This is a genomic window from Neorhizobium sp. IRS_2294 (genome assembly GCF_050500145.1).
Lineage (GTDB): Bacteria > Pseudomonadota > Alphaproteobacteria > Rhizobiales > Rhizobiaceae > Neorhizobium > Neorhizobium soli.
Genome location: NZ_CP191439.1, coordinates 3276532 through 3334202, shown reverse-complemented (window position 1 = coordinate 3334202; position 57671 = coordinate 3276532). Strand labels below are relative to the sequence as shown.

Sequence of the window (57671 nt, the reverse complement as noted above, 5' to 3'; positions counted from 1 at the left end):
CGGCACGCCATGGGGCATTTCGGAAGCCGCGTTCAACGCGCTCGATCATCAGATGCACTATCAGTACACCAACTTCGGTGTGCCGACGCTGGGTCTGAAGCGCGGTCTCGGCCAGAATGCCGTTATCGCACCCTATGCCTCGATCCTCGCCAGCCAGTACGATCCGATCGCGGCCGTCGAAAACCTGAACGAGTTGCGTAAGCTTGGCGCGCTCGGCATCTACGGCTTCCATGATGCGGTCGACTTCACGCCGACCCGCGTGCCGGAAGGCAAGCGCTGTGCGGTCGTCTACAACTACTATGCCCACCACCATGGCATGTCGATCGCAGCCGTCGCCAACGTCGTCATGAACGGCCTGCTGCGCGAACTCTTCCATGCCGATCCTGTAATCGAGGCGGCGGAACTGCTGCTTCAGGAAAAGGCACCGCGCGATATTCCTGTGATGAGCGCCAAGCACGAGGAAAAGCCAGGTACCGGCGGCGGCGAACTGCTGCGTCCGGAAATCCGCACGGTCACCAACCCGGCCACCAAGGACCGCGAACTAGTTCTGCTCTCCAACGGCCATTACTCGCTGATGCTGACGGCGACCGGTTCCGGTTATTCGCGCTGGAACAACCTTTCGGTTTCCCGCTGGAAGGCGGATCCGACCGAAGACCGCTGGGGCCAGTTCATCTTCCTGCGCGACACGACATCCGGCGAGTGGTGGTCCACCACGGCCGAGCCGCGCCGCGCCGAAGGCGAACAGACCAAGACTGTGTTCGGTGACGAAAAGGCCGAATTCCACAAGACGGTCGGCGAACTGACCAGCACGGTCGAAGTCATCGTCGGCACCGAACACGATGCCGAAGGCCGTCGCGTGACGTTGCTCAACATGGGCGACGAGGACCGCTTCATCGAAGTGACCTCCTACATGGAGCCAGTGATTGCCGGCGACGATGGCGACAGCGGCCACCCTGTGTTCTCGCGCATGTTTATCCGCACCGAGATCGGCAAGCGTGGTGACGTCATCCGCGCCTGGCGCAACAAGCGTGATCCGAGCGATCCCGACATGATCGTGGCACATCTTGCCGCCGATAATGCCGGCTCTTCGCGACCGACCGAATACGAGACCGACCGTCGCAAGTTCCTCGGCCGTGGCCGCACGCTGTCGGAAGCTGCCGCTTTCGATCCGGGTGCGTCGCTGTCGAATACCGACGGCTTCACGCTCGATCCGATCCTGTCGCTGCGCCGCACGGTTCGTGTGCCCGCCGGCAAGAAGGTCAGCGTGATCTTCTGGACGATCGCTGCGCCCCGGCGCGAGGATCTCGACAAGGCGATCGAACATTATCGTCATGCCGAAACCTTCCAGAACGAACTCACTCAGGCCTGGACCCGCACGCAGGTGCAGATGCGCCATCTCGGCGTTACCTCGCAGGATGCCGCGGCCTTCCAGCATCTCGCCCGCTATCTGGTCTATCCGGACATGCAGCTCAGGGTCGATCAGCCGACATTGAAGGCCGGCATGCAGGCACAGTCCGGCCTCTGGCCGTCGGCTGTGTCCGGCGACCTGCCGATCTTCACGCTGCGCATCAATGACGAAAATGATATTTCGGTCGCCAAGGAAGCGATCCTTGGGCAGCAGTATCTGCGTTCGCGCGGCGTCGTGTCCGATCTCGTCATCTTCAACGAGCGGGCAACCGAGGGTGCCCAGGAAGTACAGACGTCGATCGAACACATGTCTGCCCGCATGGGTCAGGAAGGTGGACGCCAGCACGTCTTCACGCTGCGCCGCGACCTGATCGAAGGCGCCGGTGCCGATGGCCTTATCGCCGCGTCGCGCGTCGTGCTTCATGCCCGCAACGGCCGCATCAGCGATCAGTTGAACCGGACCAGCACGATCTTCGCCCCGCCGAAGGATCAGGAGATCGAAGTCGATCGCCGTCCGCTGCTAAACGGCGAGATCTATTCCGCTCCCGTCGAGACCAGCGAAGGTCCGGCCGGCGTCGAATTCTGGAACGGTTTTGGCGGCTTCTCCGCAGATGGCAGCGAATATGTCGTGCGCCTCAACGGCGGCCAGTCGACGCCGCATCCGTGGATCAACGTCATCTCCAACGACAATTTCGGCTTCCACGTTTCCGCGGAAGGCGCAGGCTTTACCTGGGCGCAGAACTCGCGCGACTACCAGATGACGCCGTGGACCAACGATCTCGTCATCAACCGTCCCGGTGAAGGCTTCTACGTGGCCGATATCGACAAGGGCACCGTGGTCACGCCGTTCGCGGCTCTGTCGCGTCGTCCAGAAACCGTGTTCGAAACCCGTCACGGCCTCGGCTATTCGGTGTTCTCGACCGAGGAAGATGGCGTCAAGCTGTCGCTGACCCAGACGGTGGACCGCAACCGGTCCGCAAAGCTTTCGCATATGAAGCTTCGCAACACCGGTTCGGAAACGAAGAAGCTGCGCATCTACGGCTATGTCGAATGGCTGCTGGGCACCAATCCTGCCAAGACCTCGCCATTCATCCTGTCCAGCCGTGACGAGGCGACGGGCACGCTGTTTGCGACCAACCCGTTCAGCATCAACTTCTCGCGCTTTGCGTTCCTCGGTATGCACGAGACACCGTCGGGCTTTACGGCAAGCCGTCGGGAGTTTGTCGGCAAGTTCGGTTCGGTTCAGTTGCCGGCAGCGGTCGTTTCCGGTTCAAGCCTCAGCGGCTCGCTCGATCTCGACGGCGACCCGTGCGGAGCACTTGCCTACGACGTCGAACTGGCGCCGGGCGAAGAGACCGAGGTCACCTTCTTCCTCGGCGATGCTGCAACGAAGCAGGAGGCGGAAAGCCTTGCACTGGCGCTTCGCGGCGACCGGTTCGAGGATATCCTTTCGGAGAACCGCAGCTTCTGGAGCGGTTTCACCGGCCGCCTGAAGATCTCGACGCCGGACAAGTCGCTCGACAACATGGTCAATCACTGGCTGCCCTATCAGGCACTCGGTTGCCGCATCATGGCCCGTACCGCCTTCTACCAGGCATCGGGTGCCTTCGGCTTCCGCGACCAGTTGCAGGATACGCTCGCGTTCCTGCTGCATGAGCCGTCGCTTGCCCGCAAGCAGATCCTCAATGCGGCGTCGCGGCAGTTCCGCGAAGGCGATGTCATGCACTGGTGGCTTCCCAACACCGGCGCCGGTGTTCGCACGACGATCTCCGACGACGTGGTGTGGCTTGCCTACGCGATCCACCAGTATGTGTCGGTGACCGGCGATCTGTCGATGCTCGATGAGAAGCTGCCGTTCCTCACCGGACCGATGCTGGAAAAAAACAAGCACGACGCCTTTATCCAACCGGAGATCTCCAACGAGGTAGCCGATCTGTATGAACACGCAGCACGCGCGCTCGATCTCGCTGTTGAGCGGACCGGAGACCTGGATCTTCCGCTCATTCTCGGTGGCGACTGGAACGACGGGATGAACCGTGTCGGCATGGCCGGTCGTGGTCAGAGCGTCTGGCTCGGTTGGTTCCTGGCGGCTGCGCTTCGAAACTTCCTGCCCTATGCGGAAGCCCGCAAGGATCGTTCGCGTGCCGATCGCTGGAGCAAGCATATCGATACGCTGAAGGCTGCGCTGGAATCGGATGGCTGGGACGGTGCGTATTACCGCCGCGGTTATTTCGACGACGGTTCTCCGCTCGGCTCGGCAAAGAGCGACGAATGCCGCATCGATTCGCTCGGCCAGTCCTGGAGTGTGCTGTCTGGCGAAGGCAGGCCGGATCGTTCCGAGCAGGCTATGAACGCGGTCATGGACAAGCTCGTGGACGAGGATGCGGGTATCATCCGCCTCTTCACCCCGCCTTTCCAGGACACGCGCAGGGATCCGGGCTACATCAAGGCCTACCCACCCGGCGTGCGTGAAAACGGTGGCCAGTATACCCATGGTGCAATCTGGGTCGTGCTCGCGCTCGCCCGGCTGAAGCGCGGCGACGATGCCTGGAAGTGCTTCCAGATGCTCAACCCGATCAACCATGCGCTTGACCGGAATGCCGCCGAAACCTACCGCGTCGAACCGTACGTGGTTGCAGCCGACGTCTACGGTGCCGGCGACTATCAGAGCCGCGGCGGCTGGACCTGGTATACGGGTTCCGCCGGCTGGCTCTACCGCGCCGCGGTCGAAGGCATTCTCGGCATTCGTCGTGCCGGCGACACGCTGTATGTCGATCCGGTCCTGCCAAGCGGCTGGGATGGCTTTACCGCCGAACTTACCCTCGATGGCGTCACCCACGAGATTGTGGTCAAGGACGGCAAGGCGTCGATCGGTGGCGTCGCTGTCGATCCGGTCAACGGCTTGAACCTTGCGGCGCCAGCGACCAGCGCATTGCCGGCTCCGCCCGCAGAAAGCTGATCCCACCGGACGTCGAACGTCCTGATGGTATCCCAAACAGAAACCCCGCTTCCAGCAATGGCAGCGGGGTTTTTTGTTGGTTTGTGCCCGGTGAGGAGACGTGTCGGCCGATCCGGGGGAGGGGCGATGTCCTGCTCTGATATCCACGTATCGTGCCAGCCGATCGGGATGCCGCTCACAATGCGCGGCATGGATCCCGGCAGGAACAGGTCGGGACCCAACCCGCGCGCCGCTCACGCGCTTTGTATGGCAAGCACTTGCAAAGCCGCGTAGGCAGAAGCTCACGCGAAAAAGCGGTGCTCCCGCATTACCTCACAAAAAACCCCCGCCTCCATTTCTGGAGGCGAGGAGTCTGATGTTCGATCGGTATAAGTAGTCGAGAGCTTAGGCGTGCTCGGCGGGTACCGGGAGCTTGTGGCCTTCCTCGTCCTCGTCGATGACGATGCCGCTGGCGGTGAGGAGCGACGTAAAGCGGCCGCCGCTGCGGCTCAGCTGGTCGTAGGTGCCCATTTCGGCAATCCGCCCACCCTCGAGGAAGATGACCTTGTTGGCGTCGCGGATGGTGGAGAGCCGGTGCGCGATGATGAACGTGGTGCGGTTCTGACGCAGCTTGTCGATCGCCGCCTTCACGCGCTGTTCCGTCTCCACATCAAGCGCCGAGGTTGCTTCGTCGAGAACGAGGATCGGTGCGTTTTTGAGGATCGCACGGGCGATGGCAATACGCTGGCGCTCTCCGCCCGACAGGCGGTTGCCACGCTCGCCGACCGTCGTGTCGTAGCCATTGAGACGCGTTTCGATGAATTCGGCCGCAGCGGCCGCTTCTGCCGCCCGGACGATGTCTTCCCGCGTTGCACCTTCTCGTCCCAGCTGGATGTTGTCGCTGATCGAGCGGTTGAGCAGGCCCGCGTCTTGGAACACGGTCGCGATGGAATGGCGCAGTGACTTGCGAGTGATGGTGCCGATATCGACGCCGTCGATCAGAATCTTGCCCTGCTGCGGATCATAGACCCGCTGGAGGAGATTGATCAGCGTCGTCTTGCCGGCACCGGTCGGGCCGACGATCGCAATCGTTTCCCCCGCTTGCGCGATGAACGATACGTCGTGAACGCCCTGGCTCGTGTTGGAGAAGCCGAAGGATACGTCGCGGAACTCCACTTCGCCCCGGACCGTATTTCCCAGATCGCGTGCATCCGTCGGTTCGGCGCGCTCCTCGACGGAATCTTCCAGAACGAAGAAATCCTCGAGCTTGGCGCGGGCTTCGAAAATCTGGGTTGCGAACTGGCGCAGGAGATCGAGGCGGCCGATCAAAAGGTTGGCGAAGCCGATAAAGGCGACGACGTCACCAACGCGGATCTTGCCCTGTTGCACCAGCATAGTGCCGATCACAAGGATCACGCCCATCGAGACCGTCGACGCCGTGCGGTTGAGGCCGCCGGCCAGCGCCCACCAGTCCAGCACCGGATACTGCGCCTTCAGCAGATCCTTGGTGTAGTTCTTGAGGGCTGAAGTTTCGGCTTCGATGCGGTTGTAGCTGTGAATCACAGAGACGTTGCTTATCGAATCGCTGACATGACTGAAAACCTGGTGGTAATGGGTTTCGACCGCGGCCTGGCCTTCCTTCGTGCGCTTCATCACGGCAACGCCAATGATCCAGTAGAAGATGCTGAGGATCAGAAGCACGATGCTGAGGCGCCAGTCCATCGAGATGGCGGTCGGGATCAGCAGCAGGATTGCAACGGCGGTCGCGAGATGGGTTCGCATAAATTCCAGCCATAGACCGAACAGGCTTTCGGAGGCACGCAGCAGCGTGTGCAGGGCGTTCGACGTGCCGCGCTGGTGGTGCCAGGACAGCGGCATGGAAATGATGCGTCCGAAGGCTTCCGTCAGCAGCGAAGCGCGGCGCCCGTGGGCCAGACGGTCGGCTTCGCGTGCAACGAGCACGAATGCGACGGTATTGAAGACCCCGAAGCCCGCCCAAAGAAGCAGAACGTTGGTGACGTCACTCTTGGAGGAGATCGCGTCGATGATTCGACCGAACAGAATCGGTTCGGCAATCGTGATGATGGCCAGAATAATGTTGGCGACGACGACCGCGGCGACCCGCCATCGGTTCTTCGTCAGATATTGCAAAGCTCGGGCGTAAACTTGGAAGAGCGTCAACGGGCGCAACTCCTATTGAAGTGCAGGCATGAAACGATTGGCAGCATAGTTATGGCAAGGACAGGGCGAATCCGAGACGAACCTAGCCGGTGAACTTCTTTTCCGAAAATAATCCAGTGAGAGCAAGGGTTCGCCCGTAGTTAGGTTACCGATGCGGTATGCTGATGCCGATCCTGATCGCTGCGTCAATCACAAGATTTCGGCATGTACGTGGTATAAATGATAACTATGTTAAGCGGGCGGTCGGGTTCTATGCCGGCGTCGGTGTTTTATAAGAATAAAGCCGATCGTCGGGGAGACGGTCTGGGGGCGAATTTGAGCATCCAATTTGTTGTGCAGTTGCTTGTATTGGTTGAAGAGGCACGAACGACGAAGGAAGTGGCGAACAATCTTGCGTCACTCCTCAAAACCTACGGTTTCGAATTCTATGCAATCGTCCTGAGAAAAGGGCAAACGGATCCCGAGGGAATGACCTTGATCTCCCGCTGGCCGGACAGCTGGGTCGAGGTCTATCGCGCGCGCAAATATACCGTCATCGACCCTGTCATGCGGATGCTGAATGCGGCCCCTCGCCCGTTCCGCTGGCGCGATTCGATCCTTGCCCTGAAGTCCGATCCGCATCGTTCGCGGATGGACCGGATGATGCAGGAAGCGGGCCGCCATGGTCTCGACGACGGCTACGTGTTTCCGATCCATGGACGCAACGGATTTCTCGGCAACATGATCATCGGCGGCAAACCGATCGATCTATCGCCGACCGAGATCTCACTGTTCGACACGGCCGCCAAGCGCATTTTCTGGAGACTGCTGGAGATCGCCGGCGACGCGACGGCGCTCGAGGCCTCGGCCAGACTGGATACCCAGCTCACCCGTCGCGAGATGGAAGTCATGGCGCTTCTTGCCGACGGCATGACATCGCATGAGATCGCACGGTCGCTCGACATCTCCAACCACACGGTCGATTGGTATATCAACGGCCTCCAGGAAAAGCTGAAAGCGAAGAACCGACAGCATGTGGTGGCCATGGCATTTCGCCATGGGCTGGTGACCTGAAGCGTCCTTGACGCCGGCTATCGAACAAATAGCCCTTGCCTAATGCGGGAGATGTTGATCTCTTGCGGTGCACCATTCGAGGCACCTGGGGAGGCTTGTCTTGCCGATATCGAAAATTCTCGTCGCCAATCGCTCCGAAATCGCCATCCGCGTCTTTCGTGCCGCCAATGAGCTCGGCATCAAGACGGTGGCGATCTGGGCGGAAGAAGACAAGCTCTCGCTGCACCGGTTCAAGGCGGACGAAAGCTATCAGGTCGGTCGCGGTCCGCATCTCGAAAAAGACCTCGGCCCGATCGAGAGCTACCTGTCGATCCCGGAAGTGATCCGGGTTGCCAAGCTCTCGGGCGCCGATGCGATCCATCCAGGCTACGGCCTTCTGTCGGAAAGCCCTGAATTCGTCGATGCCTGCGACGAGGCCGGCATCATCTTCATCGGCCCGCGGCCCGATACGATGCGCCAGCTCGGCAACAAGGTGGCGGCCCGCAATCTTGCGATTTCGGTCGGCGTGCCGGTCGTGCCGGCAACCGAACCGCTGCCTGATGATATGGCGGTCGTGGCGAAGATGGCCGAGGAGATCGGCTATCCGGTCATGCTCAAGGCATCCTGGGGTGGCGGCGGTCGCGGCATGCGTGCCATCCGCGATCCGAAGGACCTCGCCAGGGAAGTGGTCGAGGCCAAGCGCGAAGCGAAAGCGGCCTTCGGCAAGGACGAGGTCTATCTCGAAAAGCTGGTCGAACGCGCCCGCCATGTGGAAAGCCAGATCCTTGGCGATACTTACGGCAATGTGGTGCATCTGTTCGAGCGCGACTGCTCGATCCAACGGCGCAACCAGAAGGTCGTGGAACGCGCTCCTGCGCCTTATCTTTCCGAGGAGCAGCGGGCCGAACTTGCCGCCTATTCGCTAAAGATCGCGGGCGCCACCAACTATGTCGGCGCCGGCACGGTCGAATATCTGATGGATAGCGACACCGGGAAGTTCTACTTCATCGAGGTCAATCCGCGCATCCAGGTGGAGCACACGGTGACCGAAGTCGTCACCGGTATCGATATCGTCAAGGCGCAGATCCACATCCTCGACGGCTTTGCCATCGGCACGCCGGAATCAGGTGTTCCGGCGCAGGAGAACATCCGGCTGAACGGCCATGCGCTGCAGTGCCGCATCACCACTGAGGATCCGGAGCACAATTTCATACCCGATTACGGCCGCATCACCGCCTATCGCTCGGCGTCGGGTTTCGGCATCCGTCTCGATGGCGGAACGTCCTATTCGGGCGCGATCATCACCCGCTTCTACGATCCGCTGCTGGTCAAGGTCACGGCCTGGGCGCCGCAGCCGCTGGAAGCGATCGCCCGCATGGACCGGGCGCTTCGCGAGTTCCGCATCCGCGGCGTCGCGACGAACCTCACTTTCCTCGAAGCGATCATCACCCACCCGAAATTCCGCGACAATTCTTATACGACGCGGTTTATCGACACGACGCCGGAACTGTTCGAACAGGTCAAGCGCGCCGACCGCGCCACCAAGCTTCTGACCTATCTCGCCGACGTCACCGTCAACGGTCATCCGGAAACCAAGGGTCGTCCGGCCCCGTCGCAAAAGGCTGCAAAGCCTGTTCTGCCGTATATCAATGGCGATATTCCCGCTGGAACCAAGCAGAAGCTGGATGAACTCGGCCCGAAGAAATTCGCCGAGTGGATGCGGGGCGAAAGCCGGGCGCTGATCACCGACACGACGATGCGCGACGGCCACCAGTCGCTGCTCGCTACCCGCATGCGGACCTATGACATCGCCCGCGTGGCCGGGGTCTATGCACGCGCGCTGCCGAACCTGTTCTCGCTGGAATGCTGGGGTGGTGCCACCTTCGACGTGTCGATGCGGTTCCTGACCGAGGACCCGTGGGAACGGCTGGCGTTGATCCGCGAGGCGGCGCCCAACATCCTCCTGCAGATGCTGCTGCGCGGCGCAAACGGCGTCGGCTACAAGAACTATCCCGACAATGTCGTGAAATACTTCGTCCAACAGGCCGCCAAGGGCGGCATCGATGTCTTCCGCGTGTTCGATTGCCTGAACTGGGTCGACAACATGCGCGTCTCGATGGATGCGGTGAACGAGGAGAACCGGCTCTGCGAAGCCGCGATCTGCTATACCGGCGATCTCTTGAATTCGGCGCGCCCGAAATACGATCTCAAATATTACGTCGCGCTGGCGGAAGAACTCGAAAAGGCCGGCGCTCATATCATCGCGCTGAAGGATATGGCGGGCCTGCTGAAACCCGCGGCTGCCCGCGTCCTTTTCAAGGCACTACGCGAAGCGACCTCGCTGCCGATCCACTTCCACACGCATGACACGTCGGGCATCTCGGCTGCGACCGTGCTTGCGGCTGTCGATGCCGGCGTCGACGTCGTCGATGCGGCGATGGATGCGCTGTCGGGCAACACGTCGCAGCCCTGCCTCGGTTCGATCGTCGAAGCGCTGTCGCGAACAGACCGCGATACCGGGCTTGATCCGGAATGGATCCGCAAGATCTCGTTCTACTGGGAAGCGGTGCGCGGCCAGTATGCGGCGTTCGAGAGCGATCTCAAGGGTCCGGCCTCGGAAGTCTACCTGCATGAAATGCCGGGTGGCCAGTTTACCAACCTCAAGGAACAGGCCCGTTCGCTCGGTCTCGAGAGCAAGTGGCACAAGGTCGCGCAGACCTATGCCGATGTGAACCGGATGTTCGGCGATATCGTCAAGGTCACGCCGTCGTCCAAGGTGGTGGGCGACATGGCGCTGATGATGGTCAGCCAGGATCTGAACGTGGCCGACGTTGAAAACCCGGCCAAGGACATCGCCTTCCCGGATTCGGTCGTGTCGATGCTGAAGGGCGATCTCGGCCAGCCTCCGGGCGGATGGCCGCAGGCGCTCCAGAAAAAAGCGCTGAAGGGCGATCAGCCCTATACGGACGTTCCCGGTTCGCTGCTGGCGCCGGCTGATCTCGATGCCGAGCGCAAGACGATCGAGGACAAGCTGGAGCGCAAGGTCGACGACTTCGAGTTCGCCTCGTATCTGATGTACCCGAAAGTGTTCACCGACTTTGCCCTGGCGTCGGAGACCTACGGTCCGGTCTCCGTGTTGCCGACGCATGCCTATTTCTACGGGATCGCGGATGGCGAAGAGCTGTTTGCCGATATCGAACGCGGCAAGACGCTTGTTATCGTCAACCAGGCGACGAGTGCGCCGGATGCGCAGGGCATGGTCACCGCCTTTTTCGAACTGAACGGCCAGCCGCGCCGCATCAAGGTGCCGGACCGGGCCCATGGCGGAAGCGGTTCGGCTGTGCGGGCCAAAGCGGATATCGCCAATCCCCTGCATTTGGGCGCGCCGATGCCGGGCGTGATTTCCCGCGTCTTCGTGGCGGCGGGTCAGGCGGTCAAGGCCGGCGACGTGCTGGTGTCCATCGAAGCGATGAAGATGGAAACCGCGCTGCACGCCGAAAAAGACGGCACGCTTGCCGAAGTGCTGGTCAAGGCCGGCGACCAGATCGACGCCAAGGATCTGCTCGTCGTCTACGGGGCCTGACGGGTCAAACTGTTGACGGCTCAGGCGCCCGCCGGTCCGTCCGATCCGTCCGCAGGTTGAGCGAGGCGATAGCGCCTCGCCGCCAGCCGCTCGCTGGCGACGATCAGCAGTCCGGCGCAGAAGATCAGTGCGGCACCGGCGGCGACATTGCTTGCGGGAATGTCCTGCCAGATGGCGTAGCCCAGCACGAACGCCCATATCAGCGAGGAATATTCGAACGGGGCAAGCACCGAGACCGGCGCCCGTCGCATCGCCTCGAACAGCGTCGCCTGGGCGGTGCCGCCGAGAATGCCGACGAGCGCCAGAAGCGCACCGCTTTTCAGATCGACCGGCTGCCATGTCAGCACGGCCATGACGAAGGTCATCACCACGAAGAAGAAGTTGGTGAGCGTCATCTGGACAAGGGTCTTCTCGTTCATCGCCGTCTTGCGCAAGAGAACGCTGCCGATGGCCCAGAGGATTGCCGCGAGGAGCGCGAGACCGACCGGGAGCGAAAGTGTCAACCCGGCCGGATTTGCGGCAATCACCACGCCGACGAAGCCGAGGATGATCGCCACCCAGCGGACCGCGGGCACCTTTTCGCGCAGAACCGGAATAGCAAGCAGGGTGGCGACGATCGGATTGGCGTAATAGATCGTCGTCAGTTCGGCCAATTGCAGGGACTTGGCTGCGGTGTAGAAAGAAACCCATGCGGCGAGAAGGATCACGCTGCGCACCATCATCGGCCGCACGATCGGCGAGCGGACAACGCGCGGGATGAAACCGCGTCCCCCGATTACGAGGCAGGCGATCAGAACCGTCAGGCTTCGGAAGAAAATGATCTGCCAGACGCCGACATCGACCACCAGCAGCTTGATCACCGCATCATGAAGCGTGAACACGAAGTAGGAGGTACTGACGAGAAGAATGCCGCTGCCGATGCTGGATTTCAAGAAAGTCACACGCCGGATACCGACGCCTCATATCATTGCATATCCGAATGCTTAAGGCGTTCTGCAGCGATTGCAATCAGCTTCGTCGCGCTCCATCCGTCGTTGCTAAGGGGTGACAAGCGTGAACCGGAGACATAAATCGTGAAACTCATGCTGAGCGCGGAAGATTGCAATCTAAATCGATTTAAATCAATCTCAGCGCCTGGAGGAAGCAACCTGATGAACGATCTGTCTTCGCCGGCGGAAGCCAAGACCCGACGTGCTTTCATCACACCGGAGCGGATCGGCGTATCGCTGCTGTTTCTGATGAACGGCTTCATGATCGGTGCCTGGGCGCCAAAGATCCCGGAATTTGCGGCACGTCTGGAGCTGAGCGAAAAGTCGCTCGGCGTGATGATCCTGATTTTCGGGTTAGGCTCCATCGTGATGATGCCGATCGCCGGCAGTTAGATCGCAAGGTTCGGATCGAGCATTGTCTCCAAGGTCACCGCAGTCCTTTTGACGCCGACGCTTCTTCTCCTGTCGCTGATTGGCAGCATCTGGAGCGGAGCGGTTGCGTTGTTTCTGTTCGGCGGCCTGATCGGTGCAATGGATGTGGCAATGAATGCCAATGCCGTTGCGACTGAAAAAGGCATGCGCCGCGCGATCATGTCATCCTGCCACGCGTTCTGGAGCCTCGGCGGTCTGCTCGGCGCCTCGACCGGTGGCTTTCTTCTTGAACGGATCGGCGTTCTTCCGCATGCGCTTTTCGTAACCGTCGTCGCCGCCGTCATGATCGCCGTCGCCTGGAAAATGGTGCTTCAGGATGCGCCGCATCCGGAGGAGAGGGCGGCCGGTGCCGGACGCCGCCTGCCGTCGTCACCGCTTCCCTGGCTGCTCGGAATCATGGCGCTGTTCTGCATGATCCCCGAGGGATCCATTCTTGATTGGGGCGCTCTCTACATGCGCAACGAGCTTTCGGCGTCGCTGACACTGTCCGGCTTTGCGTTTGCGGCTTTCTCGTTCACGATGGCGGCAATGCGTTTTGCAGGCGATCTCATCCGCGACCGGTTCGGTGCCGTCAATACGCTTCGGGTCTGCGGCGTCATCGCCATGCTCGGCATGCTGACGATCGGTTTTGCGACCAGTTCGACGATGGCCATTGCAGGCTTTGCTCTCGCCGGCATCGGCATTTCCAACATCGTGCCGATCCTGTTTTCCGCGGCCGGCAATCTGGCGGGCATGGCGGCGGGCGTCAGTTTGTCCGTGGTCACCACCATGGGCTATTCCGGAATTCTCGTTGCACCTTCGGCAATCGGCTTTATCGCTGAGCATACGGGACTTGGCAGCATTTTCGCGGGATTGTCGGTGCTGATCCTGGTGACGCTGCTTCTCTCAAGCCTTGCCCGGCACGCGGACGGAGCGCATCACTGACCCAACTATTCATGGCCGCTGGTTGACAAGCCGGCGGTCATACGCCACCTGAAAGACGGTTTATGCCCCCAGTTAGCCCCAGGGCAAAGGCAACGAGACGATCCCATGAACGCACCGATTGACTATAATCCGAAGCCCCGCCGCGCCACGGTTGCCGTCGATGTCGGCGGTGTGATCGTCGGTGGTGGTGCGCCTGTCGTCGTCCAGTCGATGACCAATACCGATACGGCTGACGTGGATGCGACCGTCGCCCAGGTCGCCGCGCTCTACAAGGCAGGCTCCGAGATCGTCCGCATCACCGTCGATCGCGACGAGAGCGCTGCCGCCGTGCCGAAGGTGCGCGAGCGTCTGCTGCGCCTTGGCCTCGACGTGCCGCTGATCGGCGATTTCCATTATATCGGCCACAAGCTTCTGGCCGATCATCCGGCCTGCGCCGAAGCGCTCGCAAAATACCGCATCAACCCGGGCAATGTCGGCTTCAAGGACAAGAAGGACAAGCAGTTCGGCGACATCATCGAGATGGCGATCCGTTACGACAAGCCTGTCCGCATCGGCGTCAACTGGGGTTCGCTTGACCAGGACCTGCTGACGACGCTGATGGACCGCAATTCCGAAGCCGGTTCGCCGCTGTCTGCACGCCAGGTGATGCACGAGGCGATCGTCCAGTCGGCCCTGATTTCGGCCGAGCTTGCTGAAAACATCGGCCTGCCGCGCAACCGGATCATTCTGTCCGCAAAAGTCAGCCAGGTGCAGGATCTCATCGCCTGCTATTCGATGCTGGCCGAGCGCTCCAACCATGCGCTGCATCTGGGCCTGACAGAGGCCGGCATGGGCACCAAGGGCATCGTCGCCTCGTCGGCTGCCATGGGATATGTCCTGCAGCACGGTATCGGCGATACGATCCGTGTGTCGCTGACGCCGGAACCGAACGGTGACCGCACCCGCGAAGTGCAGGTTGCGCAGGAAATCCTTCAGGTCATGGGGTTCCGCCAGTTCATTCCGGTGGTCGCCGCCTGTCCCGGCTGCGGGCGCACCACATCGACGGTGTTCCAGGAGCTTGCCCAGAACATCCAGAACGATATCCGCAAGAACATGCCGATCTGGCGCGAAAAGTATCCGGGCGTCGAAGCTCTGAACGTCGCCGTGATGGGGTGCATCGTCAACGGCCCCGGCGAAAGCAAGCATGCCGATATCGGTATCTCGCTGCCCGGCACTGGCGAGACACCTGCCGCCCCGATCTTTATCGACGGTCAGAAGGCGATGACGCTGCGCGGCCCCAATATCGCTCAGGATTTCGAAAAGCTGGTGATCGATTACATCGAGAACCGCTTCGGCCAGAAAACCGCCGCCGAGTAAGCGTCATTCCCGGATAGGGATAATTCCTTATCCCGGCTGCCGCTGCCTCTCCTCGCTATTGCCGTATTTCATGGTAAATGAGAGGTACTACGGACGACGGGGAAACTGATTCATATGTTGAAAAAAATTGCTATCGTCGCAGCTTGCGCGACGTATCTCTCTGCCTGCACGACGACCGATCCCTATACGGGTCAGCAGAAAATGTCGAACACGGCTGGTGGCGCTGCCATCGGTGCCGGTCTCGGCGCGGTCGGCGGTCTGTTGATCGGCGGCGGCAACAAGGGCCGCAATGCGCTGATCGGCGCTGCGATCGGTGGCCTCGCCGGTGGCGCCATCGGCAATTACATGGACCGCCAGGAAGCCGAACTGCGCCAGCAGCTGCAGGGAACCGGCGTATCGGTGACCCGCAACGGCGACCGCATCATTCTAAACATGCCGTCGAACATCACCTTTGCCACCGATCAGGATCAGGTGATCCCGCCGTTCTATGCCACGCTCGATTCGGTTGCGATCGTGCTCAACAAGTTCGGCAAGACCTATATCGACGTCAACGGTCACACGGATTCGACCGGCAGCCTGCAGCACAACCAGGCGCTTTCGGAACGCCGTGCCGTCTCGGTCGCCAACTATCTCGGTGGTCGCGGCGTCGATCAGCGCCGTGTCTCGACCATGGGCTACGGCCCGTCGCAGCCGGTCGCTTCCAACGCCTCGCCGGATGGTCGCGCCCAGAACCGCCGCGTCGAAGTCTCGATCGCACCGATCGAACAGGGCTGAGTTCGGACAGATATCGACGAGCCGGTCAGATCCGGCTCGTCAGCAGTTTCACGCCGGCAATGCTGTAGAACACCGCCATCGTGCCTTCGATCCAGCGCCGCGCGGCCTTGTAGCCGCGAAGCGCGTGGCGCGTCGAAAACAGAACCGCATATCCGGTAAAGATGACCAGGCTTGAGGTCGAGCAGATGCCGACGATCAGCAGGATTGCCGAAGGCGGTGCATCCGCCGGCAGGCCGAGCGAGATGATCGCCAGCCAGCCGAAGATCGCCTTCGGATTGGTGACGTGGATGGCATAGCCGCGCAGCCAGAGTTGCCTTGCTGAGTAGGACGTTCTGCTCTCGCTCGATGCGGTCTCGATATCCGGCGTCCGCGCCGAGCGGTACGCCTTCCAGGCAAGATAGATCAGATAGAGCCCGCCCAGAATTTTCATGATCTCAAGCGCGATCGCGTAGGTGCGCAGGATGGCGGCGAGCCCGAGTGCGGCAGCGCAGGCCCAGGTCAGCGAGCCGCAGAAGACGCCCAACGCAAGAATCACTCCGTTTCGACGGCCATGCGAAATCGCCATTCCGATAATGGCGAAATTGGCAGGTCCGGGGCTGAGGACGGCGATGAGATAGGCGAGATAGGCCGGCCAGATATAGGGCAGGTAGGCGAATACATCCGGCATGCTTTACTCCTCGGGTCTGATCCGGGAGGCTTGCCGTTGTCCCGTCTCGTCAGTTCTGACGGCTGGCGATAAAGCGCGCCGTCTGCTGCAGAATAAATGCCTTTTCGCCGTAGGGCGCAAGCAGGTCGACGGCCTCTGCCGTCAGCGTATCGAGCTTCTCTTCCGCCCAGCCTGTGCCATGCATGGCAACCAGCGTGCCCTTGCCGCGGGCGGCATCCTTGCCGGTCGCCTTGCCCATGGTCTCGGCATCGGAGGTGATGTCGAGAAGATCGTCGGCGAGCTGAAAGGCAAGCCCGATGACCTGGCCGAATTTTCTGAGGCGCTGACGGTGTTCCTGATCTGCACCGGCGATGATGGCACCTGCCTCGCAGGCGAAGCGGATCAACGCACCGGTCTTCATCGCCTGCAGTGTGGTGATGCCTGTCTCATCAGGTGCCGATTTCTCCGCAGCCAGATCCAATGCCTGGCCACCCACCATGCCGCCGGAACCGGCTGCGCGGGCAAGGGCCAGAACCAGTTCCGTCTTCGCCCGGTCTGGCAAAGCTGTCTCAGGCGCTGCGATAATGTCGAAGGCGTAGGTCAGCAGGCTATCGCCGGCAAGGATCGCGGTCGCCTCGTCGAATGCCCTGTGGACCGTCGGCTGACCACGGCGAAGGTCGTCGTCGTCCATGGCGGGCAGGTCGTCGTGGATCAGCGAATAACAGTGCAGACATTCGAGTGCGGCACCGATGCGCATGGCGGCCTGTTCGTTCCCACCAAGCAGAAGCGCGCTTTCGCGCAGCAGGAACGGTCGCAGGCGCTTTCCGCCATTCAGCGAACCATGGCGCATCGCGGCCATCAGATGGGCCGGGCGCGTGACTTCGTCGGGCAACGTTTGATCCGAAAGAAGCGACACAAGCAGCGCCTCGGTGGCGACTGCGCTGTCTTTCAACCGGCTTTCGAATGCAGGATCGGTCGTGTTCATGCCGGGCTGTTTGGCATGGGGCGACGATACAGGCAATGTCGATTTACCAGCATTGCCGAAGTTTCAGCCGGTGGACTGGCCTTCGAAAGCGCCACCGGCTATGAAACTTTAAACGGGCGGGTAGAAGCACCTTGGATATCGCACCTGAACAGCATGCCGAAGAAGACGAACCCGTGAGGCCCGCACGACGGTTTCGCCTGCCTAACACCACGTGGCTCCGGCGCGTCATCCTGTTCGTCATTGCGCTGGTGGTGCTGCCCTATCTTCTCATCCCGGTCTATGCGCTGCCATTCACGCGGCCGGTGTCCACCCTCATGCTGTCGGAACTGTTTCTTCTGCGCGGGTATGACCGCCAGTGGGTTGATATCGAGGACATCTCGCCCAATCTCGTGCGGGCCGTGATGATGTCGGAGGACGGCCAGTTCTGTTTCCACGGCGGCGTCGACTGGCGCCAGATGCGCGGCGTCGTGCAGGATGCACTGGACGGCGAGTCGACGCGTGGCGCGAGCACCATTCCGATGCAGACGGCCAAAAACTTGTTTTTATGGAACGGCCGCTCCTTCATCCGTAAAGGGCTGGAACTGCCGCTGGCGCTGGCTGAGGATTTCATTTGGCCGAAATGGCGGTTGATGGAAATCTATCTCAACGTCGCAGAATGGGGACCTGGTATCTACGGGGCTGAAGCGGCGGCGCAGTATCATTTCAAGGTGCCAGCCGCCAAGCTGAGTGCCCGTCAGGCCGCGTTGCTCGCCGTCGCACTTCCCAATCCGCACACGCGGGTCGCGAGCAAGCCCAGCCGCGGAATGCAGCGGCTGGCAGGTGTCGTGGAACGGCGCGCCCGCGCATCGAGCGATTACATCAAATGCATTTATGGGTGACGTCAAAACTAAGCGTTAAACGTCCCCCATGTCATCTGTCAGTATCGACGCTGGCTTAAGAGCGCATCGAGCACGCTTTGTGAGTGCGTTTACGAAGAAAGTGGACCGCCGATGGATGCCAGACTGATTTCGCCCGATCTCCTCAAATACTCGGCGACGCACAATCCAAAACCGCCGCCGCGGCTCGGAACGCGTTACGTACGGCGAGGCGGCTTTCTGCCCGAGCCCGGCAACACGATCGTCTGCCATCTGGAAAAAGGATCGGCAACGCAGGCGCTGCTTGTGTCGGCACGCGCGCGCTATCTCGAGATGCCGGAAGCTGAGCGTTTTCTTTTCACGCCGATCACCAGCCTGCACATGACGCTGTTCCAGGGTGTCATCGAGCATCGCCGCAAGCCTCGCTTCTGGCCGGACGATATGCCGCTCGAAACGCCGATCGAGGACATGACGGAAATCAAGGCGGCTCGGCTCGAAGGTTTCTCGACGCTGGATCCGTTCCAGGTCACCGTGAAAAGCGCCAAGCCGTCGGGTCTCGTGGTCGAGGGGAGGTCCGAGAATGATTGCAGGGCGATGAAGGCCTGGCGCGATGCGCTGGCGCGGCTCCTCGGTTATCGCCATCCGGATCACGACGACTATGCGTTTCACATTACCTTTGCCTATGTGATCGAGCGCCTGTCGGATGCAGCGCTGCCGGCCTGGCAGGCGATGCTCGACGAGGTGACTGCTGAGATCAAGCGCGCGGTTCCTGTTCTGGAATTGCGGCCGCCGGCATTCTGCTCGTTCGAGGACATGAACCATTTCCACGAACTGATGATTTTCGATTCCGAGACCTGATGGAAATTGCGCCGATGGAAAAATTCGTCCTCTATATCGCAAATAAGAACTATTCGTCCTGGTCCTTCCGGCCCTGGATTGCGCTGACCGCTGCCGGCGTTCCTTTCGAGGAAGTGCTAATCCCGTTCGATTATCCGGCAGGCAATCCACGCTACAAGACGATCTCGCCCAATGCCCAGGTGCCGGTTCTGCATCATGGCGACGTGCGCGTCTGGCAGTCGCTGTCGATCATCGAATACGCAGCCGAGCTGTTTCCGGAAAGCGGGATCTGGCCGACGTCAGCTGCGGATCGTGCCGTCGCTCGCTCCATCTCGATGGAGATGCTGTCTGGCTTTCGGGCGCTGCGCAATGCCTGCCCGATGAATTTTCGCCGGCCGAAGCGCCGCATCGATCTCCCCGACGGGGTGATGGACGACGTCGCGCGGATCGAAACCATCTGGCGGGAACTGCGGGCAAAATCCGGCGGTCCGTTCCTGTTTGGCGACTTTACCGCAGCGGACGCGATGTTCGCGCCGGTCGTCAATCGCGTTGCGGTCTATGATCTGGTAGACGACGCCGACACGCTTGCGTATATGGAAGCCATGACGTCGCATCCGGCCTGGGTTTCATGGCAGGAAGCGGCCCTTCAGGAGACAGCAATCGTCGAAGAAGACGAGGCCTGAGGTGTTTCGGCGTGGTTTGCGAAAAAATCCCGCCAATATTCCTGCAGGGACTGGTCAAGTACCCGGTTGGCATGTATAAGCGCGCCAAATTTCCGAGATCGAGACATGGAATGTTCGGCCTCAGTTCCGGCCGGAAATCCCTGTTTTGCACGAAGTGGAGTAACGAAAATGGCTGTACCTAAAAGAAAAACGAGCCCGTCGAAGCGCGGTATGCGCCGCTCTGCTGACGCTCTCAAGACCCCGACATTTGTTCGAGGACAAGAACTCCGGCGAACTGCGCCGTCCGCACCATATCGATCTCAAGACCGGTATGTACCGCGGCCGTCAGGTTCTGACGCCGAAGGAAAGCGCATAAGCTTTTCTGATGATTGCTTGAAAGGCCGGCTTTGCCGGCCTTTTTTGTTGCGCGCTCGGTAAGGCGCGTTTCTTCCCGCAGCAGGTGCCGTTCAGGTGCTCATGCTGTCGAGACGACCCTGAAGCGCGCGGAGCTGCTCCTTCAGTTCGTCGATGTCCTTGGCTTCCGCCTTCTTGCCCGATGGTGGGGCGGACTGGTGCTGAGGCGGCGTCGCGGCACCGGCAAAGGGCGCGAACATCTGCATGGCCTGACGGAACATGTCCGTATTGCGCCGCACCTGTTCTTCCATCATCTGCATCGGAAGATGCAGGTTCTTGGCGATCGGCGTGTCACCGAACGCACTCGTCATCTGCTCGCGCATCTGCACCTGCTGGTCCGTAAACGTCTTCATCGAGTGTTCGAGGAAGGTCGGCACCACCATCTGCATCTGATCACCGTAATAGGAAATCAGCTGTCGCAAGAAGGACACCGGCAGAAGCGTGTTTCCCGTCTTGGACTCCTGCTCGAAAATGATCTGGGTCAGAACCGAGTGCGTGATGTCCTCGCCCGTCTTGGCATCCTGAACCGTAAATACCTCGCCCTTCTTGACCATTTTAGCCAAGTCTTCGAGCGTCACGTATGTGCTTGTTCCGGTGTTGTAGAGACGCCGGTTAGCGTATTTCTTGATCGTCACGTCACCTTCGGTCTTTGCCATGATTTCCCTCCACTTCGCCATTCGCGCGATTATTAGTGCTTGGCATCTTCTCCCGCCTCGAATGTAAGCTTAAATTGGCGCAACTGACAATCGATTTGTGCGCCGCGATGGATCACCATGCTGCGCAGCAAATCGATGAAAAACCGGGTGTTTCGGGCGAAAACCGGGCGTTTGACAGGGCGCTCAGGCTTTGCCAGTCTCGGTGCCAAGAAACGGAAAGAGGAGACATCATGTCCAATCCATCCATCGTTATCGCAGCCGCAGCAAGAACGGCCGTCGGCTCGTTCAATGGCGCATTTGCAAACGTCCCCGCACACGAACTCGGTGGCGCGGTGATCAAGGAGGTGCTGGCGCGCGGTGGCGTGGAGGCGGGTGAAGTGGACGAGGTCATCATGGGCCAGGTCCTTCCTGCCGGCGAGGGACAGAACCCCGCCCGCCAGGCGGCGATGAAGGCCGGGGTGCCGCAGGAGGCGACGGCCTGGGGCGTCAACCAGCTCTGCGGTTCCGGTCTTCGTGCGGTCGCACTGGGCATGCAGCAGATCGCGCTCGGCGACGCCAAAATCATCGTCGCGGGAGGCCAGGAATCCATGTCGATGGCCCCGCATTGCGCACACTTACGCGGCGGCGTGAAGATGGGTGATTTCAAGATGATCGATACGATGATCAAGGATGGCCTGACCGACGCGTTCTACGGCTATCACATGGGTATCACCGCTGAAAACATCGCCCGCCAGTGGCAGTTGTCGCGTGAGGAGCAGGATCAGTTCGCGGTGTCCTCGCAAAACAAAGCGGAGGCAGCGCAGGTTGCTGGCCGCTTCAGGGACGAGATCGTTCCGTTCCTGATCCAGACCCGCAAGGGCGAGTTGCGCGTCGAGAACGACGAATACATCCGTGCCGGTGCGACTTTGGAGGGGATGGCGAAGCTTCGGCCGGCCTTCGACAAGGAAGGCACAGTGACTGCCGCCAACGCATCCGGCCTCAACGATGGCGCAGCTGCGGCGTTGCTGATGACGGAGGACGAAGCCGGTCGTCGTGGCATTGCGCCGCTCGCGCGCATCGTCTCCTGGGCCACCGCCGGCGTCGATCCGCAGATCATGGGAACCGGCCCCATCCCGGCTTCGCGTCGCGCGCTGGAAAAAGCCGGTTGGAAAATCGGCGATGTCGACCTGATCGAAGCGAATGAGGCGTTTGCCGCACAGTCCTGCGCGGTCACGCGGGATCTGGGCCTCGATCCGTCGCTGGTCAATGTCAACGGCGGAGCGATCGCCATCGGTCACCCGATCGGTGCGTCGGGTGCGCGAATTCTCAATACGCTGCTGTTCGAAATGAAGCGCCGTGGCGCGAAAAAGGGGCTTGCGACGCTCTGCATCGGGGGCGGTATGGGCGTCGCCATGTGTCTGGAAGCGCTCTAGCACTCGGTGGCAGCTGCCCACGTTATCGGCGTGAGCAGTTCCGTTACGCTGACGGCGGCGACGGTATGAAAGGAAGTTTACATGGCGCGTATCGCGTTGATTTCAGGAGGCACGCGGGGCATTGGCGCTGCGATCTCCACCGCCCTGAAGGCCGCCGGCTATTCGGTGGCCGCCAATTTTGCGGGCAATCACGAAAAGGCGGCGCAGTTTCACGCGGCGACGGGCATTCCGGTGTTCCAGTGGGACGTGTCGGATTACGATGCCTGCGTGAAGGGCATCTTTGAAGTCGAAGCGCAGCTCGGGCCTGTCGACGTCCTCGTCAACAATGCCGGAATCACCCGCGACGGCATGTTTCACAAGATCACGCCACAGCAGTGGAAGGAGGTCATTGATACCAACCTTTCCGGCCTGTTCAACATGACCCATCCGGTCTGGCCCGGCATGCGCGAGCGCGGCTTCGGCCGCATCATCAACATCTCCTCGATCAATGGCCAGAGGGGCCAGATGGGGCAGGTGAACTATTCCGCCGCCAAGGCGGGCGATCTCGGCTTTACCAAGGCACTGGCTCAAGAAGGGGCCTCGAAGAACATCACCGTCAATGCGATCTGCCCCGGCTATATCGGAACCGACATGGTGCGTGCCATCCCGCAAAAGGTGATGGACGAAAAGATCATCCCGCAGATCCCTGTCGGACGGTTGGGAGAGCCGGAAGAAATCGCCCGCTGCGTGCTGTTTCTAGCCTCTGAAGAAGCCGGATTCATTACCGGGTCTACGCTCAGCGCAAATGGCGGTCAGTATTTCGCCGGGTAAGCGGATACAAAAAAACCGGCGCCATGGGACGCCGGTTTCTATTCTGCGACTAAACGCAGGACTTAGCGGCAACGCGCTTCGTATGTACGGCCATAACGGTCGCGATAGACGCAGTAACCGTTGCGCTTCTGCGATTCGCCGATAGCAGCGCCAACCAGACCGCCGCCGACAGCGCCGACTGCAGCGCCACCCCAGCTGTTGGTCACAGCGCCACCGATAACGGCGCCCGAAGCAGCACCGATCGCAGTGCCCTTTTCAGTGGATGTGCAGGATGCCAGCATTCCGACGAGAGCGCCGACGAGCAAAACTTTTTTCATGTCACTTTCCTTCCCTTGGTAACGTGCGGCTTCGCCGCTTTTAGATCCTGCCCATCAGCAGGAGGATGATGATAATCAGCACAACGAGGCCGAGACCGCCGGACGGACCATAACCCCAGTTCCGGCTGTGCCCCCAATTCGGCAGCGCGCCGATCAAAAGCAAAATCAGTACGATAAGTAGGATGGTTCCGAGCATAGGCTTGTACTCCGCTGACCTACCGGCTCGACATGTCCGGTTGGGATTGCCGAGAAAACGTAGCATGGGAACTTTTGTTCCACTCACCACTAGCTCGCCCGTGAAGTGTGGTTAACGGGTTACACTTTGGCCATGCGTCGGAAAGCCGGGTAATGTTCGAAACAGATCGAGAACGCTCCGGAATCCGCAATCGTCGCCGATTCGTTCACGTTTGTTCGAATGAAACTGGCGTGCGTATCGTACACATGTTGATCCTGGAAATCGTGGTCTCGCCTTGTCGAGGACAACATATCGGCTTGCGTTTATCGTCGAGCATGGCCATCTGATACTGCGATTGCGTTTCCGTGGAGGATCGCATCGGCGGATAAGCAGGAACTGGCTTTGCATTCTCAGCCCATGATTCTCAGCGGCCGCGGCGTCACGGCCGTGCTAGGCCCCACCAATACCGGCAAGACCCATTATGCCATCGAGCGCATGGTTGCGCACGGTTCCGGCGTCATCGGTCTGCCCCTTCGCCTGCTTGCACGCGAGGTCTATACGCGTGTCGTGGAGAAGGTCGGTTATCACAATGTCGCGCTGATCACGGGCGAGGAAAAGATCACGCCGCATATGGCGCGCTTTTCCGTCTGCACCGTCGAGGCGATGCCGCGCGAGACAAAGGCCGCCTTCGTCGCTATCGACGAGGTACAGCTGGCCGGCGATCTCGAGCGCGGGCACATCTTCACCGACCGCATCCTGCATCTTCGCGGACGCGAGGAGACGTTGCTGCTCGGTGCCGGCACCATGCGGCCGATCCTCGAACGGCTGCTTCCCGGGATCACCGTGGTCGAACGGCCGCGCCTCTCGCAGTTGTTTTATGCCGGTCAGAAAAAGATCACCCGCCTGCCGCAGCGTTCCGCGATCGTCGCCTTCTCTGCGGAAGAGGTCTATGCGATCGCCGAACTGATCCGCCGCCAGCGCGGTGGTGCGGCTGTCGTGCTTGGCGCCTTGAGCCCGCGCACCCGCAATGCACAGGTCGCTCTCTATCAGGAAGGCGATGTGGAATATCTCGTCGCAACCGATGCGATCGGCATGGGCCTCAATCTCGATGTGGATCACGTTGCCTTCGCTCAGGATCGCAAGTTCAACGGCTATCAGTTCCGCAATCTCAATCCGTCCGAAATGGCGCAGATTGCCGGGCGTGCGGGCCGCCACCTGCGTGACGGAACCTTTGGTGTCACCGGGCAGGTCCAGCCGTTCGACGACGAACTGGTCGAGCGGATCGAGGGCCATCATTTCGAGCCGGTGAAAGTGCTGCAGTGGCGCACGAAAAGCGTCGACTATTCCTCGCTTGCCGCTCTGCGTGCCAGTCTCGACCGGCCGCCGACCGTGGCGGGGCTTGCCCGCGCGCTGCCGGCAATCGATATCCAGGCGCTCGACTATCTGTCGCGCTACGCAGAAATCCGCGATACGGCGACAACGCCGGAGCGGGTGGAAAAATTGTGGGAGGCCTGCGCTCTGCCGGACTATCGGCGGATTGCCCCTGCGCAACACGCAGACCTCATTTCGACTCTTTTCTCGGATCTTGTGCGCTTCGGCACGGTGAACGAGCAATTCATGGCAGAACAGGTTCGCCGCGCCGACCGGACCGACGGAGAAATCGACACCCTGTCGGCCCGAATCGCGCAGATCCGTACCTGGACCTATGTTTCGAACCGCCCTGGCTGGCTTGCCGATCCGACACACTGGCAAGAAAAGACACGGGAAATCGAGGATAGGTTGTCGGACGCGTTACATGAACGGTTGACGAAACGCTTTGTTGATCGCAGGACATCTGTGCTCATGAAGCGCCTAAGAGAGAATGCGATGCTGGAAGCTGAAATCAGTGTGAATGGGGATGTCTTCGTCGAAGGCCATCATGTGGGGCAATTGGCTGGATTCCGATTCACGCCTATAGCCGGCACGGAGGGTCCCGATGCGAAGGCCGTCCAGGGTGCTGCGCAAAAGGCGCTTGCGCTGGAGTTCGAGGCACGCGCCGCGCGGCTTTATGCATCCGGCAACAACGACCTTGCTGTCGGCTCGGACGGTTCCGTGCGCTGGCTCGGCGAACCTGTCGGCCGGCTTGCGTCAAGCGACCATATCATGCGCCCGCGCCTGATCCTGCTTGCCGACGAGCAGTTGACCGGCAATGCCCGCGAACACGTCGTTGCGCGCATCGAGCGTTTCGTGAACCATCACATTGCGACCGTGCTGAAGCCGCTGGACGATCTGTCGCGCGCTGAAGACCTGCAGGGTCTCGCCAAGGGCCTGGCCTTCCAGCTGGTCGAAAACCTCGGCGTCATGTTCCGGCGCGATGTTGCCGAAGACGTGAAGACGCTCGATCAGGATGCGCGCGCTTCGATGCGCCGCTACGGCATCCGCTTCGGCGCCTACCATGTGTTCATGCCGGCACTGCTGAAGCCTGCTCCGGCCGAGCTTATCACGCTTCTCTGGGCGCTGAAGAACGACGGCATCGACAAGCCGGGTTACGGCGATCTTATTCCGGCGCTTGCTGCCGGCCGCACATCGGTCGTCGCGGATCCTGCTTTCGAGCGTACCTTCTACAAGCTCGCCGGTTTCCGCTTCCTCGGCAAGCGTGCCGTTCGTATCGACATTCTCGAGCGTCTGGCCGATCTCATCCGTCCGCTGCTGCAGTGGAAGCCGGGCTCCAGCCCGCGTCCGGAAGGCGCCTATGACGGTCGCCGCTTCGTGACGACGACAGCCATGCTGTCGATCCTCGGCGCAACGCCTGACGATATGGAAGAAATTCTGAAAGGCCTCGGCTATCGCGCCGATGCCGTGAAGCCTGAAGAGGCGCAGGCATTCCTGGCTGGCCAGGAGCCAGCTGCGGCTGCCCCTGCCACGCCAACGGCTGCAGCAGACGAGGCCGCACCGACTGCCGAAGGCGATCAGGTCGAAGCAACCGAAGCTTCCGCTGAGGTTGCGGCGCCTGCCGAGGCTGCTGCTTCTGCAGAAGACGCTGCTCCTGCAGAAGACGCTGCAAGTGAAGAAGCTGCGGCGCCTGACGTCGCCGCGTCCATGGAAGCTGAAACCGTTGAGGCAACTGCATTGGCCGAGCCGGACGCTCAGGCCGAGACAGCCGCCTCGACTGAAGCTGCCGCTGCCGTCGAACCCGAAGAAGCAAAGCCTGTTCTCCTGTGGCGCCCGGGTGGCGGTCGCGAGAATAGCCAGCGCCAGGGTGGTCGGCCACAGCAGGGTGATCGCCGTGGTAACGGCCAGGGTCAGCGCAATGCCGGTGCTGCCTCAGCAGGCCGCACCCAGGAAGCCCGCCCCCAGGGCGAAGCCGCTCCCAAGGAAGGCCGCCGCGATGGTCGTCGGGATGGCGAGCGCCGTGACGGTGGTCGTCCGAACCGCGACAACAACAACCGTCGTCCTGAAAACCGGGGCGATCGTCCCGAGCGCGGAGATCGTAACGATCGTCCGGACCGTAACAAGGGACCACAGCCCGCTCGCTTTGAGGCCAAGCCACCGCGCAAGGAAAAGCCGATCGATCCGGATTCGCCCTTTGCCAAGCTTGCTGCTCTCAAGGAGCAGATGAAGAAGTAGGCGCATGGTTGAAAAAGAGCTGCATGCAGGTTCGCGACAGCGCATCGACAAGTGGCTCTTTTTCGCGCGAATGGCAAAGTCACGCTCCATCGCGCAGTCGCTGATCCAGTCCAACTGCATCCGGATCAACGGCGCGCTGGTGTCTCAGCCAAGCTATCAGGTCAAGACCGGGGACCGCCTCGACATCAAGCTGGAACGGCGCGATGTGGTTCTGGTCGTCAAGTCCGGTGGTGATCGGCGGGGTCCATTCGAAGAGGCGCGGCTTCTTTACGAAGATCTGACGCCGCCTCCGGAGGAACGCCAGAAGCTGACGGCGTTCGAGCAGGCGCAACGCCTGCCGGGCTCCGGGCGTCCGACGAAGAAGGAAAGGCGGGAGACCGAACGCCTGTTTCCCGAAGCGGGCGAAAACTAGGTTTAGAAAATCCGCCCTCAAGACCCGGTTTTTACGCACGGTTTATTCTTGCGCAGTTGCAGCAAAGGCATTAGGTGACACTCGAAAAGCATGACTTCCTTGAGTGCTGAAGTCTGCCGGCTTTTCGCCTGCCGCACCTTTCGTCGGCAGCGTGCCGCAATCTGCGATATTCGGAGTTTCGCATGACATTCGTCGTGACAGACAATTGCATCCGCTGCAAATACACAGACTGTGTCGAAGTGTGCCCGGTCGATTGCTTCTACGAAGGTGAGAACTTTCTGGTCATTCACCCGGACGAATGCATCGATTGCGGCGTCTGCGAGCCTGAATGTCCGGCTGAGGCCATCAAGCCTGACACGGAACCGGGTCTCGACAAGTGGCTGAAGGTAAACTCCGACTTCGCGCAGATCTGGCCGAACATTACCGTGAAGCGGGATCCTCTTCCGGAGGCCAAGGAAATGGACGGCGAAGAGGGCAAGTATGAAAAGTACTTCTCGGCAGAGCCAGGTTCCGGCGATTAAACCCGGATGGTGACGGTGCGCCCGTCACCCGCTCGAATCAGCTGTCTTTTGGTTGGGCACTGTCCGACTGTCATGCGGCTTGCAAGAATAAAAGCAAATTATTGATTTCCGCACTTTTTTGTGGTAGAGCTTACTCACTGTTCCACAAGGTGGCACTCGCGTGCCCGAAAAACATCACGAAAGAAACAGATCGCTCCCCGCGTTCCCCGTGACATTGCAACACTTTGATGTTGTCGTCGCCGTTTCGCGAGTTGGTCTGTTTTTGCGCGCGTTGTCGGATCAGTATGGAGTGTCCCGACGGTTTCCCCCGTCTCATCCGGGCCTGACAGACCCGGTTTCCCCAGACCCGATAAAACGGGTGAGTCAAAGGGAGTTTGTGAATCGAATGACGACCCAACTGAAAAAGAATTCTCCCGCACGCCAGGGCTTTAGAACTGGTGAATCGATTGTTTATCCTGCGCATGGCGTCGGCACGATCACCTCTATCGAAGAACAGGAAGTCGCGGGCATGAAGCTCGAGCTTTTCGTGATCGATTTTGAAAAGGACAAAATGCGCCTGAAGGTTCCGGTCGCCAAGGCCTTGAGCATCGGCATGCGCAAGCTCTCCGAGACGGATTTCGTCGAACGTGCATTGAAGGTGGTCCAGGGCAAGGCCCGCGTGAAGCGCACGATGTGGTCGCGTCGCGCACAGGAATATGATGCCAAGATCAATTCCGGTGATCTGATTTCCATTGCAGAAGTGGTGCGCGATCTTTTCCGCGCCGAAAACCAGCCCGAGCAGTCTTATTCCGAGCGTCAGCTGTATGAAGCGGCGCTGGATCGCATGGCGCGCGAAATTGCCGCCGTCAACAAGATGTCCGATACGGAAGCTGTTCGCCTGATCGAGGTCAACCTTGCCAAGGGTCCCAAGCGCGGCAAGACAGTCGAGGAAGATGAAGCTCAGGAAGAAGAAGCAGCCTGATTTTGTCGCTGAAAGACAACACCAAAAACCCGGCCTAGTGCCGGGTTTTTTGTTGGAACCTTTACAACACAAGCGCGTTAACCCGCCGGAACGGCGAATTTAATGCTGCATCGTGCTGCGTGTTCTCCGTCCTAACCAATAGCGGGGCGATTGCCTAACCGGTCCAAGACCTCCGCGAGACACTTGAGGGACATCGGCAGAAATTCGCAAAAATCAAGGCTGGAATATCGGTAATCCCGCAATTCAGCGTTTTTTTTGGTTCTGCCCTTTGTCGATCACGGCACCACGGAGAACACTATGACAGCCATGTCCGCAGACCGCACAATGATCAAGATAGCGATGTCGGCTCCGTATCTCGCCCGCGAGGAAGAGCGTGATCTGGCAATCCGTTGGAAAGACCGCCAGGATCAGGGCGCTCGAAACCAGATTGCACTCGCCCACATGCGTCTCGTCATCGCGATGGCGTCGAAATTCCGTGGGTTCGGTCTACCCATGAGCGATCTCGTTCAGGAAGGTTATGTGGGATTGCTTGAGGCTGCGGCAAGGTTCGAACCGGCCCGCGATGTCCGCTTTTCCACATACGCCAGCTGGTGGATCCGTGCCTCCATGCAGGACTATATCCTGCGCAACTGGTCGATCGTTCGCGGTGGTACGAGTTCAGCCCAGAAGGCGCTGTTCTTCAATCTGCGCCGCCTGCGCGCAAAACTTGCCCGCGGCGACTCCAACCTCACGGCCCAGGCCATCCATGAGGAAATTGCCGTCGCACTCGGCGTCAGCGTTTCCGACGTGCAGACCATGGATGCCCGTCTCTCCGGCAATGACTCGTCGCTTCAGGCTCCAACGATTTCCGGTGATGCCGACAGTGGCGAACGCCTCGACATGCTGGCCAGCGGCGAACCACTGCCGGACGAGCAGGTCTCCGGCATGATCGATGGCGAGCGTCGGCTGAAATGGCTGCAGGGTGCCCTCACAAAGCTCAACGACCGCGAGAAGATGATCATCCGCGCCCGCAGGCTGACGGATGACGGTGCGACGCTGGAAGCGCTGGGTGCCAAGCTCGGAATTTCCAAGGAGCGTGTGCGGCAGATCGAAAGCCGCGCGATCGAGAAGCTGAAGTCGGCACTCGTCACCGCAAATCCGCAGATGGCGCTTGTGTCCTAAACACACTGTGCCCGCGCCGCTCTGGCGGTCGCGACATCTCGATACGATGCTTTAAAGCGCGCAGGCCCTTGAAACGGCCTTCGCGCTTTGAAGCTTTTATACAAGCCTCATTCGGAAATGATTTTGACCTTTTGGCCCGGCGACAATGTCGCGCCGACCGGAATGGCGTTGATCAGCTTGAACAGGTCCAGCTTGCGGTCGGTGCCCATCATCCGGCTTGAGAGCGATGCCATCGTATCCTGTGGCCCGACGCTCACGACGCGAACGCGGAGCGGCTTCAGCGACGCGATTTCAGGCTGTGTCATGCGGCGGAAACTGTTGCGAAGGATTTGTGCGGTCGTGTCGAGCGCGGGACTGCCCTTCGGAACCGCCGTCAGGAACCGGAAGATCTGGTCGTTGACCTTGATCACGGTCACGTCGAAATCCCAGCGTTCGGCGGAAGCGCGTGCGGTCGCGGCCGGCAGGCCGTTGACAGTCGTTTCGCGCACGGTTTCCGGCTGAAGCCCGGCCACCCAGCCGCTGGTCAGATAGTTGGGCAAGCTGCTGGTGTCGCCAGCGGCGACGCCGTCGAAACGGATCGCGGTCTCGCCTGGTCCCGTCGCCAACACGGCTTCGACCTTGTTGTCGATGCGGAAGTCCGGCGGAACGTCGAAGCGTATTCCAAGGCCCCCGTGCAGGAAGGTCTGGCCGCGGACATAACCCTCCTGGGGGCTGTCGCCATAGAGAAGACCGTCGATGCCGGCGAGGAAATAGTCGCGACCCTTGTCGCCGACGCCTTCCTGGCCGAAATTGCGGGCATGCCGGCGGGCCAGATCGACGCGCTGGGCGGAATTCGGGTGGCTGGACAGGAAGTCCAGGCTCTGGTCGCTGTCGGGATCAACCGCCGAGTAGCGCGCATAGGCCGCCATCGAATCGAGGAAGCGCGCAGCGGCGTAAGGGTCGTAGCCAGCTTCGCCCAGCATCCGCACACCGATCACGTCCGCCTGCAGTTCCTGCTGGCGGGAGAACGCCGCAAGTCTCAGCTTTCCGCGGGCAAGCGCCTGCTTGCCGGCGATGTCACTGGACAGCACCTCGGCGACCACCCGGCTGGCGATTACTTCAGCTTCCTCGCGCCGCTGGCGTTCGATGCCGTGGTTGGCGGTGACGTGTCCCATCTCGTGCGACAGCACGGCCGCAACTTCCGAAGCGTCGTTGGCGAGCGCCAGCAGTCCACGCGTGACGTAGAGATAGCCACCGGGCAGGGCGAAGGCATTGATCGCCGGGGAATTGAGGATAGTGATGCGGAAGGATTGCGTCGGATTTTCCGAAACAGCGGTCAGCGCACCGGCAATCCGAGCAACCAGCCGTTCGGTCTTTGCGTCACGATATTCGCCGCCATAGCTTGCAACGATTCGGGGATGCTCGCGTGCACCCATCTGCGCCCGCGGATCGTTCTTTTGAACTTCGTCGACGATCTGAGGCGAGTCTGATGGAGAAACGTTCGGCGTATAGGCCTGGTCGAACACGGACTGACAGCCTGCGAGTGCTGCACCTGCGAGCAACACGACGGCAAAGCGTCTCCAACGGCGCGGTGCGCTGGTCTGCCCGGTCCTGCCGGGTGTCGCGTCCTCGCGTGTTTTGATCCGTGTCTTCTGCACCGTCAGTCCTGTTCACCTTCGCTTCGTACCGATTTTCGCATCGCATGCACAGATAAAAGAGATAGGTTCAGCCGGCGCGTTTGCAATTGACTTCTGATAAACCAAGGCGATGACATCGCCGCAAGACCAAATTGTGGCACTGCGATAACGTTGGTTTTCGCCTGTCTCTATTCGTGACGACGCTCCGTCGACTGGCCTCTAGCGGGCGTAAGGAATAGCCGTGTTTGCGGCGGAGTTGACGATGGTACCATCGCCGACGGCGACCACCACGTCGGCAAGCTTCTGAACCTCGGCGCGGTCGTGGCTGACGATCACCACCGTATTGCCGGTTTCGCGGTGCAGGTCCAGAAGCAGCGACGCCATCGACGACCTAAGTTCAGGATCAAGCGCCGCAAACGGCTCGTCCATCAAAAGGACGGTTCTCTTTCGCACCAGCACCCGCGCGAAGGCAGCGCGCTGCCTCTCGCCGCCGGACAGCGTTCCCGGTTTGCGCGTCTCGAATCCTGCAAGCCCGACACGCTCGAGTGACTGCGAAATTCTCGCCCTGTCCTCACGCGAAAGCTTGAGGGACGGATCGACGCCGAGGCCGATATTGGTGACGAGGTCGAGATGGGCGAACAGATTGTTGTCCTGGAACACCAGCGAAATCGGCCGCTTTGAGGGGTGGGCGTGGGTCACGTCCTCGCCCGCGATCAGGATGCGGCCGGACTCCGGTATCTCGAAGCCCGCGATCAGGTTCAAGAGGGTCGATTTCCCCGAACCAGACGGCCCGGTCACGGCGGTAATCGCGCCGTCGGTCATGGCAATATCGAAGCTGAACCGTTTGGTGCCGAGTTGCAGCGCGATCTTTTCCAGGCGGATGCTGTCAGCCATCGTATCCCTTTCGGCGGCTCAGACTTCCGAGGATCGTCAGCGCCAGACATATCATGCCTAAAAGCAGGGCAAGCCCGTCGGCGTCGTTGGTTCGGTAGCTGGATAGTCTGCTGTAGACGAGCCAGGGCAGGGTCGTCAGTTCCGAGGATCCGAACAGGGCCACAGCACCGAGATCGCCGAGCGAGAGCGCCATGGCAAACGACAGTGCCGTAAGGATTGGGCCGATCAGGAAGGGCAGGTCGATCCGCCGCAGCCTCGAGAAGCCTGTTACGCCGAGGCTCGCGGCCAGGCGTGCCGTCTGCCGCCGATGATCCTCGATCGCCGGTTCCAGCACCCGCATCACGAAGGGCAGGGCCATCAGCATGTTGATGGCCGCGACCAGTGCGGGGGCAAAACGCGAGACATCTCCGAACGGGCGAAGCAGCAGGAACCAGCCTGTCCCGATCACGACCGGCGGCACCAGCAGCACCAGCGACGACGTCGCACCCAGCATCGCCGCCAGCCCGCGCGCCGGGATGCCGGGATGACGGAGATCCCTTATGGCAATGCGCGCATGGATGATCGCCAATGCGACGCTGACGGCCAGCAGCCCGGACAAGAGCGCGATCGACAGGCTTGTATAGGCGGCGTTGAGGAATGCGGGGCTGGACGCCAGCCGCCAGAGATCGGCCTTGATGCCGGCTAGGAAGATCGAGGCGAGCGGCAGGATGAGGAACAGGGTCGCAGCGAGGATGGTTGAGCCGTCCCACAGCCTTGCGCCCCATGTCCGTCCATCGAAGCGGCGGGTGGCGCGGCCGGCAGTTACATGTGTGCCGTCGGGGGCGGGGAGAAACGCGAGAGCGGCGAGGATCAGGCCCGTCACGGCGATCTGTAGCACCGCCAGTCCGATGGCACGCGGCGGATCGAAATCGAAGCGCAGCGACTGGTAGATCGCCACTTCCAGCGTCGTCGCCGCCGGCCCGCCGCCCAGAATCAGGACCAGCGTGAAACTGGTGGCGCAGAGCATGAAGATCAGCCCGGCAATGCCCGGCACGACCCGGATGAGAGCGGGCCCCTCGATGAAACGGAAGATCGACAACGGCTTCATGCCGAGGCTGGTGGAGAGCAGCCAGTATTCCGCAGGCTGCCGCTCGAGCGCCACGAGAAACAGGCGGGCGGCCAGCGGCAGGTTGAAGAAGACATGGGCGAGGAGAATACCGGTCAGGCCGTAAATGCTGATCGGCTGCTCAAGCCCCAATGTCGAGAGGAAACTATTGACCGCGCCCTGGCGCCCCCAGATGCCGATCAGACCCAGCGCACCGATCAGAACCGGCAGACCCATCGGCAACGCCATCAGCCGCACGATCCAGATACGGCCGATGAAATGCGGCCGTCTTGCCAGTGACAGCGCTACGGGAAGCGCCAGACACACAGAGAACAGGGTCGAGAGCACCGCCTGCCACAGCGTGAACTGCAGGATGCGGCCGGTATAGGCCGTGAACAATCGCCCCTGCGTTTCAGGGGCATCCCAGAGCAGCAGGGCCGAGACCGCGATGCCGACGAAAAGCGCGATCGCGACGAGGCTCAGCACCCCTCCGGAAATCCCCCGTCTTCGCTCGGCAGCGGTCAGCAGCATGCCCGGTTCAGCCGATCAGTTCATGCTCATGGCGTTCAGCCATTCGTCGATCCATGCCTGGCGGTTCTTCGCGACTTCGTCGGATCCCATCAGGAATGTCTTTTCCGGCATGACCAGCTTGCCGAAAGCGTCGGGCAGCGGCTGCGACGTCTTCGTCACCGGCATCATCCAGTTGGTAGTGGGGATCACGTCCTGAAAACCCTGCGACACCATGAATTTGAGGAAGTCACGGGCGAGATCCTTGTCACGGGCGCCCTTCAGCATGCCGGCCACTTCGATCTGCACGTAATGGCCCTCGGAAAACGCGGCCGCCTGGTAACGGTTCTCGTTCTCCTCCACCATGTGATAGGCAGGCGAGGTCGTATAGGACAGCACCATCGGCACTTCGCCCTTGGTAAACAGGCCGTAGGCTTCCGACCAACCGGGCGTGACGGTCAGGATGCGGCCCTTCAGCTTTGCCCAGGCTTCCGGCGCCTTGTCGCCATAGACTGATTTCATCCACAAAAGCAGGCCGAGGCCGGGTGTCGAGGTGCGCGGATCTTCGATCGCGATCTTCTGCGAAGGATCGCCCTCCACCAGTTCCTTCAGGCTCTTCGGCGGGTTCTTGATGGTTTTCGTGTCGTAGACGACGGCGAAATGACCGTAGTCATAGGGCAGGAACGTATCGTCGGCGTAATTGCCGGGAACGCTGATCCCGCCATTGCCGGAGGATGCCTGCAGTCCATGCGGTTCGAATAGGCCGGTCGCCTTCGCCTCCGAAATCAGGTTGGTGTCGAGCCCGAGCGCGATATCGGCCTTGGTCGTCTCACCCTCCAGCTTCAGCCGGGTCAGAAGTGCGACGCCATCGGCGACAGCCACGAATTCGACCTTGCAGGCGCAGGTCTTTTCGAAAGCGGCCTTCACCTTGGGGCCGGGGCCCCAGTCGGCGGTGAAGCTTTCATAGGTGTAGATGGTCAGCACCTTGTCCTCGGCCCTTGCGGCCGGCGACAGGATGATGGTGGCCGCAGCCACGGTGAGCGATAGCAAGAGTTTGCGCATCAACGCCTCCTTCAAAATCAATCTACAAGGGGAATAGGCGCTGAGCGTGAGCCGTCTAATCCCTCCGCCGGTGTTAGCCGGATCAGGTTCCGCGGGTTGGCTGAAAGCCTCTCAGCCGCACGTTACCGCGCAGCACCCCGTTAGAGCGGGACTAGATGTACCGGTGAAGGAATTGTCTGGCAAGTGGTGTCGAACCGCTGCCGTCTTGCGTTCATGGCCAAGGACCGAGGGGCATCGTGCGATAGCAGTCGCGATAGCAAGAAAGCCGCCCGGGGTGCCGGACGGCTTTCTTGCTAGTAGTTCTTTGGCAACAAGGTTCACGCGTTGAGCGCGTAGCCTGACTGGGAGTCGTTGCGGAATATCTTGAGGTCACGCGGCACGATCGCCATGCCGCCGAGACGGTTGGCGATGGCATAGTCGATTGTCTGCTCTACCACATGCGGCATCACGGGCTTGGTCAGAACGCCGAGCGATCCCTCGACGCCGTCTTTCACGTCTTCCGGATTGGCCGTCATGAAGATGACCGTCAGGCCGTATTCGGCAGCGAGTTCGCGTCCGATTTCCGGACCGGTCCGGCCGTCGGAGAGATTGACGTCGACCAGCGCGATATCGGCGTATGCACCGAGCGACAGGGCGTGCTTGCGTGCGCTGGCAAAGCCTGCAACCTTGAGACCCATGCTCTCGACAGTCTCGGCAACATCAAGCGCGATCAGGAATTCGTCCTCGACGATCAGAACGCGCTGTTCCATTGCATCACTCGCCAGCCGACGACGCATCACATTAGTCAGCATTGGACATTCCTAACCGTTTTGTTTCCATCTGGTCGGCATGTCGGCATTCATACCGCACTACGCATTTCGACCACTTGATGGATGCCGAACGTCACCGGGGAATGTTTGTTCCGGCTCGCGATAAATAAAACGGTGGATATTTATTTGTTAAGTATAGGAATTCTTTAACTATCCTTCAATCTGTTCTCGGAGCATCTCAAGCTCCAGCCATTCTTCTTCCATTTTGGCGACACGATCGCGTAGTTTTGCCGTCTCTGCGGCAAGCTTTGAAAATGCCGACGGGTCTTTGGCGAAGAGTTTGGGATCGGCCATCTTCCGTTCGGATGTAGCGATCTCGTCCTGCGCCTTGGCCATGTCCTTGGGGAGGTTTTCCAGCGCGAACTTCTGCTTGAAGGAGAGCTTGCCCTTTGACTTGGTGGCAGCCGGAGCAGTGCTGTCCGTTTTCGCCTTTTCCGCCTTATCGGCGCGGCGCTTTTCGTCGGCCATGCCTTTGCGCTGCTGCAGCATGTCGGTATAGCCGCCCGCATATTCGATCCAGCGGCCATCAGGGGCATCCGGGTCTGTCGGGGCGATCGTCGAAGTCACGGTCCGATCGAGAAAGTCGCGGTCATGGCTGACGAGAATGACGGTGCCGGCATAGCCCGCGACGATTTCCTGCAAGAGGTCCAGCGTCTCGATGTCGAGGTCGTTGGTCGGTTCGTCGAGGATCAGAAGATTCGAGGGTTTGGCCAGCATGCGGGCCAGCATCAGGCGCGCGCGCTCGCCCCCGGAGAGGTTCTTGATCGGCGTGCGGATCTGTTCCGGCTGGAACAGGAAATCCTTCATGTAGCCCGCCACATGCCGCTGTTCGCCGTTGACTAGCAGCGTCTCGCCGCGGCCGTCTGTCAGGTAGTGAGACAGCGTATCTGCGGGGTCGAGGTCCTCGCGCTTCTGGTCAAGCGTGGCAATTTCGAGATTGGTGCCGAGCTTGATCCAGCCGCTGTCGGGAGCAAGCTGACCCGTCAGCATCTTGAGAAGCGTCGTCTTACCAGCGCCATTCGGACCAACCAGGCCGATCCGGTCGCCGCGATGAATGCGGATCGAGAATGGCGCAACGATCGGCTTGTCATAGGTCTTGGTGATGTTTTCCGCTTCCACCACCAACTTGCCGGACTCGCGACCTTCGGCGACGGAGGCCTGGACGGAGCCCTGCGGTCCCTTGTGGCCACGGTAGTCGGCACGCATGGCCTGCAGTTCGCCGACGCGGCGCATGTTGCGCTTGCGCCTTGCGGTCACGCCGTAGCGCATCCAGTGTTCTTCGCGCTCGATTGCCTTGCCGAGCTTGTGCTGCTCGATCTCTTCCTCTTCGAGAACCTGGTCGCGCCAGGCTTCGAAATGGCCGAAACCGCGCGACAGGCGGCGGGACGTGCCGCGGTCCAGCCAGACGGTGGCGTTGGACACTTTTTCGAGAAAGCGACGGTCATGGCTGATGACGACCAGTGCGCTGCGGGTCTTGCGCAGCTCGTCTTCCAGCCATTCGATGGTCGGAAGATCGAGATGGTTGGTCGGCTCGTCCAGCATCAGGATATCAGGTTCCGGTGCCATGACGCGGACAAGTGCTGCGCGTCGCGCCTCGCCACCGGAAAGCCTGACCGGATCTTCCTCTCCTGTCAGGCCCAGATTCTCCAGCAGATAGGTGACGCGGTAGGGGTCGTCGCCCGGTCCAAGCCCCGCTTCCGCATAGGCCTGCACGGTTTTGTAACCAGCGAAATCCGGCGCCTGTTCGAGATAGCGGATCGTCGCATTGGGGTGCCGGAAAACCTCGCCCGACTGTGCTTCCACCATGCCGGCGGCGATCTTCATCAGCGTCGATTTGCCCGACCCGTTGCGGCCGACGAGAGAGATGCGGTCGCCCGGCTCCACCTGCAGGGCAGCTCCGTTGAGAAGCGGCGTGCCGCCGAAGGTTAGAACGATATCGTCGAGTTTCAGAATAGGCGGTGCCATGCGGCGTCTATGCTCCGGAAAAATCGTTTGGACGGGCAAGGATCATCGCCTTGCCGTCACGTAAATGTAATTGGACCGGCCCTTCTGCAACGTTGGATACGGTGCGGGAAGAGCCGAAGGGCAGCGTGTAATCCTTGAGAGGATAGCGCGCGCCAAGAATGTCGAGGCCTGCAAGGCCGGTAAAACCGATGACGGAAAACAACGCGCCCTTGGGCAGGTCGAGCGTCCTCGTGCCGGTGAGAAACGGCACGGCCTCTTCCTCGCCGGATGTCAGGAAAACGTCATGGCCGCGTTCGGCAAGGCTCATCGCATGCAGAAAATGCTGGAGCGCATGGTCGGAGCGTTCTCCGCCCAGTGCGCCGATCAGGATGAGCCGCGTCGCGCCGCGTTCGATCGCTTCGGCCGTTGCAATCTCGCCGTCCGTCTCGTTCTTTTCCGGCGGATAGGTCCGGCGCTCGACATCGGGATAGCGCTCGATCAGGTCTGCGTCGGAGGAATCGAAATCGCCCACCCAGAGCTCCGGCATCACACCCAGCGCCTCTGCATGGCGCATGCCGCTGTCGGCCGCGATGAAGCGGCTTGCGGCAACTGCCTTTTGCAGTCGGTCGGTTACGGTGAGGTCACCGCCGAGCAGGATCGTGAAGGTCGAGTTGGCCATTGCCCATGCCCTTATCCTAAACCGGCTGACAAGGGAAAGGCGCGTGTCGCATTGATGCGGCGAAAGCGGGTATTTTTGCTGCCATTGACGGCGGGCGTGGCAAGGATTATTTGAAAAGTCGAAATTCCGTGGTGATTTGGCCGGCCGGCTTGCAGCCACGTAAAAAAAGTCGCTAAAGGGCCGCGAGAAGAGTTTCCAAAACTTCCCACGGGCCGGCTGCGATTTTTCGTGCCGGCTTTTTGTTTTTGGGTTGAAGAGATGCCGATCAAGATCCCCGATACGCTGCCTGCCTTCAATACGCTCGTTTCCGAGGGCGTGCGGGTGCTGACCGAAACGATGGCCGTGCGCCAGGACATCCGGCCGCTGCAGATCGGCCTCCTCAATCTCATGCCGAACAAGATCAAGACCGAGGTGCAGATGGCGCGCCTTGTCGGCGCCTCGCCGCTGCAGGTCGAGTTTTCCCTGGTTCGCATCGGCGGCCACAAGGCCAAGAACACGTCGGAAGAACATCTCCTGTCGTTCTACGAGACGTGGGAAGAGGTGAAGCACCGCAAATTCGACGGTTTCATCATCACCGGCGCGCCGGTAGAAACCCTGCCCTACGAAGACGTCACCTACTGGCAGGAGATGAAGGAAATTTTCGACTGGACCACCACCAACGTGCATTCCACCATGAATGTCTGCTGGGGGGCGATGGCCGCGATCTATCATTTCCACGGCGTTCCGAAGCACGGGCTGAAGGAAAAGGCGTTTGGGGTCTATCGCCACCGCAACCTGTCGCCGGCCTCCGTCTACCTCAACGGCTTCTCCGACGATTTCCAGGTGCCGGTGTCGCGCTGGACGGAAGTTCGTCGGGAGGATGTTGAAAAGGCCGGCAGTGACCTCGAGATCCTGATGGAATCAGACGAAATGGGCCTCTGCCTCGTGCATGAGCGGGCCGGACGGCGGCTGTTCATGTTTAACCACGTCGAATACGATTCCACCTCGCTTGCCGACGAGTATTTCCGCGATGTCGATGCCGGCATCCCCATCAAGATGCCGCACGACTATTTTCCGCACAACGACGATACGCTGGCTCCGCTCAACCGCTGGCGCGGTCATGCGCATCTGCTGTTTGGAAACTGGATTAACGAGATCTACCAGACGACGCCTTACGACCTCGAAAAAATCGGCACCGAGTGATCGAGACCGGTTTCTGCCCCGTCATCCTTGCTGGATGAGAGCCTGACGGATTTTTCGGCTGGCCTCGTTGCAGCTTTGACCGAAATCACGCAGTTTGCCGCAAACATTCGGGAGATGGGTTATGACGGGTCATGAATTCGAGATTTTCGGCACGACGAAGAGCGGCGAGGCGGTGCACCGGATCACGCTGTCGGGCGGCGGGCTGACAGCCCAGGTTCTCACCTGGGGTTCGGTTATCCAGGATCTGCGGCTTGCCGGCCACGAGCCGCCTCTGGTGCTGGGGTTCGACAATTTCGCAGACTATGAGGCCTACTCGCCCTATTTCGGCGCCACGCCTGGTCGCTGTGCCAATCGCATCGGCGATGGCCGCTTCTCGATCGACGGCACAGAATACCAGCTGGAACTCAACGAAGACGGCGTAACCCATCTGCACGGCGGATCCGACGGTATCGCCCGGCGCATCTGGTCGATCGTCGATCACGCGGAAGACCGAGTCGTGCTGCAGATCACCGACCCGGACGGACGCGCCGGATATCCCGGCAACTGCACCGTCACTGCGACCTACCAGCTGATGGAAGACGGGGTGCTTTCGGTGATCTACGACACTGTGACCGACCAGCCGACGCCCGCCAACGTCTGCCAGCACTCCTATTTCAACCTCGACGGTCGTCCCGACATTTTCGGCCACGACATGATGATCGCCGCGGCTGAGCTGACGGCGGTGGATGAACGGATGGTGCCGACCGGCGTCCTGATGCCGCTTGCCGGCACCACGTTCGACCTGAGGGAGATGGGTCCGATCCAGCGGACCGGTGCCGATGGCGAGCAGGTGCCGTTCGATCACAACTACTGCCTCTCGGAGGAAAGGACCGCCAAGCGCTCGGTGGCGCTTGCCCGCAGCCTGTATTCGGGCGTGCAGCTCGAAGTGCGCACCACGGAGCCGGGGATCCAGTTCTACGCGGGCTTCAAGCTCGCCTTGCCGGTGCCCGGCATGGAAGGCCGCCACTATGCGCCTTACGCCGGCTTCTGCCTGGAAACCCAGGTCTGGCCGGACGCCATCAACCACGAGACTTTCCCCAATGCAGTGCTTCGCCCCGGCGAAACCCTGCGACAGGAAACCGACTATGTTTTTTCGAAGAGCTGAGGCCGTGAGAGCGGAGGCTGCCACAAGGTGGCCTCTGTCCCGCTACTGGTGGCGGACATAGGACCGACAATGCTGAGCCTTGGCCCGGCCGCGCCGTCGTTATATTTTTGTTTTTTGGGAGAATTTGGAGCGGGCGAAGGGATTCGAACCCTCGACCCCAACCTTGGCAAGGTTGTGCTCTACCACTGAGCTACACCCGCTCATAAACCGTCGACCCGGTGGTAGTCTGGATCGTCGGTGCCGCTCGTTGCCGGCGACGGGCGGTATATGGCCCAGACTTTTTTCAAATGCAACAGGGAAATGACGATCTCGATGAAGAATTTTTCAGGAGCTTCGAAAGCCCCTGCGAAACAAGGGTTTGCGCCAAAGCGTGCATCTTGGCCGGTCCGAACAATCTGTCTATAGTCCGCCATCCTTACCCCGCCGGCCGGGGCCAACACCTCAAGAGCAGCCAAGATCGATCATGCCAAAAACTGCAGAAGACCTGTTCGCCTTTCTCGATAGCCTCGATATTGCCCACAAGACGAAAGCGCATGCACCGGTGTTTACGGTATCGGAATCAGCCAGTCTGCGTGACGAGATCCCGGGCGGGCATACCAAGAACCTGTTCGTCAAAGACAAGAAGGACCAGTTCTTCGTCATCACGGTCGAAGAAAACGCCAGCGTCGATCTAAAGACCGTCCACAAGGTGATCGGTGCGTCCAGTCGCGTCTCGTTCGGCAATCCTGAAAAGATGCTGGAATTTCTCGGCGTCGTGCCGGGCTCCGTCACCGTGTTCGGCGCGCTGAACGACACGGATAACAACGTCACGTTCGTGCTCGACGAAGACCTCATGCGCGAAGAGGTGATCAATGGCCATCCACTCTCAAACGATGCGACGACGTCGATCGGTCGCGACGATCTTATCCGCTTTCTGGAGGCGACGGGCCATACGCCGCTTGTCTTGAAAGTGACGGGCTGACATACGATCTTTGCAATTCAGAGTAAGACATAATGCGCATCGGCCGTGTGCCGATTGGACTTTTTCCGGGAGAACACTTTCATGAGCGGCACAAACAATCCTTATGGTGGCTCCTATGGCGCCGGTAACTACGGCGGCCAAAACGCGACGGTGAACTTCGGTTCGACGCCTGCAGCGGCCCCAGCGCCCGCGGCTTCCTCTGCCCCTGCTGCTGCCGGTAGCTATATCTCGGACACGACAACCGCAGGCTTCGGCAAGGACGTGATCGAGGCATCGCGCAGCCAGCCGGTTCTCGTCGATTTCTGGGCGCCCTGGTGCGGTCCGTGCAAGCAGCTGACGCCCGTCATCGAAAAGGTCGTCAACGAAGCCCAGGGTCGCGTCAGGCTCGTCAAGATGAACATTGACGACCATCCTTCGATCGCGGGACAGCTCGGGATCCAGTCGATCCCGGCCGTGATCGCCTTTGCCGATGGCCGTCCGGTCGACGGGTTCATGGGTGCCATTCCGGAAAGCCAGATCCGCGAGTTCATCGAAAAGGTCGCAGGTCCAGAGGGCATGGACCAGGCGGCCGAGATCGAGGCGGTGCTCGGCGATGCGGAAACCCTGCTCGGACAGGACGATATCCAGGGTGCCGCACAGCTCTACGGCGCCGTGCTGCAGGCCGACCCGGAAAACCCCAAGGCTGCGGCCGGCATGATGCAGTGCCTGATCGGCATGGGCGAAACGGCCCGCGCCGGCGAGATGCTCGCCTCCCTGCCCGAAGAGATGGCTGCCGATCCCGCAATACAGGCGGTCGCCAAGAAGCTGGAGCAAATCGAGGAAGCCCGCAAACTGGGTGACCCTGTTGCACTCGAGCAGCAGCTTGCCGCCAACCCCGACGATCACGAGGCCCGCGTGAGCCTCGCCAAGATCCTCAACGTCCAGGGCGAACGCGAAAAGGCGGCCGATCACCTGCTGACCATCATGCGCAAGGACCGCACGTTCGACGACGATGGGGCGCGCCGCCAGCTGCTGCAATTCTTCGAGGTCTGGGGCCCGAAAGATCCGGCTACGATTTCCGGGCGCCGCCGCCTTTCGTCGATCCTGTTCTCCTGATTGTGTTGCCGATTGATCGCTAAGCCGGATCGCAGCCTTGCGTTCCGGCGACGATGCCCCACATTAGTTTTATCGGTTTGGCTGAACGGCCAGGTTTGGACAACGGCCAGATTCGGACAGACATTTTTGTCCGGTGAATGTGGTCTGGGAGGTATCGGACCAATGCATGTGGGAAACGCGCGCTATCTGAAGCGGGAGGATCTTCCGGAAACGATCCCGGTCTTTCCGCTGACTGGGGCTTTGCTCCTGCCGGGAGGCCAGCTTCCTCTCAATATCTTCGAGCCGCGTTATCTGTCCCTGTTCGATGCAGCGCTTGCGGGCGACAGGTTGATCGGCATCGTGCAGCCATCATTGATGGAACCGGACGAGCCGCTCGGCGGCGGGCGCTCGGCGCTGTCGTCGATCGGTTGCGCCGGCCGGATCACGTCCTTTGCCGAAACCGGCGATGGCCGCTACATCATTTCGCTCAGCGGGATCTGCCGCTTCAGGCTGCTCGATGAGATCGGTGGCGGCCATCCGTTCCGCAAATTCAGACACGCTCCTTTCCTGTCCGATCTGACCGACGAGGATGACGAAAAAGCCGTCAATCGGCCGGAACTGCTGCGGGTCTTCAAGGCCTATCTCGACGCCAACAAGCTGGAGGCGGACTGGGAAAGCATCGAGCGGGCCGGAAACCGGACGCTGGTGAATTCGCTGTCGATGATGTCGCCCTTTGGCCCTGCCGAGAAGCAGGCGCTTCTGGAGGCACCGGATCTGAAGAGCCGGGCTGATACGTTGATCGCAATCACCGAGATCCTGCTCGCGCAAGGGTCCGGGACAGCGAACGTGCTGCAGTAGGGCAAAGGCCGGTCATGGACGAAAAACTCAGCAAGGTGGACCCGAAACTGCTCGATCTTCTCGTCTGTCCGCTGACCAAGGGCAGGCTGTCACTCGATCGCGAAAACAACGAGCTCGTGTCGCAAGGCGCGCGCCTTGCCTATCCGATCCGCGACGGGATCCCGATCATGCTCATGTCGGAAGCCCGCAAGCTCGAGGACTAGCCTTCAGATCGAGCCGTGAGCAACCTTCAGATCGATCGGCCGCTCAGCAGTTTCGGGTTGTCCTTCACCGTCGTTCCGGCGGCCTGACCGATGAAGAAATCCTTGATCTTCGGAAGCCGCTCCACGACGCCCAAGCCGAAATCGCGGGCGATGCGGATCGGCGTGACGTCGTTTGAAAACAGCCGGTTCAGCACATCCGTCGTCACGCCCATCCGGAACGTATCGAAACGCCGCCACGACTGGTAGCGCTCGAGCACATTGAGCGAGCCGATGTCGAGGCCGAGGCGATCCGCCTCGACGATCGTCTCGGCAAGCGCTGCGACATCCTTGAAGCCGAGGTTGAGACCCTGGCCGGAGATCGGATGAATGCCGTGGGCGGCATCGCCGGCAAGCGCGAAGCGCGGTGCGACAAAGGCACGCGACAGGGTGAGGCTGAGCGGATAGGCCTTGCGACCGCCGACCAGCCGGATCTCGCCCAGCTTGTGGCCGAAGCGCCGCTGCAGCTCTTCCTCGAAGATCAAGTCGTCCGATGCCATCAGGCGCTCGGCGGCATCGGTGCGCTCCGTCCAGACCAGCGACGAGCGATTGTTGGTGAGCGGCAGGATGGCGAACGGGCCGGACGGCAGGAAATGCTCTTCCGCCACGCCTTCGTGGTCGCGTTCATGGGCAACCGTCGCGACGATGCCGGACTGGTCGTATGTCCAGTTGACAGTGCGGATACCGGCCATGTCGCGCAGCTTCGAGCGCACGCCGTCGCAGGCAACGAGAAGGCGGGTTTCCTCGGTCGAGCCATCGGAAAATTTCACGGTCGTATGCGTTGCGGTCGTCTCGAAGCCGGTGGCGGAAAGGCTGTGACGGATCGATACGCCGAGCCGTTCGGCGGCACCGCGCAGGGCGCGCACCATCGCGACGTTCGGCACCATATGGGCAAACGGCCTGCCTGCCTGGATCGTGCCGTCGAAGGTGAGAAAGACCGGGCGGACCGGATCGGATGTCCGGCTGTCGGTGACGATCATCCGGTTGATCGGCTGGGCGTGCGGCAATATTTCGTCCCAGGTGCCGAGGATGTCGAGCATCTGGCTGGCGGCCGCGATGATCGCGGAGGCTCGCTCGTCCTTTTCCCAGACACCGGCCGGTGCGGCCTCGACGACCTGGACCTCCAGATGCGGCGCCGCCTGCTTGACCGCGACCGCCGCCGCAAGGCCCACATAACCACCACCCACAACCAGCATGTCCAGCATTGAAAAACTCCCGAGCACGTCAAACACTTCGTGGCGTTTCCATTTGAGCTCGAAACGCTTAGCCTTAGATATAGATCATCAAGTGCCCGCTTCCTACCGCCGGAGTCCGTCTTAATGTCGAGTTCTTCTACCCCGATCGATCCCATCAGCGCACTGCTGACCGTACTCGACCTCGAAAAGCTGGAGGAGAACCTGTTTCGCGGCAGGACCGGCCCCGACACGGGATGGCAGAGAGTGTTCGGGGGACAGGTGATCGGCCAGGCGCTGGTTGCGGCACAGCGGACGGTGGCCAGCGATCGCTTCGTGCACTCGCTGCATGCCTATTTCCTGCGGCCTGGAGATCCGCTGGTGCCGATCATCTACCAAGTGGAGCGTATCAGGGACGGGTCGAGCTTCACCACGCGACGGATTGTCGCCATCCAGCATGGTCATGCCATCTTTTCGATGTCCGCTTCGTTCCAGATCGACGAAGGCGGTTACGACCATCAGATGTCGATGCCGCCCGTCGCCATGCCGGAAGAGCTGATGCCGGAAAGCGAATTAAAGCAGATGTTCCTGAAGCACGGCTCGGATGCCGTGCGCCGCTACTGGTCTCGCGAGCGTCCGATCGAGATGCGGCCGACGTCGCTTGCGCATTATCTGTCCAAGGAGAAGCTGGAGCCGCGCCAGGATATCTGGGTGAGGACCACCGGCCCGGTGCCGGACGACCGGGCGATCCAGGCAGCGCTGCTTGCCTATCTCTCCGACATGACGCTTCTCGATGCATCTCTCTATCCGCACGGCACCTCGATCTTCGATCCAACCATCCAGGCTGCGAGTATCGACCATGCGATGTGGTTCCACCGTCCGATCCGTTTCGACGACTGGCTGCTCTATTCGCAGGACAGTCCCAGCGCATCCGGCGCGCGCGGCATGACCCGCGGCGCAATCTACAGTCGATCCGGCGAGCTCGTCGCATCCGTCGCGCAAGAAGGTTTGATTCGTAAAAGAGCAAATGAATAATATTTGGGCATTTTGAGAAAACTGCACAAGTTTTCGCCGCAATTTGGCCGACGCGTTGCCCGTTATTTGGCGACGTTCTGAAAGGGTCATTCTTATCAATAGCTTAATATGGCTTCTCAAACTGGCATGACCCTTGAATGTGTCATGTCAGTCGCTGCTCTTGATCAGGCAGTGATCCAGGAGAATCGGCCCCGAGCCGAGCAACAAAGGATGGGAAGCCAGATGAAAATTGTAATGGCCATTATCAAGCCATTCAAGCTGGATGAGGTGCGCGAAGCCCTCACCGCTGTCGGTATCCAGGGCCTTACCGTGACCGAAGTAAAGGGCTACGGACGCCAGAAGGGACACACGGAAATCTACCGTGGGACGGAATATGCGGTCAGCTTCCTGCCGAAGCTGAAAATCGAGATCGCGGTTCCGACCGACCTCGTCGAAAAAGCCGTTGAAGCAATCGCCTCTTCCGCCAAGACCGGCCAGATCGGCGACGGCAAGATCTTTGTCTATTCGATCGAGCAGGCCGTGCGCATTCGCACCGGCGAAACCAATACTGAAGCGCTGTAAGAACGGCTGACAGGGGAGTCTTCAAGCTATGCAATTTACCAAATTTTCCACTCTCGGGCGCCTCGGTGCCGCGGCTGCGGCCTTCGCCGCGCCCGCCGTCGCCTTTGCGCAGGACGCTGCCGCACCGGCAGTCGCTGCCGCGGCTGCCGCCCCGGTTGCCGACAAGGGCGACACCGCGTTCATGTTCATCTGCACGCTTCTCGTGCTGTTCATGCTGATGCCGGGCATCGCCCTGTTCTACGGCGGCCTCGTCCGCACCAAGAACATGCTGTCGGTCCTGATGCAGTGCACCGTTGCCGGTGCCGCCATCATGATCATCTGGGTCACCTACGGCTATTCCTTTGCCTTCGGCGGCAGCACCTCCGCCTTCTGGGGTGGTACGGCGAAAATGTTCCTGTCGGGTGTCAACATGGACTCGACGGCTGCAACCTTCTCCGACGGCGTGGTCATTCCGGAATTCATCTTCGTGATGTTCCAGATGACCTTTGCGGCTCTGACGCCTGCACTGATCATTGGCGCGTTCGCCGAGCGCATCAAGTTCTCGGCTTCGATCCTGTTCTGCATCCTGTGGGTTACCTTCGTCTACTTCCCGATCGCCCACATGGTCTGGGACGCAAATGGCCTGATCTTCGGCTGGGGCGCGCTTGACTTTGCCGGCGGCACCGTCGTTCACATCAATGCAGGTCTTGCAGGTCTGATTGGTGCGATCATGGTCGGCAAGCGTACCGGCTACGGCAAGGACATGATGGCTCCGCATTCGATGACGCTGACGCTCGTCGGCGCTGCAATGCTCTGGGTCGGCTGGTTCGGCTTCAACGCAGGCTCCAACCTCGAAGCTTCGGGCGGCGCAATGCTCGCAACGGTCAACACCTTTGTTGCAACCGCTGCAGCCGTCCTCTCCTGGTGCGTCGTCGAAACCTTCACCCGCGGCAAGGCTTCGCTGCTCGGTGCTGTCTCGGGCATGATCGCCGGTCTCGTCGCCATCACGCCGGCTGCCGGCATTGCCGGTCCGATGGGCGCCATCGTCATGGGCCTGATCGTCTCGCCGCTGTGCTACTTCTTCGTTGCCGTCATCAAGAACAAGTTCGGCTATGACGACACGGCAGACGTGTTCGGCGTCCACGGCATCGGCGGCCTGTTCGGCGCTCTTGCCACGGGCATCTTCGCATCCGCCTCGCTCGGCGGTATCGGCTATGCCGAAGGCGTCACGATGGGCGGTCAGTTCATGACCCAGGTCTATGCCGTTCTCGTCACCATCGCATGGTGCGGTATCGGCTCGCTGGTCATCTACAAGATCGTCGATCTCGTCGTCGGCCTGCGCGTCACCGTGGAAGCAGAACGCGAAGGTCTCGATCTCGCGTCGCACGGCGAAGCTGCCTACCACTCGTAAGAGGCTGCAACTGCCTCTCGAAGGCAGCGTCAATCTCTGATGACCATCACTTAAGCCCGGGCCTCTGGTCCGGGCTTTTGCGTTTTGCCAAGCGAATTCCAGCCGATCAATCTTGGTTAAAGTCGCGTTAACCATCGCGGGGGTATTCTGCCTGGAATTGCGTGACCGGCCGAAACCTGCCGGTTCATGAAACAGGCGGTTTTTCAGGACGGCGGGCAGACAAGATGGGCAGAAGCAGTTCGGCGGCTATGGCAAATCGATCCACCCGCCTGGTACTCACGGCCTTTGTCTGGCGACAGGCGCTCGCGCTGACAGGCTTTGGCATTTTCACGCTGCTGGCGCTGGCGGTGGCAGCCCTTGCCACGTGGAATGTCGCAGATCCGAGTTTCTCCTACGCCACCGACAACCCGCCTGCCAATATCCTCGGCTTTTCGGGCGCAGCCTTCGCCGACCTGATGATGCAGTTCCTCGGGCTTGCGAGCATCTTTGCGCTGCTCCCGATCCTTGCCCTGGCGCTCGCTCTGATTTCCGGGCGTCGTTACGATCGCATTCCGGCGCGGCTTGCAGCATGGGGCGGCGGCACGCTTCTGGCATCGGCAACGCTTGGCTGCTTTCCGGCACCGGCGACCTGGCCAATCCCGAACGGCATTGGCGGCGTGATCGGCGACATGATCCTGCGCTTTCCGGCTCTGTTCGTCGGCGCCTATCCGACCGGCATGGTCGCAACCGTGCTCGGCTGCATCTTCACCATTCCCTGCATTTGGCTGATGCTGTTTGCGTCAGGCTTTGTCGGCGAAGCCGTCGAGACCGAAAGCGATGACGACGATGCGCCTGTTGCCGCCGTCTCCGCGCGCAACCGGCAGGATGAGGACGATGACGGCGACGACAACGGCCTCTTCGGAGGCTTCCTGGCGTTCGGCGCACTGGCACACTACTGGTATATCGCTCAGGCGCGCCTGCGGCGGCTGACTGGGGCAAAGCCCCGCGCCCGTGTCGGTTTCGACCAGCCCTATGATTTCAACGACGACGAATTCGGCACACTGAACGAGCCGGTTCGTGCCAAGCAGGCCTCTGCCGGTGGCAGAAGCCGGATGGAGCCGTCGCTCGATGGCGCACCGGAGCGGGTCCTGTCGCCACGCCGGATCGTATCGGCACCGCCGATGTCCTCCAATGACGCGGATGACGACGATGATTCGTCGCTCGATACGGGAGACAATCCACGGCGCCCGGCCGGGATCCTCGCCGACCACGATGAGGATTTCGCGGCCGCGCGCGGGCCGAAATCTGCTGGCAACGGCTCTCCGCGCGTCGTCCCGGCGGCACCGCCTCCCAAGCCCAGCGCCCGCGTCGGTCGCGATGCGCAGGGCTCGTTCATTTCGCCGGAAGGGTTCCAACTGCCCTCCGTGCACCTGCTTGCCGAACCAAAGGCGATTGCCCGCGATGCTTCGCTGTCGGCTGACGCGCTGGAGCAGAACGCCCGCATGCTGGAAGGCGTGCTGGAGGATTTCGGCGTCAAGGGCGAGATCATCCACGTCCGCCCGGGCCCTGTCGTGACACTCTACGAACTGGAACCTGCGCCGGGCATCAAGTCGTCCCGCGTGATCGGACTTGCCGACGATATAGCCCGCTCCATGAGCGCCATTGCTGCCCGTGTCGCGGTCGTTCCCGGCCGCAACGCGATCGGGATCGAGCTGCCGAACCGAATTCGCGAAACCGTCTATCTGCGCGAAATGATCGGCTCGAAGGATTTCGAAACCAGCAAGGCAAAGCTTGCCATGGCACTCGGCAAGACGATCGGGGGCGAGCCTGTTGTCGCCGATCTCGCCAAGATGCCGCATCTTCTCGTGGCCGGTACCACCGGTTCGGGTAAGTCGGTTGCGATCAACACGATGATCCTCTCGCTTCTCTATCGTTACACGCCGGAGAAGTGCCGCCTGATCATGATCGACCCCAAGATGCTCGAGCTTTCCGTCTATGACGGGATCCCACATCTTCTGTCTCCCGTCGTCACCGATCCGAAGAAGGCCGTTGTCGCGCTCAAATGGACCGTCCGCGAGATGGAAGAGCGCTACAAGAAGATGTCGAAGATCGGCGTGCGCAATATCGACGGGTTCAATTCGCGCGTCGAGCAGGCGATGGAACGCGGCGAGGTTCTGACCCGTACCGTCCAGACCGGTTTCGATCGCCAGACCGGCGAGGCGGTTTACGAGACGGAAGAGTTCGACCTGCAGCCGATCCCCTATATCGTCGTCATCATAGACGAAATGGCCGACCTGATGATGGTGGCCGGCAAGGATATCGAAGGCGCTGTCCAGCGTCTGGCGCAGATGGCGCGTGCGGCCGGCATCCATGTGATCATGGCGACGCAGCGCCCCTCGGTCGACGTCATTACCGGCACGATCAAGGCCAACTTCCCGACCCGTATCTCGTTCCAGGTCACGTCGAAGATCGACAGCCGTACCATTCTCGGCGAACAGGGTGCCGAACAGCTGCTGGGTCAGGGCGATATGCTCTATATGGCGGGCGGCGGTCGGATTCAGCGTGTCCACGGGCCTTTCGTCTCCGATACCGAGGTCGAAGAGATCGTCGCCTACTTGAAAACTCAAGGGTCGCCCCAATATCTCGAAGCTATCACGGCTGATGACGACGAGGATGGCGAGGGCGCAGGACCTGCCGGCACTTCCAACCTCTCCGACTCGGACGATCCTTACGACCAGGCGGTGGCGGTTGTGCTCAAAGACGGCAAGGCCTCCACATCCTACATCCAGCGCCGTCTCGGCATCGGCTACAACCGTGCGGCATCGCTGATCGAGCGGATGGAGCAGGAGGGCCTGATCGGCCCGGCCAACCATGCCGGAAAGCGCGAGATCCTCGTGCCGACCGAAGCGGATGTGCTGGATCGGTAAGGCCGGTAAAGCGGTCTTCAGGGGTTCGTGATCCGGCGCAAGCGGCCATCAAGACGCCGTGTTTCCACAACAGAAACACGGAAGGAGACCAGAATGACAGAACAAAAGACCACTCTTTCCAAAAGCATGACCGGACTTCTCGGCCGTCGCCAGTTCTCGCTCGGCCTTGCCGGCGGTGTTGCCGGACTGCTGGTTGCGGGAGCGGCCAAGCCCGTTCTGGCGCAGGCCGCAGCCGGTGCCTCGGCTCAGCGGATCGCCGACCATTTCTCGTCGGTGAAGACGATGATGGGCGAGTTCGTTCAGTTCGGGCCGCGCGGTGAACAGACCGGCGGCAAATTCTTTATCGAACGCCCCGGCAAGCTGCGCTTCAACTTCGAGGATCCGTCGCCGCTGCGCGTGATTGCCGATGGTCGCAACGTGGTCGTGGGCAACGTCAAGCTCAAGACCTGGGATATCTACCCGCTGTCGAAGACGCCGCTCAGCCTGCTCTTGTCCGAGCGCATCGATTTGACATCCGCGACCGTGCGCAGCGTGCGTGAGGAAACCGACCTGACGACGATCGTGCTCGGCAACAAGTCGATCTTCGGCGACTCGACTATCACCATGATGTTCGACACCAAGACCTTCGACCTTCGCCAGTGGACGATCACCGACGCCCAGAACAAGGATACGTCCGTGATGGTCTATAACGTCCGCAACGGCGTGGCGATGGACGAGAGAGTGTTCACCATCCCCTATGATCAGGTGAAGTAAGACATATCGACTAGGACGGATCGCTTTTGGAGGGCTGCGGAAACGCGGCCCTTTTTGCTTTTCCTGCTATGCGAAATTGCCTAGAGGTGATGCCCATCAGCGAGGGCAGGCATGACATTCTCCATCACCACCTGGAACATCAACTCGGTCCGGCTTCGGATGCCGATCGTGCAGCAGTTCATTATCCGCAACCAGCCGGACATTCTCTGCCTGCAGGAGATCAAGTGCCAGGAGCCTGAGTTTCCCTACCAGCCGCTGAGAGACCTCGGCTACGAGCATATCATCGTGCATGGCCAGAAGGGCTATCACGGCGTCGCCATCGCCTCGAGGATCCCGCTGTCGGAAGATCACCGCCAGAACTACTGCAATGTCGGCGATGCCCGGCACATCTCGGCGCTTTTCGGGACGGGTACCCGGCGCATCCGGGTGCATAATTTCTACGTGCCTGCGGGAGGCGACGAGCCGGACCGGACGATCAATCCGAAATTCGGTCACAAGCTGGATTTTGTCGAAGAGATGAAGGTTTTGCAGGCCGATGCGAAGCCCGGCATTTCGTCGATTCTCGTCGGCGATCTGAATATCGCACCGCTGGAGCACGATGTGTGGTCGCACAAGCAGCTTCTGAGGATCGTCAGTCACACGCCGGTCGAAACTGAGGGCATGAAGGAGATCATCTCCAAGGGCGGCTGGCTCGATCTGATGCGCCAGTACACGCCGGAGCCGGAAAAGATCTATACCTGGTGGAGCTACCGCGCCAAGGACTGGGAAGCCGCCAACAAGGGCCGCCGCCTCGACCATATCTGGTCGTCGCCGGACCTTGGCCCGTTCCTTGACCGGATCGAGGTGCTGAAGGAAGCCCGCGGCTGGACCCAGCCATCGGACCACGTTCCGGTGACGGCAGTGTTCAAGTTCTGAGGAGCAGTCGTCTCAGCGGAACCGGTGCTGCATGGCGAGTGCTGCCTTGGCGAGGTTGACGATGTTGTCGCGGATGCGGTTTTCGATCAACCGACCGACCTGCGGATATTCCTCCAGCAGGCGCTCGAACAGGGATCGGCCGATCCTCAGCGTTTCGGAATCTTCGGCGGCGATTGCCGTGAACTTGCGCTCGACCATGGTCACCAGCGCGAGCTCGGATAGAAGCGTGCCGGCCCCGACCGTCTTGTCGAGACGAACGGTGCCGTCGCGGGTGGTCGAGTAGAGGTCGAAACTACCTCTGCAGATGATGAAGGCGGATTCGGCGGGCGAGCGTTCGCGGAAAAGCTCCTGGCCTGTCGATGTCGAACGCCGTTCGGCACCGAACGCGATCAGCCGCAGCTGGTCGCTATCCAGTTCCCTGAAAAGCGGCACTTGCGACAGAAGCCGGATATCGTCGGACAGTGCCATTTTACGGGTTTGCGGTCTTCGGGGTTAAGGAACGATCTTGTATCCACCGTTTTCCGTCACCAGAATCTCAGCATTCGAGGGGTCGCGCTCGATCTTCTGTCTCAGACGATAGACATGGGTTTCCAGTGTATGCGTTGTAACGCCGGAATTATAGCCCCATACTTCTTCCAGAAGAATATCGCGTGTGACGACCTTCAGCCCTGCGCGATAGAGATAGCGGATGATCGCCGCTTCCTTTTCGGTCAGACGGATCTTCTTGCCATCGTCCGTGGTCAGAAGCTTCTGGCTCGGCTTGAACAGGTAGGGGCCGACGGTGAACGTGGCGTCCTCGCTCTGTTCGTACTGGCGAAGCTGGGCGCGGATACGCGCCAGCAGGACCGCAAAGCGGAACGGCTTCGTCACATAATCGTTGGCGCCGGCTTCGAGGCCGAGGATCGTGTCGGAATCGGTGTCGTGGCCGGTCAGCATGATGATCGGGGCCTTGAAGCCGTTCTTGCGCAGGACCTTGACCGCCTCGCGGCCGTCCATATCCGGCAAGCCGACATCCATGATCAGAAGATCGACCTGGGTCGCCTTGGCGGTATTGACCGCCTTGGTTGCATTGGCTTCCTGCAGGATCGAGAATTCGTCGTAGAAGCCGAGCTGCTCCACAAGCGTCTCGCGCAGATCATCGTCGTCATCGACCAGCAGTATCGTTCTCGCCATGCAGTTCTTGCCTTCCTTAGCGCCTATTGCGTTTGTAAGACGTATCTAGGGATCTTCGATGTAAAACCCAACCCGCTATGAATTCAAACGAAATCATATTCAAAGCAAAACCTTGTGAGTGAAATGCATCGTTTTCGCGAGAAAGATCACAAAACCGGACCCGTCGTCGTAGTTCGTACCGCGCCGCGTGACCGCCGGCGTGCCATCGTGACATGCAGCGGGATCACCGTCCAGGCAGCGCTGGGGCGATCCGGAACGACCGCCTTCAAGCGCGAAGGCGACGGAGGAACGCCGATTGCCGCGATGCGGATCCTCAGCGGCTTCATCCGCGGCGACCGTCTTTCCGTGCCGGGCACGCGGCTTCCGCTTCGCCGCATCGGCCACGACATGCTGTGGTGCGACGAGCCGAAGCACCCGGCCTACAACCGCCTGGTGAAGGCCCCGTTCAAACCCTCCCATGAGGAGATGCAACGGGCAGACGAACTCTACGATATCTGCCTCGTGCTCGACTGGAACATCACCTCGCGCAAGCGCCACGGCGGCTCGGCCATCTTCTTCCACCTGATCCGCCCGGGCTACCAGCCGACCGCCGGCTGCGTCGCGGTTCACCCACGCGACATGAAGCGGCTGCTGCCGTTTCTGCGCAAGGGGACGATTGTGAGGGTGCTGGGATAGGCTACCGGCCGATGGCAATCGCACCGGCCGCCACGATGAGCCCTGCCACGATGCGCTTCGGTGTGAGTGTCTCGCCGAGGAACAGCCTGCCGATGATCATCGCGAAGACCACGCTCGTTTCGCGGATGGCGGTGATGGGGCCGGCAGGTCCCATGGAGTAGGCGATGATGACGACGCCATAGCCTGTCGGCGCCCGAGCGCAGGAATGCATTCCAGCTGGCATGCATGACGGCGGCTGTAAGCGCCAGCGCGATGACGGTCGGGCTCATTGCTTGGCGATCCTTCCGGCCCGCGGCAAAAGACGGAGCGGGCAGACAGGCATTGCCGTACCGATCTCCTTAAAAATCTACCGTATTGGCGCGTCCCGAAAGGTCAAACGTGTTTTCCTGAACCGGCTGTGAGCGCTGCTCATCGCAGCAAAAAGCCGCCGGATGCTTTCACATCCAGCGGCTTCGCTTGTCTGGCATGAAGAGCCTCCAGCCTATTTCCAGTCGCGGATATCCACGAAGCGACCGGCGACGGCGGCAGCTGCTGCCATGGCCGGTGAGACCAGGTGGGTGCGGCCCTTGGAGCCCTGACGGCCCTCGAAATTGCGGTTCGAGGTCGAAGCGCAGCGTTCATAGGGGTTCAGGCGGTCGTCGTTCATGGCAAGGCACATGGAGCAGCCAGGCTCGCGCCAATCGAAACCGGCAGCCTTGAAGATCCGGTCGAGACCTTCGGCTTCCGCCTGTTCCTTGACGAGGCCGGAGCCCGGAACGACCATGGCCGACACCGTCGACGCAACGGTCTTGCCTTCGACCATCTTTGCCGCAGCGCGCAGATCCTCGATGCGGCCGTTGGTGCAGGAGCCGATAAAGACGCGATCGATGGTGATGTCGGTCATCTTCGTGCCCGGCGTCAGGCCCATATATTCGAGCGCGCGCCATTTGGAGGTGCGCTTGTTCTCGTCCTTGATCTGGTCCGGATCCGGCACCGTGCCTTCGATCGTGGTGACGTCCTCGGGCGAGGAGCCCCAGGAAACGATCGGGGGCAGGGCGGCGGCATCCAGTACGACGACCTTGTCGTAGTGAGCGCCTTCGTCAGTATGCAGCGTCTTCCAGTAATCGACGGCCATATCCCAGGCGGTGCCCTTCGGCGCCCGTGGCTTGCCCTTGATATATTCGAATGTCGTCTCATCAGGCGCGATCAGGCCGGCACGGGCGCCGCCTTCGATCGTCATGTTGCAGACGGTCATGCGGCCTTCCATGGAGAGCGACCGGATCGCCTCGCCGGCAAACTCGATGACGTGTCCGGTGCCGCCGGCCGTGCCGATTTCGCCGATGATCGACAGGATGACGTCCTTTGCCGTGACGCCGGCGGGCAGTTTGCCGTCGACGCGCACCAGCATGTTCTTGGCCTTGGTCTGCAGCAGCGTCTGGGTGGCCAGAACGTGCTCCACTTCCGACGTGCCGATGCCGTGCGCCAGCGAACCGAAGGCGCCGTGCGTCGAGGTATGGCTGTCACCGCAGACGATCGTCATGCCCGGCAGGGTAAAACCCTGTTCCGGCCCGACGATATGGACGATACCCTGGCGGACATCGCTTTCGGAAAAGTATTCGACGCCGAAATCCCTGGCGTTTTCCGCCAGCGCCTCGACCTGGATGCGGCTCTCCTCGTTCTTGATGCCGAGGTGACGGTCAGGCGAGGTGGGCACGTTGTGGTCGACGACGGCGAGCGTGCGCTGCGGCGAGCGCACCTTGCGTCCGGCAAGGCGCAGGCCCTCGAAGGCCTGCGGGCTCGTCACCTCATGCACCAGGTGACGGTCGATATAGAGAAGACAGGTATCGTTTTCATCGCGGGAGACGACGTGGTCGTCCCAGATCTTGTCATACAAAGTACGAGGTGCGCTCATGGCTGCGGTCCAATAAGATTGAGAATGGGTGGGGAAATAGAGGCGGCATCTTAGGCCGCGCCGGACATGTCTGCCCGGTCAGCTAAGTCGGCTGCATAGAGCGCCGGATACGCGCGCAAAAAAGCGTGACGGCAGACGCTTGTGGTCCTGCAGCACGATCATGCGGTTCGCGAGACATCCGAATTTCGATCCCATGGCAAAGGGTGTAGCAGTTTTTTGAATGCTCGGCAATTGCCTCCAGAAAACGTACATGCGAGAACGCTACTAAAGGAACCCCCTCATGGGGGGCCGGTCTGCAGCGCCTCCCGGGCCTGAAAGAGGAGACGAGAATGGCTTTGCCAGCCCAGCTTCCCGACAACGAGGCTGAACGCCTGCTCTCTGTGCGGGCCCTGATTTCCGCCGACGGACCCTCCACGCCGGAGCTCGAGGCGCTTGTGAAGCTTGCCAAGGATGTGTTCACGACGCCTTATGCGGCCGTCAACATCGTCGACGCCGATTGGCATCGGGTGGCCTGCCAAGTTGGCATTCGAACGAGCGAATGCCCGCGCGACATCTCGATCTGCTCCCGTGTCGTGTTCGACAACGAGGTCGTGGTGGTTCCCGATCTTGCCCGCCATCCGGAACTGCGCGATCTTCCTTATGTGCTGGGCGAGCCGGGTTTCAGGTCCTATGCCGGTGCGCCGGTCGCGCTGGAGCCGGGTCTTCCCGTTGGTGCCTTCTGCCTTCTCGATACCGAGCCGCGCGAATTCAGCGACCGGGAGATCGCCAATCTCATGCATTTCGCCGAGGTGGCGAGCGGTCTTTTGCGGCTGCAGAAGGCAAATCATGTGATGGGCTTTGCCGAGGAAAAGCTGCGGCTGGCCGCGATCACCGATCCGATGACCGGTTTCTACAATCGCGCGGCGCTGGTCTCTATCGTCGACGGCATGCTGGCCGATGCGTTTTCGGCGCAGCAGACGGTCGGCGTTCTCTACATGGATATGGACGGGTTCAAGACGATCAACGACACGCTCGGCCATCCCGCGGGCGATGACGTGCTGAAGCAGGCGGCGCAACGCATTACCGAATGCCTCGGTGTCCAGGAAATTGCCGTCAGGATGGG

Annotated in this window: 48 protein-coding genes, 1 tRNA gene, 3 pseudogenes and 2 riboswitches (2 of these 54 only partly in view); of the genes and pseudogenes, 31 read left to right on the top strand and 21 right to left on the bottom strand. The window is 60.8% G+C overall.

From position 1 onward, the window contains the following. Window positions 1-4366: the 3' portion of a GH36-type glycosyl hydrolase domain-containing protein gene (locus ACQY1K_RS16110; RefSeq protein ID WP_430257854.1), read on the top strand. It extends 4130 nt beyond the left edge of the window; the window shows 4366 of its 8496 coding nt (coding positions 4131-8496); the start codon falls outside the window, past its left edge; it ends in the stop codon at window positions 4364-4366. 384 nt (window positions 4367-4750) lie between these two features. Here ACQY1K_RS16110 and ACQY1K_RS16105 read toward each other — a convergent pair whose 3' ends face one another. Beyond that, window positions 4751-6526 (bottom strand): glucan ABC transporter ATP-binding protein/ permease, encoded by a 1776-nt coding sequence (locus ACQY1K_RS16105; protein WP_430257853.1) that lies wholly within the window; start codon window positions 6524-6526, stop codon window positions 4751-4753. A 315-nt stretch (window positions 6527-6841) separates the two neighbouring features. Here ACQY1K_RS16105 and ACQY1K_RS16100 point away from each other — a divergent pair, with 315 nt between their 5' ends. Together ACQY1K_RS16100 and pyc are read left to right on the top strand one after the other, a co-directional pair. Further along, window positions 6842-7579: a helix-turn-helix transcriptional regulator gene (locus ACQY1K_RS16100; protein ID WP_430257852.1), complete on the top strand. Its 738-nt coding sequence runs from the start codon at window positions 6842-6844 to the stop codon at window positions 7577-7579. Between the two features lie 100 nt (window positions 7580-7679). After that, a complete protein-coding gene (gene pyc / locus ACQY1K_RS16095) occupies window positions 7680-11141 on the top strand; it encodes a pyruvate carboxylase (protein WP_430257851.1) in 3462 nt (1153 codons plus the stop codon). 20 nt (window positions 11142-11161) lie between these two features. Here pyc and ACQY1K_RS16090 read toward each other — a convergent pair whose 3' ends face one another. Then, window positions 11162-12073 carry a DMT family transporter gene (locus ACQY1K_RS16090; protein ID WP_062462167.1) on the bottom strand — a complete coding sequence of 304 codons (912 nt, stop codon included), beginning with the start codon at window positions 12071-12073 and terminating at the stop codon, window positions 11162-11164. A gap of 219 nt (window positions 12074-12292) precedes the next feature. Between ACQY1K_RS16090 and ACQY1K_RS16085 the strand changes: the two are divergent. The 3 genes and pseudogenes from ACQY1K_RS16085 (at window position 12293) to ACQY1K_RS16075 (ending at window position 15616) form a co-directional block, all read left to right on the top strand. Next, a pseudogene (locus tag ACQY1K_RS16085) lies at window positions 12293-13486 on the top strand (MFS transporter). A gap of 105 nt (window positions 13487-13591) precedes the next feature. After that, window positions 13592-14842 carry a flavodoxin-dependent (E)-4-hydroxy-3-methylbut-2-enyl-diphosphate synthase gene (ispG, locus tag ACQY1K_RS16080; RefSeq protein ID WP_062462173.1) on the top strand — a complete coding sequence of 417 codons (1251 nt, stop codon included), beginning with the start codon at window positions 13592-13594 and terminating at the stop codon, window positions 14840-14842. Between the two features lie 114 nt (window positions 14843-14956). Beyond that, the gene (locus ACQY1K_RS16075) at window positions 14957-15616 is read left to right on the top strand and encodes an OmpA family protein (protein WP_113111677.1); all 660 of its coding nucleotides are present in this window, start codon (window positions 14957-14959) and stop codon (window positions 15614-15616) included. A gap of 25 nt (window positions 15617-15641) precedes the next feature. Here the strand turns inward: ACQY1K_RS16075 and ACQY1K_RS16070 are convergent, their stop codons facing one another. Beyond that, window positions 15642-16283: a LysE family translocator gene (locus tag ACQY1K_RS16070; RefSeq protein WP_113165654.1), complete on the bottom strand. Its 642-nt coding sequence runs from the start codon at window positions 16281-16283 to the stop codon at window positions 15642-15644. Window positions 16284-16332: 49 nt separating this feature from the next. After that, window positions 16333-17247 carry a polyprenyl synthetase family protein gene (locus ACQY1K_RS16065; RefSeq protein ID WP_430257850.1) on the bottom strand — a complete coding sequence of 305 codons (915 nt, stop codon included), beginning with the start codon at window positions 17245-17247 and terminating at the stop codon, window positions 16333-16335. Window positions 17248-17378: 131 nt separating this feature from the next. Between ACQY1K_RS16065 and mtgA the strand changes: the two genes are divergently transcribed. The 4 genes and pseudogenes from mtgA to rpmF all read left to right on the top strand — a co-directional run bounded on the left by mtgA (window position 17379) and on the right by rpmF (window position 19976). Next, complete coding sequence (gene mtgA, locus ACQY1K_RS16060; RefSeq protein WP_430257848.1) at window positions 17379-18125, top strand: monofunctional biosynthetic peptidoglycan transglycosylase; 747 nt, start codon at window positions 17379-17381, stop codon at window positions 18123-18125. Window positions 18126-18236: 111 nt separating this feature from the next. Beyond that, complete coding sequence (locus ACQY1K_RS16055; RefSeq protein WP_430257847.1) at window positions 18237-18959, top strand: DUF1868 domain-containing protein; 723 nt, start codon at window positions 18237-18239, stop codon at window positions 18957-18959. Between the two features lie 14 nt (window positions 18960-18973). After that, the gene (locus ACQY1K_RS16050; RefSeq protein ID WP_430257846.1) at window positions 18974-19621 is read left to right on the top strand and encodes a glutathione S-transferase family protein; all 648 of its coding nucleotides are present in this window, start codon (window positions 18974-18976) and stop codon (window positions 19619-19621) included. Window positions 19622-19789: 168 nt separating this feature from the next. After that, window positions 19790-19976, top strand: a pseudogene (rpmF, locus tag ACQY1K_RS16045) (50S ribosomal protein L32). A gap of 91 nt (window positions 19977-20067) precedes the next feature. Here the strand turns inward: rpmF and phaR are convergent. Continuing rightward, window positions 20068-20670, bottom strand: coding sequence for a polyhydroxyalkanoate synthesis repressor PhaR (phaR, locus tag ACQY1K_RS16040; protein ID WP_062462624.1), 603 nt, complete (start codon window positions 20668-20670; stop codon window positions 20068-20070). A gap of 230 nt (window positions 20671-20900) precedes the next feature. Between phaR and ACQY1K_RS16035 the strand changes: the two genes are divergently transcribed. Together ACQY1K_RS16035 and ACQY1K_RS16030 are read left to right on the top strand one after the other, a co-directional pair. Then, on the top strand, window positions 20901-22082 hold the full coding sequence (locus ACQY1K_RS16035; protein ID WP_430257844.1) for an acetyl-CoA C-acetyltransferase: 1182 nt from the start codon (window positions 20901-20903) through the stop codon (window positions 22080-22082). A gap of 81 nt (window positions 22083-22163) precedes the next feature. Then, the gene (locus ACQY1K_RS16030) at window positions 22164-22892 is read left to right on the top strand and encodes a beta-ketoacyl-ACP reductase (RefSeq protein ID WP_430257843.1); all 729 of its coding nucleotides are present in this window, start codon (window positions 22164-22166) and stop codon (window positions 22890-22892) included. A gap of 62 nt (window positions 22893-22954) precedes the next feature. Here ACQY1K_RS16030 and ACQY1K_RS16025 read toward each other — a convergent pair whose 3' ends face one another. Then, complete coding sequence (locus ACQY1K_RS16025; RefSeq protein WP_062462199.1) at window positions 22955-23209, bottom strand: glycine zipper domain-containing protein; 255 nt, start codon at window positions 23207-23209, stop codon at window positions 22955-22957. A 40-nt stretch (window positions 23210-23249) separates the two neighbouring features. After that, window positions 23250-23405: a DUF3309 family protein gene (locus ACQY1K_RS16020; protein ID WP_082471964.1), complete on the bottom strand. Its 156-nt coding sequence runs from the start codon at window positions 23403-23405 to the stop codon at window positions 23250-23252. Window positions 23406-23780: 375 nt separating this feature from the next. Here ACQY1K_RS16020 and ACQY1K_RS16015 point away from each other — a divergent pair, with 375 nt between their 5' ends. The 5 genes from ACQY1K_RS16015 (at window position 23781) to ACQY1K_RS15995 (ending at window position 30045) form a co-directional block, all read left to right on the top strand. Then, window positions 23781-26990: a helicase-related protein gene (locus tag ACQY1K_RS16015; protein WP_430259047.1), complete on the top strand. Its 3210-nt coding sequence runs from the start codon at window positions 23781-23783 to the stop codon at window positions 26988-26990. 4 nt (window positions 26991-26994) lie between these two features. After that, window positions 26995-27402: an RNA-binding S4 domain-containing protein gene (locus ACQY1K_RS16010; protein ID WP_062462206.1), complete on the top strand. Its 408-nt coding sequence runs from the start codon at window positions 26995-26997 to the stop codon at window positions 27400-27402. 182 nt (window positions 27403-27584) lie between these two features. Then, window positions 27585-27923 (top strand): ferredoxin FdxA, encoded by a 339-nt coding sequence (gene fdxA, locus ACQY1K_RS16005; RefSeq protein WP_062462209.1) that lies wholly within the window; start codon window positions 27585-27587, stop codon window positions 27921-27923. Between the two features lie 385 nt (window positions 27924-28308). Then, window positions 28309-28884: a CarD family transcriptional regulator gene (locus ACQY1K_RS16000; protein WP_062462212.1), complete on the top strand. Its 576-nt coding sequence runs from the start codon at window positions 28309-28311 to the stop codon at window positions 28882-28884. A gap of 297 nt (window positions 28885-29181) precedes the next feature. Beyond that, complete coding sequence (locus ACQY1K_RS15995) at window positions 29182-30045, top strand: RNA polymerase factor sigma-32 (RefSeq protein WP_062462213.1); 864 nt, start codon at window positions 29182-29184, stop codon at window positions 30043-30045. Window positions 30046-30152: 107 nt separating this feature from the next. On the opposite strand, the gene ACQY1K_RS15990 is transcribed toward ACQY1K_RS15995, so the two are convergent. The 7 genes from ACQY1K_RS15990 to ACQY1K_RS15960 form a co-directional block, all read right to left on the bottom strand. Beyond that, window positions 30153-31667 (bottom strand): M48 family metalloprotease, encoded by a 1515-nt coding sequence (locus ACQY1K_RS15990; protein ID WP_113165693.1) that lies wholly within the window; start codon window positions 31665-31667, stop codon window positions 30153-30155. A 213-nt stretch (window positions 31668-31880) separates the two neighbouring features. Beyond that, window positions 31881-32555, bottom strand: coding sequence for an ATP-binding cassette domain-containing protein (locus ACQY1K_RS15985; protein ID WP_430257842.1), 675 nt, complete (start codon window positions 32553-32555; stop codon window positions 31881-31883). Beyond that, window positions 32548-34170 (bottom strand): thiamine/thiamine pyrophosphate ABC transporter permease ThiP, encoded by a 1623-nt coding sequence (gene thiP, locus ACQY1K_RS15980; protein ID WP_430257840.1) that lies wholly within the window; start codon window positions 34168-34170, stop codon window positions 32548-32550. The genes ACQY1K_RS15985 and thiP overlap by 8 nt, the downstream gene beginning before the upstream one ends. A 15-nt stretch (window positions 34171-34185) precedes the next feature. Next, the gene (gene thiB, locus ACQY1K_RS15975; protein WP_430257839.1) at window positions 34186-35223 is read right to left on the bottom strand and encodes a thiamine ABC transporter substrate binding subunit; all 1038 of its coding nucleotides are present in this window, start codon (window positions 35221-35223) and stop codon (window positions 34186-34188) included. A 27-nt stretch (window positions 35224-35250) separates the two neighbouring features. Next, window positions 35251-35358: riboswitch (TPP riboswitch) on the bottom strand. 167 nt (window positions 35359-35525) lie between these two features. After that, on the bottom strand, window positions 35526-35999 hold the full coding sequence (locus ACQY1K_RS15970; RefSeq protein ID WP_062462225.1) for a response regulator: 474 nt from the start codon (window positions 35997-35999) through the stop codon (window positions 35526-35528). A gap of 168 nt (window positions 36000-36167) precedes the next feature. After that, the gene (locus ACQY1K_RS15965; RefSeq protein ID WP_430257838.1) at window positions 36168-37982 is read right to left on the bottom strand and encodes an ABC-F family ATP-binding cassette domain-containing protein; all 1815 of its coding nucleotides are present in this window, start codon (window positions 37980-37982) and stop codon (window positions 36168-36170) included. A 7-nt stretch (window positions 37983-37989) separates the two neighbouring features. Continuing rightward, window positions 37990-38640: a thiamine diphosphokinase gene (locus tag ACQY1K_RS15960; RefSeq protein WP_430257837.1), complete on the bottom strand. Its 651-nt coding sequence runs from the start codon at window positions 38638-38640 to the stop codon at window positions 37990-37992. Between the two features lie 118 nt (window positions 38641-38758). Beyond that, a riboswitch (SAM riboswitch) is annotated at window positions 38759-38836 on the top strand. A 62-nt stretch (window positions 38837-38898) separates the two neighbouring features. Between ACQY1K_RS15960 and metA the strand changes: the two genes are divergently transcribed. After that, complete coding sequence (gene metA, locus ACQY1K_RS15955; protein ID WP_430257836.1) at window positions 38899-39822, top strand: homoserine O-acetyltransferase MetA; 924 nt, start codon at window positions 38899-38901, stop codon at window positions 39820-39822. Between the two features lie 121 nt (window positions 39823-39943). Then, window positions 39944-40966 (top strand): aldose epimerase family protein, encoded by a 1023-nt coding sequence (locus ACQY1K_RS15950; protein ID WP_430257835.1) that lies wholly within the window; start codon window positions 39944-39946, stop codon window positions 40964-40966. Window positions 40967-41091: 125 nt separating this feature from the next. On the opposite strand, the gene ACQY1K_RS15945 is transcribed toward ACQY1K_RS15950, so the two are convergent. Together ACQY1K_RS15945 and ACQY1K_RS15940 are read right to left on the bottom strand one after the other, a co-directional pair. Further along, window positions 41092-41166: transfer RNA gene (locus tag ACQY1K_RS15945), tRNA-Gly, on the bottom strand. Beyond that, the gene (locus tag ACQY1K_RS15940) at window positions 41167-41379 is read right to left on the bottom strand and encodes a hypothetical protein (protein WP_139283769.1); all 213 of its coding nucleotides are present in this window, start codon (window positions 41377-41379) and stop codon (window positions 41167-41169) included. 50 nt (window positions 41380-41429) lie between these two features. On the opposite strand from ACQY1K_RS15940, the gene ACQY1K_RS15935 reads away from it, so the two are divergent. The 4 genes from ACQY1K_RS15935 to ACQY1K_RS15920 all read left to right on the top strand — a co-directional run bounded on the left by ACQY1K_RS15935 (window position 41430) and on the right by ACQY1K_RS15920 (window position 44062). Then, window positions 41430-41927 carry a prolyl-tRNA synthetase associated domain-containing protein gene (locus tag ACQY1K_RS15935; RefSeq protein WP_062462247.1) on the top strand — a complete coding sequence of 166 codons (498 nt, stop codon included), beginning with the start codon at window positions 41430-41432 and terminating at the stop codon, window positions 41925-41927. Window positions 41928-42008: 81 nt separating this feature from the next. After that, window positions 42009-43022: a thioredoxin gene (trxA, locus tag ACQY1K_RS15930; RefSeq protein WP_062462250.1), complete on the top strand. Its 1014-nt coding sequence runs from the start codon at window positions 42009-42011 to the stop codon at window positions 43020-43022. A gap of 162 nt (window positions 43023-43184) precedes the next feature. Next, complete coding sequence (locus ACQY1K_RS15925) at window positions 43185-43859, top strand: LON peptidase substrate-binding domain-containing protein (RefSeq protein WP_062462253.1); 675 nt, start codon at window positions 43185-43187, stop codon at window positions 43857-43859. Window positions 43860-43873: 14 nt separating this feature from the next. Beyond that, entirely contained in the window at window positions 43874-44062 is a 189-nt protein-coding gene (locus ACQY1K_RS15920) for a Trm112 family protein (RefSeq protein ID WP_062581585.1), read from the top strand. Between the two features lie 26 nt (window positions 44063-44088). Here ACQY1K_RS15920 and ACQY1K_RS15915 read toward each other — a convergent pair whose 3' ends face one another. Further along, window positions 44089-45303, bottom strand: a complete 1215-nt coding sequence (locus ACQY1K_RS15915; RefSeq protein WP_062581587.1) for a ubiquinone biosynthesis hydroxylase — start codon at window positions 45301-45303, stop codon at window positions 44089-44091. Window positions 45304-45417: 114 nt separating this feature from the next. Between ACQY1K_RS15915 and tesB the strand changes: the two genes are divergently transcribed. The 6 genes from tesB (at window position 45418) to ACQY1K_RS15885 (ending at window position 52830) form a co-directional block, all read left to right on the top strand. Further along, complete coding sequence (gene tesB / locus ACQY1K_RS15910; RefSeq protein WP_430257834.1) at window positions 45418-46305, top strand: acyl-CoA thioesterase II; 888 nt, start codon at window positions 45418-45420, stop codon at window positions 46303-46305. A 210-nt stretch (window positions 46306-46515) separates the two neighbouring features. Beyond that, entirely contained in the window at window positions 46516-46866 is a 351-nt protein-coding gene (locus ACQY1K_RS15905) for a P-II family nitrogen regulator (protein ID WP_062462263.1), read from the top strand. A gap of 28 nt (window positions 46867-46894) precedes the next feature. Further along, complete coding sequence (locus ACQY1K_RS15900; protein WP_062462266.1) at window positions 46895-48256, top strand: ammonium transporter; 1362 nt, start codon at window positions 46895-46897, stop codon at window positions 48254-48256. 224 nt (window positions 48257-48480) lie between these two features. Beyond that, complete coding sequence (locus tag ACQY1K_RS15895; protein ID WP_430257833.1) at window positions 48481-51162, top strand: DNA translocase FtsK 4TM domain-containing protein; 2682 nt, start codon at window positions 48481-48483, stop codon at window positions 51160-51162. Between the two features lie 93 nt (window positions 51163-51255). Next, window positions 51256-51915 carry an outer membrane lipoprotein carrier protein LolA gene (locus ACQY1K_RS15890; RefSeq protein ID WP_062581593.1) on the top strand — a complete coding sequence of 220 codons (660 nt, stop codon included), beginning with the start codon at window positions 51256-51258 and terminating at the stop codon, window positions 51913-51915. A gap of 111 nt (window positions 51916-52026) precedes the next feature. Continuing rightward, complete coding sequence (locus tag ACQY1K_RS15885; protein ID WP_430257832.1) at window positions 52027-52830, top strand: exodeoxyribonuclease III; 804 nt, start codon at window positions 52027-52029, stop codon at window positions 52828-52830. Window positions 52831-52842: 12 nt separating this feature from the next. On the opposite strand, the gene ACQY1K_RS15880 is transcribed toward ACQY1K_RS15885, so the two are convergent. Both ACQY1K_RS15880 and ACQY1K_RS15875 read right to left on the bottom strand, forming a co-directional pair. Then, on the bottom strand, window positions 52843-53298 hold the full coding sequence (locus ACQY1K_RS15880) for a cyclic nucleotide-binding domain-containing protein (protein WP_174197172.1): 456 nt from the start codon (window positions 53296-53298) through the stop codon (window positions 52843-52845). Window positions 53299-53322: 24 nt separating this feature from the next. Then, entirely contained in the window at window positions 53323-54003 is a 681-nt protein-coding gene (locus ACQY1K_RS15875; protein WP_062462280.1) for a response regulator transcription factor, read from the bottom strand. Between the two features lie 123 nt (window positions 54004-54126). Here ACQY1K_RS15875 and ACQY1K_RS15870 point away from each other — a divergent pair, with 123 nt between their 5' ends. Then, window positions 54127-54678, top strand: a complete 552-nt coding sequence (locus tag ACQY1K_RS15870; protein WP_430259045.1) for a L,D-transpeptidase family protein — start codon at window positions 54127-54129, stop codon at window positions 54676-54678. A 1-nt stretch (window position 54679) separates the two neighbouring features. Here the strand turns inward: ACQY1K_RS15870 and ACQY1K_RS15865 are convergent. Together ACQY1K_RS15865 and leuC are read right to left on the bottom strand one after the other, a co-directional pair. Further along, window positions 54680-54859, bottom strand: a pseudogene (locus ACQY1K_RS15865) (EamA family transporter); the annotation flags it as partial. 300 nt (window positions 54860-55159) lie between these two features. Further along, entirely contained in the window at window positions 55160-56569 is a 1410-nt protein-coding gene (gene leuC / locus ACQY1K_RS15860; protein WP_062462289.1) for a 3-isopropylmalate dehydratase large subunit, read from the bottom strand. A gap of 329 nt (window positions 56570-56898) precedes the next feature. Here leuC and ACQY1K_RS15855 point away from each other — a divergent pair, with 329 nt between their 5' ends. Next, window positions 56899-57671, top strand: the 5' portion of a protein-coding gene (locus ACQY1K_RS15855) for a sensor domain-containing diguanylate cyclase (RefSeq protein WP_430257831.1). It continues 256 nt past the right edge of the window; 773 of the gene's 1029 nt are visible here — the first part of the coding sequence; it begins with the start codon at window positions 56899-56901; its stop codon lies off the right edge, out of view.

What these genes read in the sequence shown, in the direction of transcription:
- ACQY1K_RS16065 (WP_430257850.1), bottom strand. Translation starts at nt 17,247, where the DNA reads ATGAACACGACCGATCCTGCATTCGAAAGCCGGTTGAAAGACAGCGCA.
- ACQY1K_RS16010 (WP_062462206.1), top strand. Translation starts at nt 26,995, where the DNA reads ATGGTTGAAAAAGAGCTGCATGCAGGTTCGCGACAGCGCATCGACAAG.
- ACQY1K_RS15935 (WP_062462247.1), top strand. Translation starts at nt 41,430, where the DNA reads ATGCCAAAAACTGCAGAAGACCTGTTCGCCTTTCTCGATAGCCTCGAT.
- ACQY1K_RS15965 (WP_430257838.1), bottom strand. Translation starts at nt 37,982, where the DNA reads ATGGCACCGCCTATTCTGAAACTCGACGATATCGTTCTAACCTTCGGC.
- ACQY1K_RS15950 (WP_430257835.1), top strand. Translation starts at nt 39,944, where the DNA reads ATGACGGGTCATGAATTCGAGATTTTCGGCACGACGAAGAGCGGCGAG.
- metA (WP_430257836.1), top strand. Translation starts at nt 38,899, where the DNA reads ATGCCGATCAAGATCCCCGATACGCTGCCTGCCTTCAATACGCTCGTT.
- ACQY1K_RS15875 (WP_062462280.1), bottom strand. Translation starts at nt 54,003, where the DNA reads ATGGCGAGAACGATACTGCTGGTCGATGACGACGATGATCTGCGCGAG.
- ACQY1K_RS15890 (WP_062581593.1), top strand. Translation starts at nt 51,256, where the DNA reads ATGACAGAACAAAAGACCACTCTTTCCAAAAGCATGACCGGACTTCTC.
- ACQY1K_RS16075 (WP_113111677.1), top strand. Translation starts at nt 14,957, where the DNA reads ATGTTGAAAAAAATTGCTATCGTCGCAGCTTGCGCGACGTATCTCTCT.
- ACQY1K_RS16035 (WP_430257844.1), top strand. Translation starts at nt 20,901, where the DNA reads ATGTCCAATCCATCCATCGTTATCGCAGCCGCAGCAAGAACGGCCGTC.
- ACQY1K_RS15895 (WP_430257833.1), top strand. Translation starts at nt 48,481, where the DNA reads ATGGGCAGAAGCAGTTCGGCGGCTATGGCAAATCGATCCACCCGCCTG.
- ACQY1K_RS15985 (WP_430257842.1), bottom strand. Translation starts at nt 32,555, where the DNA reads ATGGCTGACAGCATCCGCCTGGAAAAGATCGCGCTGCAACTCGGCACC.
- ACQY1K_RS15970 (WP_062462225.1), bottom strand. Translation starts at nt 35,999, where the DNA reads ATGCTGACTAATGTGATGCGTCGTCGGCTGGCGAGTGATGCAATGGAA.
- ACQY1K_RS15915 (WP_062581587.1), bottom strand. Translation starts at nt 45,303, where the DNA reads ATGCTGGACATGCTGGTTGTGGGTGGTGGTTATGTGGGCCTTGCGGCG.
- thiP (WP_430257840.1), bottom strand. Translation starts at nt 34,170, where the DNA reads ATGCTGCTGACCGCTGCCGAGCGAAGACGGGGGATTTCCGGAGGGGTG.
- tesB (WP_430257834.1), top strand. Translation starts at nt 45,418, where the DNA reads ATGTCGAGTTCTTCTACCCCGATCGATCCCATCAGCGCACTGCTGACC.
- ACQY1K_RS16050 (WP_430257846.1), top strand. Translation starts at nt 18,974, where the DNA reads ATGGAAAAATTCGTCCTCTATATCGCAAATAAGAACTATTCGTCCTGG.
- ispG (WP_062462173.1), top strand. Translation starts at nt 13,592, where the DNA reads ATGAACGCACCGATTGACTATAATCCGAAGCCCCGCCGCGCCACGGTT.
- ACQY1K_RS16025 (WP_062462199.1), bottom strand. Translation starts at nt 23,209, where the DNA reads ATGAAAAAAGTTTTGCTCGTCGGCGCTCTCGTCGGAATGCTGGCATCC.
- ACQY1K_RS16055 (WP_430257847.1), top strand. Translation starts at nt 18,237, where the DNA reads ATGGATGCCAGACTGATTTCGCCCGATCTCCTCAAATACTCGGCGACG.
- ACQY1K_RS15880 (WP_174197172.1), bottom strand. Translation starts at nt 53,298, where the DNA reads ATGGCACTGTCCGACGATATCCGGCTTCTGTCGCAAGTGCCGCTTTTC.
- ACQY1K_RS16070 (WP_113165654.1), bottom strand. Translation starts at nt 16,283, where the DNA reads ATGCCGGATGTATTCGCCTACCTGCCCTATATCTGGCCGGCCTATCTC.
- trxA (WP_062462250.1), top strand. Translation starts at nt 42,009, where the DNA reads ATGAGCGGCACAAACAATCCTTATGGTGGCTCCTATGGCGCCGGTAAC.
- ACQY1K_RS15905 (WP_062462263.1), top strand. Translation starts at nt 46,516, where the DNA reads ATGGGAAGCCAGATGAAAATTGTAATGGCCATTATCAAGCCATTCAAG.
- ACQY1K_RS16030 (WP_430257843.1), top strand. Translation starts at nt 22,164, where the DNA reads ATGGCGCGTATCGCGTTGATTTCAGGAGGCACGCGGGGCATTGGCGCT.
- ACQY1K_RS15995 (WP_062462213.1), top strand. Translation starts at nt 29,182, where the DNA reads ATGACAGCCATGTCCGCAGACCGCACAATGATCAAGATAGCGATGTCG.
- leuC (WP_062462289.1), bottom strand. Translation starts at nt 56,569, where the DNA reads ATGAGCGCACCTCGTACTTTGTATGACAAGATCTGGGACGACCACGTC.
- ACQY1K_RS15885 (WP_430257832.1), top strand. Translation starts at nt 52,027, where the DNA reads ATGACATTCTCCATCACCACCTGGAACATCAACTCGGTCCGGCTTCGG.
- ACQY1K_RS16020 (WP_082471964.1), bottom strand. Translation starts at nt 23,405, where the DNA reads ATGCTCGGAACCATCCTACTTATCGTACTGATTTTGCTTTTGATCGGC.
- ACQY1K_RS15925 (WP_062462253.1), top strand. Translation starts at nt 43,185, where the DNA reads ATGCATGTGGGAAACGCGCGCTATCTGAAGCGGGAGGATCTTCCGGAA.
- ACQY1K_RS16000 (WP_062462212.1), top strand. Translation starts at nt 28,309, where the DNA reads ATGACGACCCAACTGAAAAAGAATTCTCCCGCACGCCAGGGCTTTAGA.
- ACQY1K_RS15940 (WP_139283769.1), bottom strand. Translation starts at nt 41,379, where the DNA reads ATGGCGGACTATAGACAGATTGTTCGGACCGGCCAAGATGCACGCTTT.
- phaR (WP_062462624.1), bottom strand. Translation starts at nt 20,670, where the DNA reads ATGGCAAAGACCGAAGGTGACGTGACGATCAAGAAATACGCTAACCGG.
- fdxA (WP_062462209.1), top strand. Translation starts at nt 27,585, where the DNA reads ATGACATTCGTCGTGACAGACAATTGCATCCGCTGCAAATACACAGAC.
- ACQY1K_RS15920 (WP_062581585.1), top strand. Translation starts at nt 43,874, where the DNA reads ATGGACGAAAAACTCAGCAAGGTGGACCCGAAACTGCTCGATCTTCTC.
- ACQY1K_RS15900 (WP_062462266.1), top strand. Translation starts at nt 46,895, where the DNA reads ATGCAATTTACCAAATTTTCCACTCTCGGGCGCCTCGGTGCCGCGGCT.
- ACQY1K_RS15870 (WP_430259045.1), top strand. Translation starts at nt 54,127, where the DNA reads ATGCATCGTTTTCGCGAGAAAGATCACAAAACCGGACCCGTCGTCGTA.
- ACQY1K_RS15960 (WP_430257837.1), bottom strand. Translation starts at nt 38,640, where the DNA reads ATGGCCAACTCGACCTTCACGATCCTGCTCGGCGGTGACCTCACCGTA.